We start from the raw sequence: 42,445 nt of genomic DNA, 5'->3' as shown, positions 1-42,445 counted from the left end.
CCCCCGGGACGAAAGACTCATAAAACCACCCCACTACCCCGTCCGCTGGCCGTACCAGCGGCGTCCTCACCTGCCTTTGCACAGTCAGCAGCCACTGCGAGCTCCCGGTAATGAAAAAATCACACCATTCGTCCCCTGATAAAGCCGTCTGTCCCATTCGTGTTGAAATTGGGTCAGGGATGCCTTAATCTTAAAAGATTAAGAAGAGCAGACAGGGGAGTGGAATTATGCTGGCGGCAATCTGTGATGACGATAATACAGACCGGATACTGGTAGGAAAGATATTGCAGGAAAAGATGAAAAACAGGCGTGAGCCGTTAACGATAGAGTATTTTGAATGCGGGGAAGATTTGGTGGAGAAGTATGAGAGCGGGAAACAGAAGTATGACCTGCTGATACTTGACATCTACATGAAATATATGGACGGGATGGACGCAGCAAAACGGATACGCAGGTATGACCGGAATGCGGCGATTATTTTTTTGACCACCACTCCTGATTACGCGGTAGAGAGCTATGAGGTCCGTGCCACCGACTATCTGCTGAAACCGGTAAGTGAGGGGCGGATGGGGGAGGCGCTGAATCATTTTCTGGAAGAGCACTATCCGAAGGTCAGGCAGAGCCTGCTGATGATAAGCGGAAGCTCCGGGCGCAGAATCGCCTATGATGATATTTTGTACATAGAAAGCAGAAGAATGAATCTGAGAGTGGTTTGCAGCAAGGGAGTGGAGCACACCATCCGGAAAAAATTAGATGATGTCCAAGAAGAACTGCCGGAAAACCGTTTCCTGCGGTGCAACCAGAGCTTTATCGTCAATATGGATTACATCAGGGATGCAGACAATAATTTTACGATGTGTAACGGAGATATAATCCCGATTAAGGTCCGTGAAAAAAAGAAAATCAGGAAGAGGTATTTCGATTATCTTCTGAACAGCGGATGGGAGACATAACCGTCTGAAAAACGGCGTCCGTACCGGGGTGGCAAACGATTGATTTTTGTATCCCAAAACGTGACTTTTTGCACAGTACGGCGGCAGTAAATGCTGTTTGTGATAAAATTGGGAAAAGCGGTAAAACGAGACAGAAAGAGGAGGAAAAGGGTATGAAGAGGAAAATCCGAAGCATGCTTAGTACCGCGCTGATCGTGTCGATGCTGGGAACAATGTTCAGCGGCACGGCGTTTGCAGCGGGGATAAAAAAAGCGGAGGGGTTATTTAAGGATAATGATGTGCCGTATGTGTTTTACACAGAGAATAGACTTGGCTCTGATTATTTTCAACGCGTAGAATATGAGCGCGGGAAGGCAATGCTTGCCAGCCCGGCAAACGCTGTGATGGCTTCTGATTCTGAAGCGCTTGCGGCATCGCCCAGCGAGCTTTTAAAACTGAGTTACAATAAGTTTGACTCATCCCTGAGTTTCCGTCTGGCAGACGATCAGGACGCCTTCTGGCCGGCTCTGGATGATGCGTATACTGAGCAGGGAGGCTTTCCTCTCACGGTGGGCCTGTGTGCCGGGGAGGAAGACAGGCAGTTTCAGGGCAAGATTGAGATCCGGAGCAACTGGTTCATGTATGTTGAGTCGGCAAACTATTCTTCCCCAAATTACGACAGGGTGAACCAGAAGTACTTGCTGCCGGTATCCAGGTTCGCAAGTCCAAGCGAGGCAGGAAAGGTTGATCTCAATAACGGATATACTTTGAAGATCAAAGAGGGCGGTAACCCGGGCACGGATGTGGCCAAAGATTTTGCGCCTTCGGTAAAAAGCGGGACCGGAGGAAACGGAGGCATAGAGCTTACGGTTCCCGAACGCTTGAAGGCGGAGAACGATAGAAATGTTGACAAGACCTTTAATGTCGAGCTGAGAAAGGGAAGTGAGCTGATAGGCTACACATGGTTCGAGCTTCCGATGTACAGTGGGATAGACGACGGCAAGGGAGGCGGAGAGAAGACTTACTTCAGCGTGAGTGAGTATCTGAGCGGACTAAGCGGCGAAGAAAAAGCCGGGATAACAGAGCTTAAAATAAACAAGGGCGATATAACCTCGGACGAGTGGAGGCAGCTCATGGAGCTCCCGAACCTAAAGAAACTGTATCTGTCGAAGGATCTTAGCAGAGTTAATATCGGTGGAACCGGAGGAAACCAGGCGCTGGAGGAGCTTTATATTAACTACGACGGCACCGCAGCGAAGAGCAGTCCGACCAGGAGCATGCAGGGGACGATTTGGGAAATCCCGACCGGAGCGTTTGCAAACTTTACGAAGCTTAAAAAAGTCAGCATGCCGGGAGTTACAAAGGTCAGGGAGAAGGCCTTTAAGGGAGCCGTGTCCTTAGACGGGCTGACGGCTCCGGATGTACAGGATATTGAGGACAGCGCGTTTTCGGGCTGCGGGGCCTTAACCTCTGCAGACCTTCCGTCCTTATACAATATGGGCAACAATGTGTTTAAAGACTGTGCGGCACTGAACGCTTTGAACCTGCCGAAGCTGTATAACGCCGGTGAAAGCGTGTTTGTAAACTGCAGGGCCTTAACCTCCATAGATCTTCCGTCCTTATACAGCATTAGCCACAATGCGTTTAAAGACTGTGCGGCACTGAGCGCGGTGAACCTGCCGAAGCTGTATAGCACCGGTGACAGCGCGTTCGCAAACTGCGCGAGCTTGACTTCGGTAGCACTGCCGCAGCTTGAATATACCGGAGAAAGATTATTTGAAAACTGCATCGAATTAACAGTGGCCGATCTGCCAAGCCTTGATTATTTGAGAGGGTTCACCTTTGCGGGATGCACCGCGTTATCTGAGGTTAAGATTCCCGGCGTGTACCAGCTTTCTCCCAGCGCGTTCCAGGGACTTAACAATATTGCGCTGGAGCTTCCGTCCTACAACTCTCCAACCCTTCTGGGTGATTTTGAAGCGGAGCAGAGGTTTACCGCCTCCTTCATAGACAGAAGGGGGAATGAGGTGAGCGGAGACACCCTTCTTGCGACGAAACGGCTCTACGCCTGGGATGCGGAGTGGCGCAGAGTACTGGGCCTTACACCGGACGGGGAGGAGACCGGCGAGCTGAAGATAGGGTATGGGATTTTAGGCCAAAGACCAGGCACCCTTACCGGAAAAACCATGGATGAGATTATTGACCGTATTGGCCGGCTGGGAGCCTTAAGCGATGTGATAAGTATTGAACTGAACGACAGCAAGCTTACAAAGGCGGACTGGGACGCAATGCAGAGACTGACGGGGCTTCAGGAACTCGAGATGGGAACTCCGGATTGGATTGAGACAAGCGCATATAAGAGGACGATCCCGGAAGGAGCCACCGTACCAAAATCCCTGAGAATAGCCAGGCTTTATACGGCAGTTAACATCCCTGCCGGAATGTTTAAGGATTGTACACAGCTGAATTGGGTCAGCATAGGTATTGCGAATCACATCGGAGACGAAGCCTTTGCAGGATGTACCTCTTTAAATCGTCTGATTATCTATCTGCACAATGGAGGGACACCGCCTGTTCTGGGAAGAGATGTGTTCAAAGGCTGTACGTCGTCAAAAAAGACGATTGATTTTTCACCTACAGGTAATGAAGCAGCTTTAGCAGAGCGTTACAAGGCTGCCGATCCTCAATGGGCTGTCTGGTTCGAGGGCGGAACGCCGCCGCCTAGCGGAAGTGCTTCTTCCGGTTCCAATGACAGAGGCTCCAAATACGGAAGCTGGGTACAGGATGCAGGCGGCTGGATGTACATTTTTAATGATTTCAGACCGGTTTCCCAGTGGGGATATCTGCCCTACGACGGTAAATTTGCATGGTACTATTTTGACCAGAACGGATACATGATGACCGGCTGGTACACGGACGCATCCGGACGCACCTATTATCTCAATCCGGTTTCGGATGGTACAAGAGGCCGTATGATGACAGGATGGAACCAGATCGACGGAAAATGGTATTATTTCAGCATGGAGGAAGGTTCTGCAAACGGAATGCTTCTTAAGAATACGACGACACCTGACGGATACAAGGTAGACGCAGACGGAGTCTGGATTCAGTAAAACTGGAAAAATGGTGCGGCGGGATAGGCAGCCGCACCATTTTTATATCATAGGAAAGTGTTCCTGTGATATAAAAGTCCCCCCGGGGATGCGCACTCCGCGCCAAGGAATATGGCCGCTAAAGCGACCGCGCTCCGGTGCGAAAGTCTGCCGGGGCAGACTCTTTATTCTATTGATAAACGGATTGGTTAAGCTGACAGTAAGGAGGAAACGGATTGATGAAAAATAAAATGAAGTGTGCTGCCCTGCTTTTATCGGCCGCTGCGCTGTCCGGCATGATGACGATGACCGCATTCGCGGCAAAAAGCGGCAGGATTACGTCAATACGTCTGGAGATAAAAGACAGTATGCAGCCGGGGGATGCGCTGGGGGAGGATGAAGCGCTGTCCATTGAGCCGGGCGCCGATAACTATTCGGTGAAGAGCTGGGAAATAGAGAATAGTGGTTATACGTGGCAGTATTATGACATTCCGAGAGTGACGGTTACGGTTGCGACCGAGGATGAAAACTATTTTTCAGTCCCCCAGAATGGGGTCAGGATTAAGGGCGATGAGGCGAATGTTTATGCTGTATACAGTGAGGAGCCGCAGGTGTTGACAATCACTTTGAATCTCAGGCCAATGTCCCGGCGGGTCGGCGGGATCGAAGACGCATGGCTCGACGGCACGGTAGCATCCTGGACACCGGCTATCGGAGCGGAAAGCTATGATATCTATCTCTACCGCGATGAGCGCCCGGTCGGCAGCAGAAAGACGACGTCCGATACCACCTTTGATTTCGGCACCGCCATGCGTAAGAACGGAGAGTATTATTACAAGGTGCGCGCCGCAGGCGGAGAGGGGGTAAAGGAAGGGAAATTTACGGAGTCGGACAGTGTCTACATCAGCCCTTCTGATACGGAAAAACAGCCTGAGGGGGAGGCGAAACCTCTGAACAATTCGGAGCGTGTGCCGGGGCAGTGGATACAGAATGAAAAGGGCTGGCGTTTCACGAATACGGACGGCTCCCGTCCGGTGAACGACTGGGCATGCAGCGGAGATAAATGGTACTATTTCGGTGCGGACGGCTATATGGTGACAGGCTGGATCCAATGGGAAGGAAAGTGGTATTATCTGGGGCCGGAAGGAGACATGCAAACAAATACACTGACGCCGGATGGGTATATAGTCGATGAGAACGGTGCCCGCGTGTGGTAAAAAACGTATCGCGGGACGTTACCCTGCGAACAGTAACACGCTTCGCGATGCACAGAAACGGCAAAAGACGCCGGTTCGCGCTGTGAAACTCGGGATTTTCGTGTGAGATGCACACGAAAACACCTCGCGGGACGTTACCATGCGAACAGTAACAAGAAACTTACACTTTTTTTAAGGAAATAAATGACGCTGTTATTTTTCGCATCAATATGTTATGATTAGCCGGAACGAAAGGATTTTTACAGGCAGAATAATCATAGCTGAGATACGAAAGGGATGATACGATGATTTGTCCAAAATGCGGACACCAGACGACCGGGAATTTTTGCAGCAATTGCGGAGCCCTTCTGAAACAGAACTATTCTCCGGCTGACCGGAATCCTACATACAGACAGAATCAGGATGGACGGGGAGTGAGGGCCTGGGCGCCGGAGCATGAAGAACCGGCGGAGAAGGATACAGTGCGGGACGATATAGGGCGGACAGACGCGGACGGCCTGGAACCGTTTATTCGGGGGGAATCCTATATAGAGACGGGACAGGAGGCCAGAGCGGAGCGGCGGACACCGGTCGGGACTGCTTATGCCCGGGAACCGGAAAGAATGGAAACCCGGGAAGAGAAACGGGAAAATCTTAGAAAAAAAGATAAGCCCCAAAAAGCTGCCCCGAAGGATTCGGGTAAAAAAGCGTCTTCAAAAGCTGCCGCAGGGAGCGGACCGAACAAAAAAGAAGTCCGTCTTGAGCAGAAAGAGAAGAAACTTCGCGACAGCCGGATGCGGGATCTCGAGAGTGAAGTGGAGCGTCTGACGGTGCAGGAACGACTCAGGGAACGGCGCAGAAGAGAGGATGATGAAAGCGGCAGTTCCGATTCAGGGCCGAATCTGGGAGAGATAGCGGTAAAAGGAGCGGCCGGAGCGGTGGTGATAGCAGTCCGTGTGATGCAGATAGTGTCATGTCTGCTTATGGGCTGTATGGTTGCCATCATGCTGCGCTCCTTCCTTGCACACGGGGAAGGTCTGGGAAATATAGAGACATTGGTGACGGATCGCAATTACGGTCTTGCGCTGTATGTGGGTTTTGCCGGAATCTCTCTGTTTATGGGCGTGATCTGGTGTTTGTGGATCCTGTCCAGAAAAGGAGCGGGAGGAGGGTTCCGTCTTAAGAAGTATGACACGGGAAGAGGCCTGATTCCTTTTCTGCTGTGTGCGGCTATGGTTTTTGCCGCCGGGCCTGCACTGACGGTAATTCCTCCCGTAGACGGCGTCGTCGTGGAATGGCAGGGGATAGCGGCCGGCGGAAGGGCCGCGCTGACAGCAGTCAATGCCCATCGCGGGACTCTGCTGTTTTGCAGCGGCGCGGGAGCTGTCCTGTCATTGATCAGGAGGATTTTACTTGTATAAGGGCTTAGAAAGCCGGAAGAACAACGATAACCTGCACGCTCCGCGTACAGGTCAGCGCCTTCAATAAGGTAACATAACAGCCCCTGCTTTAGCAGGGGCTGTTATGTTACCGGAAATTATGACGTGGTGATATTGCGGCAGATTATGACAGCTGCCGGAGGCAATTTCCGGATCTCAGTATCACGGAGCGGCTGCCAATCTGGTAAGTTTCTGTCTGCACGCCGTACGCGGTCAGGATACGCTCAGGAGTCAGGACTTCGGCAGGGGGTCCCATGGCGGTTACGGTTCCAGACGACAGCAGGACGGCGGTATCCGCATAGTCAAGGGCCAGATTCAGGTCATGGATTACAGCGGCCACGGTGATGCCGCGCCGGCAGACATGACGCAGCAGATCCATGACCTCGTACTGATATCTCAAATCCAGGCTGCTGGTCGGTTCGTCCAGCAGCAGTAGCTGCGGTTCCTGGGCAACAGCCCTGGCTATCAGGACGCGTTGACGCTCCCCGCCGCTGAGTTGTTTGAACGGACGGAAAGCATAATCCTGCAGGTGAAATTCTTCCATCACCCCGGCCGCTTTTTCAAGATCGGACTTTCCTGCCTTCACACCCATATGAGGAAGGCGGCCTGATAGGACAATCTCCATTACGTTAAGGGAGTAACCGGCCTGCGTGTTTTGGGGAACGTAACCATAGACGCGCGCACGCTCCTTTATGTTCAGTTTCCCTGTTTTGATGCCGTTCCATACGACACACTCTCCGTCTGTGCGCAGCAGTCCGTTGATACAGCGGACCAAAGTCGATTTACCGGCTCCATTACCGCCGAGGAAGGCACAGAAACTGCCCTGTTGAACCCGAAAACTGATATTTTTAAGAACCTCCCTGTGTCCGTAAGAAAAGGACAGATTGCAGATTTCAAGACCATTCACCGGCCTTCCCTCCTTTCCATGATAATTAGATATAAAAACAGAGGGACGCCCACATAGGACACCACGATTCCGACCGGAATCGTGGTAGGGGAAAAGGCACAGCGGCCAATAGTATCTGCCGCCAGGACAAGCGCAGCGCCTGTGATAGCCGAGAGGGGCAGAAGAAGCCGGTGATCACCGCCTATTACCATTCGTGCCATATGGGGAGCCACGAGCCCTACAAAGCCGATAATCCCGGTAAAACTGACTATGGAGGCAGTGAGTACGGTAATACAGCCTCCGGTCAGGATTCTGGTGCGCTTAACATGGATACCCAACGCCCCGGCGCTCTCGTCTCCGCCAGAGGAAATGATATTAAAAGCCCATGCCTGGCTTTGAAAGACCGGGATTGTAATGAAGAGGATTACAGTCATTACCGCGATATCACTCCATCCGACTGCCGTCAGGCTGCCGAAGGTCCAGTGGACGATGGCGGGAAGCTGCTGTTCATTTGCAATGAACTGCATTGTTGAGTTAAGTGCACTGAAGAAGTAGTTCAGTGCGATACCGGTTAAAACGAGCGTTTCAGCTCCCAAACCCTTCAGGCTTGATAAACCGTAAACGAATACGGCGCAAATGAGAGCCATCAGGAAAGCGGCCGTGACCATAGCGGTTTTTTGAAAATAAACAGGTATTCCGCTGAAGATAATCACTGCGGCGGCACCCAGGGCCGCTGCGCCGGAAAGCCCGGTTGTAAACGGGCTGGCCATCTGGTTTCCTGTGATTGCCTGCATCCCTGTGCCGGCCAATCCCAGGCCTGCGCCTGCGATGACTGCCGCGGCGATACGGGGAAGGCGCAGCAGAAGGAGAACATTCTCCTCCTTGGGAGTGAGCGGTAATACATCCAGATAACGTTCGGATAAGGGCAGCCAGGTTACTGCAAGGCGTGCAGGGGTCAAATCCGCCACGCCGATGCAGACGGCAGCGGCAGCCAGTATAATAAGAATGACCAGGGCCAGGAGTATCCACATGATTTTTCTGCGGATATGGCTTTGGTATTCATTGGTCAGTGCGGTGAAAGACATCGGACAGTCTCCTTTATTATGAAAATAGGTTATGTCAGCTTTTTACTGCTGATAATTAAAAATCAGCCCGCATTCTGCTTGGCGGAATGCGGACAGATTTTTAATAGCAGCCGTGTAAGCGTGCCTGTTGTCGTTAATTTTGTGCCGGGACGCGGTAGTAATGAGGGGCATTGGGCTCAAAGCCCTGATACTCCATCCACTGTGCAAACAGGGCGTCCGGATCAAGCCCGGTCATTAAATCCGGGTAAAGCCATTTCGCCATATAAGCCGCACCGATCATTTTGCCCAGGCCGCCGCTCATGAAAGCGGTGTTCAGATAAAAGTTACCGTCCTTAACGGCAGTCAAATCACTCCAGCCCTCGCGCTGAAGCATGGTATCGGCCTTGGCGGCAAATTCCTCCTGCGGCGGTGCCGTGAAGACGCCGCTGTTGCCAACGACCTCGCCCGCGTAGACTTTTACAATCAGGTCGGGATCTGCCATCAGTATTTTTTCAGGGTCGATGTCTTTGCCTGCGAGGGAGGCGTCTCCGAAGATATTTTCTCCGCCGGCCATCAGAAGCATATTATGCCAGCCGTCATTCGAGGTGCCCGGAATGCAGGTGGTATAGTCACCGCCGTATTCCCAGTAAACTGTCTTCGGCTCTTTCACCTGTTTTAACTGCTCTTTCATATAATCAACCGGCTTCTGATAAAATGCCACCAGCTCTTCTGCTTTTTCCTCTTGACCGAATAATTGGCCGCACAGCCTGATTTGCTTCGGTACATCGGAGTTATCCCATCCGGTGATTACGACTACTTTAATGCCGAACGGTTCCAGTTTTTTTATGGATTCTTCCACCACCCCATTCTTAGGAACAACCAAGACCTGCGGATCGAGGGCGACTATTTTCTCGTAATCGTATTCATCCTTTCCGAAAGTCTCATTTTCCCCAAATTGCGGCCAGTAAACCTCGTCCTGGGAGGTATAGATGTCGACCCCGACAACGCTGCCGCCTGCGCCGACAGCTCGGATCAGTTCATTATTATAGCGGTTTGCAACACAGGCGCGGGTGATGGGAAGCGTAAGCTCCACCTCACGGCCCAGGTCGTCCACAAAGATGTCAGTCCCGGACTCTGGCGTATCCGCTTCCGATTCGGGGGAGCCGGGGACGGACGCCTGACCGCCTGCCGCTTCTGACGATTGTGCTACGGCCTCCGTCGGTTCTGTTGCTTTTGCGGAGCAGCCGGCCAGCGAGAGCATCAGCGCCGCGGCCAGTCCTGCCAGTACTTTTTTGTTTTTTCTCATTTTGGTAAATCTCCTTTCAACCTGTTTTTTAGTATTGGTTTGATCTGCTCTGAATTGCAAACAGAGCATACTAACAAACCCAACACAGTATTGGGCTGAAAGGTGATTTTCCCTGTCCCGGAAAATTTCCTCTGCAATATAACTGGCAGGTCTCCTGGCTTATGATTCATCCTCCGGATCGCCTTCCCGTTTTACCAGTGGCCCGAGATCCATCGTCTTCAATTACAGTAGAGGCAGCTGCAGGGGATTCTCACCCCGTTTCCCTATTAAAAAGCTTTCGCTTTGCCAATTGTTGCAAATTCAGTTTAAGCGTACTTAGCATATCATAATATTTGGAATGCGGCAAGATTGTTATTATCTACTTAAAATTATCAATGTTTTATTCCTTACTGCTGTTCTTGAAAGATTACGCAAACGTCACTAACCGTCTAACTCAATTATATCGATAGTTTCTGTTTATTCATAAAGTTCACGCTTTACGTGCTAGTCCCATATAATATCGTGTAGAACAAAATGAAAGGAGTTAAGTAAATGAGTAGTGAATATTTTAAATGCAGATGCAAGTGTTATGCAGAGTGCGAACCCAAACGTGAATGTGAGTGCAAACCCAAATACCGCGAATGTGAATGCGAACGTGATCACAGTATGTGCTGCAAATGGTTCGAAAAACAATTAAAAGAAGCTTACTGGATGGGATTTAAAGACGGTTGCCATAAATGCAAAAGAAAAGAAAATGAGTGCAGCGAATGTGAAAAGTATGAAGTGTATGAAGATTACGAAAATTATAAATGACAGTTTCTGATAAAGAGCGGGCTTTAGTTTCCTGAGCCCGCTCTAAAAGATTTGTGCAGTCTGTAGGAAGTTAAATATTGCCTGCTTGCGGATTCGGCCTGTCGTCAGCAAACGATAACCCGGACGCTCTGCGCACAGGTCACCGCCTTCAAAAAGAATTTCCCCGGCCATTTCCCCGGAGAAATTCCAAATACCTTATTAAAATTATTAATCATTAAACCCTATTGTATAATAAAGAACGATTTGTTTGTGACCGCAAGGGCATACACAACCTAAAAAAACTGTATTTTCCTGGTTGAAACAAAAACCAAAAATCTGGCTGAAAAGGTTAATTAAAAACAAGAAAAAATTCAATTCGTTTTCCAACTCACTTGTGCTGCAGTACGTGAAAACTTGAGCATACCATGCTTTACAAGGTCTGTTATCAAGGAAAGAAGAAATATCTAAATTTAAATTAAACTTATTTTTTAAAATATCCATTATCTCATCACTTGATTTCCCTTTTATAGTTTCCAATACTTCTTCTTTCAATTCTTCATAAGTTTTACCCTGTATATTCATAATTAAATTGTGTCTCCTATAATATTTACTTATAGTAACATAATATTCAAAATAATACTTTTTGACACAAGCCTTATTTCTTTCTATATCACACTAACTTATCAGAAGCAATATTTGTTATGAATGCAAAAAATCGGGTGCCGCGTCAATGATAATTGCAGCGCAATAATGTATTAAACCAAAATGGATTTTTTCGATTCAGGATAACGGATAATTTTTAGAATTTCAGCGAGCATGAATTTATGGTAAAATAGAGTATGCCGGGATTTGGCCGGCTGAAGTAATAACGGCAGAAAGTAAATCAGGCAGGGAGGATAATGTATGAATATAGAAAGATACTGGAGCGATACGCTGCGTCAGAACGCGGAAGCCATGAGGGCGTATTTTGATTATAATGCCTATATAAAATGGCATAATACAAATGAGCTTTTCAATTCGGAGGAGTTCATAAGGGCAAATTGTGAATACCCCGGCTCATGGGACGGTGAGATAGAGAGAAGCGAGCAGTCGGGGAATCTGTTTATTACGGTGGTCCGTGTGTGGTCGGAGGACACGGGGCTGTCTTTCCATGTAACCTCTTTTATCGAGGTAAGGAATGGGAAAATCACGGCGGTAGACGAGTATTGGGGCGATGACGGAGCGGCTCCGGAGTGGAGACGCGAGAAGAAAATCGGAAGGCCGATTAACACTGAGGCAGAGGAGCAGAGCAAATGAAAATAGACCGCCTTATCGGCATTCTATCCATCCTTCTTCAGCAGGAAAAGGTGACGGCGCCGTATCTGGCCGATAAATTCGAAGTATCCCGCAGGACGATTAACCGGGATATCGAGGATATCTGCAAAGCCGGAATCCCTGTCGTAACTTCGCAGGGACAGAATGGAGGGATATCCATCATGGACGGCTATAGGATGGATAAAACCCTGCTCACCTCTTCCGACATGCAGGCAATTCTGGCCGGCCTTAAAAGTCTGGACAGTGTTTCGGGGACAAAACGGTACCAGCAGCTCATGGAGAAGCTGGCTTCTGGCAATAATTCCGTGCTGGCGTCCAACAACCACATTATGATTGATCTGGCTTCATGGTATAAATCTTCCCTGGCGCCCAAAATCAGTCTGTTTCAAACGGCGATTGAGAACCGGCGGAAGGTGGCGTTCACCTACTATGCTCCGGGCGGTGAGAGCAGACGAATTGTCGAACCGTATCTTCTTATATTTAAATGGACATCCTGGTATTTGTGGGGTTATTGCTGTGAGAAACAGGATTACCGGATGTTTAAGCTGAACAGGATGACGGAGACCGCCGGCCTGGAGGAGACATATGAACCAAGGCAGATGCCGGCTCCCCAGCTGGCTGCTGAACGGATCTTTCCTACGGAGATAGAGGTGGAGGCTCTGTTCGAACCGGAGATGAAATGGAGGCTGGTGGAAGAGTACGGTCCGGGCAGTTTTACGGAACAGGAGGACGGAAGGCTTAAGTTCTCTTTTGGTTTTACCGATCGGGACAACCTGTTCGGCTGGCTGCTCAGCTTCGGCGACAGGGTAGAGCTTACAAAGCCGCAGGAACTGCGCAGGGAATTATATGAGTTGATGGCAAGACTAAAGGATATATACGGGGAATAACGCTGAAGCTGAGAGAGCGGCTGAACTGTTACTAATGATGATCTGATGTTGGGGTCAAAAGGTCTTTTGCCCCCCTTTGAAACCGGATTGCTCCGCACTGCGTGCTCACACAATCCTCAAAAACATTCGCGATCCGCTCATTTTTTGCGAAAAATGGCTTCTTACTCATGTTTTTGGCGGGTCCCAAGATTAAAAATCTTCATGCAAGTAAGCTTGCATCAGATTTCCCCCCTTTTGACCCTGGTATCATGACATATAGTTGTCATGTTACGTGTGGTATGATGCAGTTACAATTCACAGCTACCCTTCCGCGAAGTGTTTTCACTCAGCTTTTGAGTAAAATCCCCAGTTTAACGGCGCGAAACGGTGTTTAGCCGTGAAAAACAACTGAAAACAGGAGAATATGAAATGAATTACGAAATCGTTCAATTAGAGGAAATGAAAGCAGTGGGAATTAAGGCCAGAACCAATAATACGTCGCCTGATATGGGTGCGGTAATCGGAGGACTGTGGGGGAATTTTTACTCGCAGGGATATTATGAGGCGATATCCGGAAAAGTGAATGAAAAGGTATTGGGCATTTATACCGAATATGCCGGGAATGAAAAATCGGATTATACGATTGTGACCGCCTGTGAGACGGATGGTAAGGAGACGATTCCAGAGGGTACGGTTCTTGTAACGATTCCGGCCGGGAAATACGCAAAATTTGTGGCGAAGGGTGATCTGCACGAGGCAGTGGCGGAGTGCTGGAAGGAAATATGGAACACGGATTTAGTAAGAAGCTTTGAATGCGATTTTGAGGAGTATCAGGACGGCAGCATGGATGAGGCTGAGATTCATATTTACGTGGGGTTGAAGGAATAAGAAGTGAACTGTTTACCAAATTTAACGGCGTTTTTTGGCCGAAAGCTGAATTGTAACGAATAAGCTGATTCACATAGGGAGGTGAAAATATGGCTTCTAGTCTTGAATTTGTCCGGTATGCGGCGGAGCAGATGTGTGCGGCCGGGGAGATCACTTATAAAAAGATGTTTGGCGAATACGGAATTTACTGTAATGGTAAAATTGTTGGTCTGATCTGCGAAAACCAGCTTTTTATTAAAATAACGGAAGCAGGCAGAAGGCTGTGTCCAGATTATGAGGAAGTGCCTCCCTATCAAGGCTCAAAACCATATCTGCTGGTCGAGGATATCGACGACAGAGAACTTCTTGCAGAGCTGACTGCGGAGACATTCAGAGAGCTTCCGGTGTCTAAGCCCGGTAAGAAAAAAGGGGAAAAGAGCAGGGAAAAGACAGATAAGGCGTCAAGGACAGAGGAAAAGCAATCAGCTCAAAAACAGGAGAAGAAGGGAAAAGCGGATATGGAAAAGGTGGACTTCAAAAAACGTGATAAGGCACTGTACCAGCCCGGCAGAAATCCTGAATTTGCAGATGTACCGGAAATGGTATTTTTGGCTGTAGATGGAAATGGAGATCCCAATACATCCGCCGATTATAAAAATGCGGTGGGAGCGCTTTATGCACTTTCCTATACGATAAAGATGAGCAAAAAAAGCGATTCGTGTCCGCCCGGATATTTTGATTATGTGGTGCCTCCGCTGGAAGGGCTCTGGCACACCGAAGAGGGAGGCTTTGACGGGAAAATGATAACGGATAAGAGTAAATTCTGCTGGACCTCCCTGATCAGGCAGCCTGACTTTGTCACGGAGGAAGTGCTGGAATGGGCGAAAGAGGTATGTCTTGCGAAAAAGCCGGAGACAGATACCTCCAACGTACGTCTGCTCCGGTACAAGGAGGGGATGTGCGCCCAGGTGATGCATATCGGCCCCTATGACGATGAGCCGGAAACAATAGAAAAGCTGGAGCGCTTTATTGAAGCAAATGGTTATGAGACGGAGATAAATGAAACGAGGCGGCATCATGAAATTTACCTCGGGGATCCGAGAAAAACGGCTCCGGATAAGCTGAAGACCGTACTGCGCCATCCGGTCAGAAAGAGCAGCAGGGCAGCACAGACCGGGCGGTTAAAAGGAGAAAAGAATGGAATTAATATCGGTTACAAAGGATAACCTGGAACAGGAGCATATCTGCTGCGCCATTTCAAACAATAAGGATTGTCAGGTGTTATCTAAAAAAAACTGGCTGAACGAACAGTTTGAGGATGGACTCGTATTTCTGAAGGGAAATGTCCGCGGCAAATGTTTTATCGAGTACATGCCGGCGGAGAAAGCCTGGGCGCCTGTCGAGGCGGACGGATATATGTATATCAACTGTCTGTGGGTATCCGGGCAGTTTAAAGGCCAGGGATATTCGAATTTGCTGCTCGAGGAATGCATCCGGGACAGCAGGGAAAAGGGCAGGCTGGGACTGGTGGTTCTGACCTCCAAAAAGAAGATGCCCTACCTGTCGGATCCGAAATTCCTGGGATATAAAGGTTTTATCCGGGCGGACAGCGCCGAACCGTATTTTGAACTTTTCTATCTGCCCTTTGAGGCGGATGCGCCAAAACCGCAGTTTAAGGAGCAGGTAAGGCAGCCACGTACTGAAGAGAATGGGTTTGTCCTCTATTATACGAGACAATGTCCGTTTACGGCAAAATACGTTCCTCTTATCGAATCGGCGGCAGAGGAGAATAATATCCCATTTAAGGCAGTCTTATTTAAGACATCCGGGGAGGCCAGGAATGCTCCGGCTCCGTTTACCACATACAGCCTGTTCTATAATGGTCGGTTTATAACGAATGAAATTTTGTCGGAGAAGAGGTTTGAGAAAATTCTTGAAGCCGAAGGGCTGGGATAACCTGCTCAGATACTCCGCAGAAGCGGTAACCTGCACGCTCTGCGCACAGGTCACCGCCATCAACAATAACCTGTACGCTCCACGCACAGGTCACCGCCATCAATCAGACCATCAGTTGTTCCTTTAAATACCTGCCCACCACATTTGAGAAGTCACTGATTTTGCGTATATAGGCGAACTCGTTTCCAAATATCTGTTTTTCGGCAGGGAGGGCTTCTTCCTCTCCGGCAAAGATGCCCATGACGGCAATTCCCTTGCTTCGGAGGCTGTACACTTCCCTGGCCGTGTCCTTGACCGCATAGTCATTGCAATACTGGACGCGCAGACGGCTCTTTGATTTGCTGACAATGATGTCGTTCGGCGTTCCGTCACTTAAAACAATCAGGATTTTATTCTCTTCCCTGCGGGCCGACAGGCTGTGGGCGGCGGCGCGGATCGCAAGTCCGTCCCGGTTATTGGCGGAACCGTAGAATTCCAGAATACGTTTATCGGCTTCAATCGGTTCATCATAATCCCGGTACCGCCGCATTACCGTATAATCACCGAACGTGCAGAATCCCATGACACGGTGCGGTATTTCCGCCAGGCTCAGGGCTTCACTGATGATATAGCCCTGCAAAGCGACCAGGCTCTGGCGGATCTGCTGTGAGCCGCTTGAATCGATCAGGATTTCCACTGCAAAATCAGTGAATTCCTGAATAAATTCCCTGTCAAACATTTTGCGGTTGTCGGTTCTGCCGATATTCCAGAGCCTGTCAACCCGGATTTTTCCGTATTCGTCGGGAAAAATTTCTTTTTCTTCCCTGGTGAGAAGCGCTCGTTTTAAAATATCGGCCAGTGACAGGATATTCTGCCTTGTCATAAGCTGGTTTGCCTTCAGAATTTCGAGATTTTCCGTCAGAACTCTTCTGGCATATTCCATCTGATAAGTGTCGGCGCTGTCCTGGAGAGGCGGCTGTTCTTCTGCCGGCGAAGTCCCTTCTGCAGAAGCGTCAGGGCGGCTCAGCAGCCCGTCTGAAAAATGCAGCTTACATTCTTTGTGCGCGCCCGTACAGATTTGATAATTTAGCTGTCGCTGTTCTTTCGGTGTCAGATAACTCTTTCCATAATTCAGCTCAATATAGTCTTTCGCCAGCGCCATGGATTCATCTTCCAGGACGACGGCATTAGGCTTTTGCGCCTTGTTTTTGCCGTCGTCCTCTTCCTGCAGATGGTCATCCAGCAGGTTGACGATACGGTCCTCCTCCTTCTCCGGTTTGTCCTCCTCGTCTTCTTCCGAACCGGACTGCCTGCCGCGCCCCGGATTCTCCTCGAACAGGCCAAAGCCCTTGAATTCATCGGCAAAGCCCTTGGGATAGGCTCCGTTATACACTTCGTCGAGGCAGCGGATAATATCAATGGTATCACCCGCATCCTGAAGGGAAACGATCTTGTCAACCCAAAGCTGCTTTGATTTTCCGGCAGGGGTTTTGTAGAGACAGTAGCGCAGATAACAGCCCTCCAGGGCGCCCCAGTCCGTGTGGGTCAGACGTCCGGACTCTTTCTTCAGGGTATCCTCAAATGCCATTCTCCGCAGCTCGGCTATGCCGCCGCGATCGGCCGCCAGTTTTTTCCAGACCGCACTTTCAATACAGAGGCGGGACAGCGGCAAAAGCACCGATGGCTCGGCGCCGTAGAGAAAGGCCTTTTCAAAATACTGCTCCAGGGTCCGGGGCCGGAAGTATCTGGCAAAGCCGCCTTTACAGACCGCGTCATAAAGAGCGATATACTTGGACTTTTTGAAAACAGCGGCATTCACTTCAGTTCCCAGGCTGTAATCTCCGCTTATGGTCCACAGCAGGTTTTTGAGGCGGTTCTGGATGCGGGCTGTCTCCAATTCCTCTTCCGATATATCGTTTGCAGGCATCTCTTTTATAGACATATCTTCAGCAGGCACAGTGTTTTCTGTACCATTATTCCTGTTCATCATGCTCGCCTCATTTCTAAAATACGTCCCTGCTGCTCCAGGATTCGGGAATCCGGGTCAGGACGATGTCGTCCACAATCTCCTGTTCAAATCCATCGAAACATTTATTGGTTATGCCCATGGTAACGGCTGCTTTGGGGGTGAGTCCTCCGCGTATCAGCTTCAGGGAACCAATCATGCCGCGCAAATCCACCGGTTTGGTGGAAATCTCTCCATTTTTCGCTTTTGTCTGAAGATCAAGAAAGAGGCCGGCAAACTGTTCCAGCGAGGCAGATGTGGCGCCGGGAACGGCGGTATCCAGTATTTTTATCAAATCATCCTGTGTAAGTGTCGGCATGTTGATAACCATAAAACGTGAGACAAGGGCCTCATTGAGTTCCTTTGTTCCGGCATAACCGTAATTCATTGTGCCGATAAAGCGGGCGGCGGGATGAAGCTCGATCCTGTCATAGCCCGGCACATCGATGATACGGCGGTAATCCAGCGTAGCGTGAAGAACAGAGACGGCGTCGTTTTTTGCCATGTTGATTTCATCCAGGATGCCAAATCCGCCGTAGGCCGCACACTGATAGACCGGGCCTTTGCGCAGCTTTACTTCGTTGTCGACGAAGGTATCACTTCCGATCAGGCTGCCGCTGTCCGTATTCACATGGAAGGACATGTTGTATACGGGCCTTCCGAACATCCATGCCAGGTTTTCCGCCAAAATATTCTTGCCGGTTGCCTTATCGCCGCAAAGCAGGATATTTTCACCCTCCAGCAGGGCGGAAACAGCCATCTCAAGAATCTCTTTTCCGAAGAAGGGCATATCCGGTTTGGAGACGCGCCTTTTCACCTCATCCGCTACCGGATAATCAGCCCGGAAGCGCTCGAGCCGCTTTTGTAAATGCTCACTGATTTGTTCTTCCTGTATATATAATTCCATGATAATATCCTCCTTCACATTTTAACTTTATATGCTCATTATAACCGGGCGTGGTCTAATAAACGTCGATTTTATTAGTTAAGTTTGTATCAATGGTCCTGGAACCATTTATAATCTGCCTTTCCGTTTTTATTATGATAAAATAAATGTCAGGATGATAAAACGTCCTTGATAGTGAAGGCCATTGGTTTGCGGCATATGTAGAAGGGAGTGGTCGTTTGTGACAGAAGAGGGCAGCAGGTTTCTGGATAAAGAAGCGCTGCAAAGGTATAAGGAATATTTGATAAAAGAAGAGCGGGCTAAGGCGACGGTAGACAAATATCTGCATGATGTCAGGGTGTTTGAAGCATTTGTCCGTAGGGAGCAGAGTTGTGAGGCGGATTGGAACAGCGCAGCGGATACAAGCCGGAAAGCGGTTACGAAAGAAAAGGTTATTGAGTTTAAACGTAATCTCCTCACCATTTATCATGTCAGGAGCGTCAATTCGATGCTGGCGGCTCTCAACAGCTTTTTCAGCTTTATGGACTGGGTGGATTTTCGTGTAAAGCCGGTCAAGATTCAAAGGCAGATGTTCTGCGAGGAACAGCGGGAGCTTAATAAAAAGGAATATTACCGCCTGGTGCGGGCTGCACAGAACATGGGGAAGAGGCAGCTTTCGCTGATTCTTCAGACTCTTTGCGGTCTGGGGCTTCGCATCAGCGAGCTGAAATCGGTCACGGTGGAGTCGGTTCGGAAGGGGAAACTCTGTATCTATAATAAAGGAAAGAACAGGATCGTTTTCATCGGCAGCAAACTGCAAAAGCAGCTTCTTCTATATATAAGAGAACGGAAACTGAAAACAGGAGAAGTGTTTGTTACCAAAACAGGAAAAGGAGTGGATCGGAGTAATGTCTGGCGTGAGATGAAAAAACTATGCGGGGAGGCAGATGTAGAATGGCAGAAGATATTTCCCCACAATCTGCGCCACCTTTTTGCCAGAACCTTTTATGAGTTGAAAAAGGACGTGGTAAAACTGGCCGATATCATGGGACACAGCAGTATTGAAACTACGAGAATTTATACGGCTACTTCAGGGAAAGAGTACAGAAGACAGATGGAACTGCTCGGTCTGGTGATTTGAAGGGAAAGGGGGGATGCGGTCCGAAACTGTGTTTGTGAATAATGGTTTGGGATTGGAATGGGAGATACAACATAATAGGTATTATGTTGTTAGAGCCGGGAATCAAAGTGGACATGGCAGAATATGGCTTGTACAAATGCTGCTGAAAGGTGTAATATAAAAAAATAAGGAAATCTATAGATTTTGTTATGGACACAATTTTGGCTTTCATATTTTTTAATTAAGATATTTGTAAAGATTTCCGGTTGAAAGCCCATAAAACATGTGGTAAGATTGTTACAGCCGTCAGGATAGTGTATCATTTGACAACATAATACCTATTATGTTGTAGGCAGAAAGGGGTGTATTCAGTGGGCTGGTATGTACTACACTGCAAGTCTGGTCAGGAAGAAACTATTATCAGGTCCTGTAAACATCACTTATCGAAGCCGGCGCTTGATGATGCGTTTCAATTCTCTTACGAAAGAATGAAGAAATATCTGGGAGAGTGGCATGTAGATACCTATAGGATGTTTCCTGATTACGTATTTCTGCAGAGCAGCCGACCGGAATTACTGTTGAAAGAGCTGAAACAGTATCGGGATATCACCGATGTCCTTGCTCAGGAAGATATGCTGCTCCCTGTGCAGCCTGAAGAAGAGGCGATGATCCGGACACTTTGCGGAGAACGCCATCATATGGGCCTGTCAAGGGGATTGGTCCGGAACGGATCATTCAGGGCGGTAAATGGCCCGCTTGCAGGGAAGGAAGCTTTAATACGGAAATTAGATCTTCATAAACGAATTGCCGTTTTAAACCTGAAACCGGTGAAAGAGAATAAGGATATCTGGGCGGGAATTGAGATTCTGCCCGGAGAATAGGATAAGACAAAATTACGCAGTGTTCATAAAGCTAGTGGGGCATATGAAGACGAGGTAAGGACATAAGGAACAGTGGGTTCAGAGCGCTTTTTGCTGTGGAAATGGCGAAGCATACGTAAAAATAGGCTTTGAACTCAAAATCGGCAGTTTGGAAGGCCGGTACTGGCTTCTTTATGTTCCAAACACGCTCTAGCCCAGCGAAGGCGGGTCAGGAGATACTGGAAATGTGGTATGTAATTCAAACTATAACAGGGAAAGAACAGGAACTGGTGGAATTGGTGTACAAGATGCTGCCGAAAACTGTTTATAAAGAATGCTTTTTTCTAAAGCGCCAGCTTCTTAAGAGGCTGGGGGGAGAATGGCTGGAAGTGACGGAGACGTTGTTTCCAGCTTATGTATTTTTAGATTTAACGAATGCCGATGAGGTATTCTATGAATTAAAACGAATACCGGAATTTTCAAAGCTTCTGGGAGATAATCTGGGAGAATTTATTCCTCTGGAAGAGGAAGAACGGAAATTTTTGGAGCTGCTCTGCGCAAATGAATCGCCCGTCGATAATGCTGACAAAGGCGCAGGTTATTATCTGGTTAGGAATACGAAAGTGTATCTGGATGCTCAGGGAGAAATCGAGCGGCTGGACGGGCCGCTGGAATATTTTAAGGAAAAAATCATACGGCTGAATTTGAGAAAGCGGTATGCACTCATAGAAACAGCGATTCGCGGAGAGCAGCAAACCGCAATGCTGGGAATTAAGTTGGAGAAGGACTGAGGAGGTCCTTTTTTTATTTGACAGGAAAGTCTTCCTGTTAAGTAAAAACCGCCCTGCGGAAGGCTCGCAACTCTAAAGAGGGCTTGTTCACTAAGCTCGTTACACTCGCTAAGTGAGCCAATGCCTGCGGCGGTAGGGAATTATGTCGCTACAGCGGCCCGCCGCAGGCGGAGAATCCTGCGAACGGGATTCTTGTTTGGCTGGAAAGTGCGTCCTGTAAATGAGCCAATGCCTGTGCGCCAAAATATGGCCGCTAAAAGGCCGGGCTCTGGCACAAAGGCCTGCCTCGGCAGACTCGTTTATTGATCACGGTGACCTTTGCGCGGAGCGTGCAGGTTATCGTTTTTGGAAAAACATAAAAGAAAAGGCTCAGCTGAATTGAAGCTGAAATAAAAAGGAGGAAGCTGCGTATGCTGAAAGTTCCATTTTCACCGCCGGATATCACGGAGGAAGAAATCAATGAAGTTGTGGAGGCTCTGAAATCGGGGTGGATCACTACAGGACCAAAGACAAAAGAATTTGAGAAGCAGATTGCAGCATTTGTCCATGCGCCGAGAGCTGTGTGTTTAAATTCAGCTACAGCCTGTGCCGAACTGGCGCTTCATTTTCTGGGTATCGGGCCCGGGGATGAGGTGATAACAAGCGCCTATACATATTCGGCAAGCGCCAGTGTGGTCTGCCACGTCGGGGCGAAGCTTGTTCTGGTAGATACGGCTCCCGATTCTTATGAGATGGATTATGAGAAATTGGAAAAGGCTATCACGGATAAGACAAAGGTGATCATTCCGGTGGATATTGCAGGAGTCATGTGCGACTACCGGCGGATATTTGAGATTGTGGAGAGGAAGAAAGGTCTGTTTCATCCGTCCAATGAAATACAGGAAAAATTCGGCCGCGTGATTGTCCTGGATGACGCCGCCCATGCATTCGGAGCTTCCAGAGATGGAAAAATGTGCGGCGAAGTAGCCGATTTCACCAGCTTTTCCTTCCACGCCGTGAAAAACCTGACCACAGCAGAGGGCGGCGCGCTTGTCTGGCGGGAGATTCCGGGCATCGATAACGATTGGATTTATAACCAGTTTATGCTTCTGTCTCTTCACGGACAGAACAAAGATGCCCTGGCCAAGACAAAGCTGGGGGCCTGGGAATACGACATTGTAATGCCTGCCTATAAATGCAACATGACTGACATTATGGCAGGGATTGGATTGGCTCAGATGCGGAGATATCCGGGGATACTTGCGCGCAGGAAAGAGATACTTGAGAAATACAGAGAAGGACTGAGCGAGCTGCCGGTTGATATGCTTATGCATGACAAGGCAGAGAACGGCGAAGAGGTTCATTCCAGTTATCATCTTTGCCTGGTCCGTCTGAACGGAAAAGGACTCGAGTTCCGTAATCAGCTGATTATAGATATGGCTGAGGCCGGAGTGGCGGCCAATGTCCACTATAAGCCGCTGCCAATGCACACGGCCTATAAAAAGCTGGGGTTTGACATTAAGGATTATCCAAATGCATATCGGCAGTTTGAGAATGAGATTACGCTGCCGCTGCATACCTGCCTGACGGATGAGCAGGCGGAGGCTGTGATAGATACGTTTAAGGGATGTTATCGGAAATTGGAAAAAATGGATATGGATAGAGAAATAGGCGGATTGAAATAGCAGAGGGGGATTTAAAACAGCTAAATCAAGACGGTGAAAATGAAAAGGTTGTGAAAAAGGTTGAGGAGAAAAACATGCTTTGCAGATGGGAACAACTGCCTGGATTTATGCGTACGGAAGAAGTCAGGCCTTATTATGAGGTATTAAAAAAACATTGGTTCGGCCTGCTGGTAAAGCGAACTTTTGATTTTGTGATGTCGTCCGTCATGCTGATTATTTTATCGCCGGTATTCTTGACGCTGGCCATCTGGATCAAGCGGGACTCAGTAGGGCCGGTATTCTACCGCCAGGAACGGGTGACACAGTATGGACGAAGATTTCGGATTTACAAGTTTCGCACTATGGTTCAGAATGCAGACCAAATCGGAAGCCTGGTGACTGTAGGCGACGATTCCAGAATTACCAATGCCGGAAAAAAACTCAGAGGCTGCCGCCTGGACGAACTGCCTCAGCTTATCAATATCTGGAAGGGTGAGATGACATTTGTCGGAACCCGGCCCGAGGTTCCTAAGTATGTGAAACAGTATACAAAAGAGATGTATGCGACGCTGCTGCTGCCGGCGGGGGTGACCTCGGAGGCCAGTATTGAGTTTAAGGATGAAGATAAGCTCATTGCGGAGGGAATGGAAGAGGGATTGAGTGCAGATGAGGTTTATGTGGAGCGGGTGTTGCCGGGGAAGATGCGGTGGAACCTGAATATGATAAAAAACTTCTCTTTGTGTAAAGAAATGGAAACTTTAGTAAAGACAGTAAAAGAGGTTACGGAGTAATATGGGGGAAATATGAACTACAATTTTAGTGTTTTGATGTCCGTTTACATAAAAGAAAAGGAAGAGTATTTTAAACAATGTATGGAAAGTGTCTTAAACCAAACATTGATGCCCGATGAAATTGTAATTGTTGAGGATGGCCCTGTTACAGATGACTTGCAAAAAGTAATTAATGATTATCGAGAAAAATATCCTGCATTGATAAAAATAGTTCTTTTGAAAAAAAATCTGGGATTGGGATTAGCATTATCACATGGAGTAATCGCATGCCAGAATGAGTTGATTGCCAGAATGGACACGGATGATATCTGTGTGCCGGAACGATTTGAAACACAAATAAATATGTTTAGAAATAATCCCAAGTTAGATATTTGTGGAAGCCATATAAAAGAATTTGATTCAACACCGGAGCATGTCTTGTCAATAAGGCGAGTTCCTCTTGATGATAAGTCTATTAAAAGATACCAGAAGCGTCGAGATAGTTTTAACCATATGACAGTTATGTTTAAGAAAGAAGCGGTATTAAGAGCTGGAAACTACCGGCATGCATTACTCATGGAGGACAGCCTGCTCTGGGTAAATATGATGAAAAATGACGCAGTCTGTGCGAATATAGATGATTACCTTGTTTATGTTAGAACAGGAGAAGATATGTTTGAACGCAGGGGAGGATGGGATTATTTTAAAAAATATTATTCAGGCAGAAAAAAGATTTATTTAACAGGATATATATCTAGAGTTGATTATATCTACACGCTGGCAGTTCAATTTGTGGTTGCAGTTGTACCTAATGGCCTGCGTAAAATCATCTATGCCAAAATGTTAAGGGATTAGGTATCTCACAGAGAAAATGTAGACAATAAAATGATACTAAAAGTAGGTAGTAGGATAATATATGGAAGAGATGACAACTGAAAAAATTAAGAAATTACAGAAAATCAATCTTGATATGGCAAAATATTTTGTGGATTTTTGTAATAAAAATAGTCTGCTTTGTTATTTCTGCGGGGGAGGATGTATCGGAGCAGTTCGCCATCATGGTTTTATTCCTTGGGATGATGATCTAGACTTTTTTATGCCAAGAAACGATTATGAAAAATTGTTTTCTTTATGGAAGGAACATGCTGATACAGAACGATATTCTATTTTAAAACCGACGAAAGATTTTATTGATCATAATTTATTTATTACGGTTCGCGATAATTACACAACTATGATAAAACCGTACCAGGCTAGCATTGATATGCCGCATGGTGTTGCTCTAGATGTGTTTCCATTAGATGGGTATCCGAACAACAAAATAAGCCGAAAGCTCCAGTGCTTTTGGGCATTGATATATTCACTTTATTGTGCCCAAATGATTCCAGAAAATCATGGAAATTTAGTAAAGTATGCAGGAAAACTGGCACTTGGAATGATACCCTTTAAAAATGTAAGATATCACATATGGAATTATGCTGAAAAACAAATGAAAAAATATACTTGGGAGAAGTGTAGTGGAATAACAGAACTTTGCGCAGGGATAGGATACATGAAAAATTGGTATCCAAAAGCAGCATTTGAAAAAGCAGTATTTGCAGAGTTTGAGGATACAAAAATGCCAATTCCTGTGGGATATGATGTATATTTGAAAATTGCATTTGGAGATTATATGAAATTGCCACCGAAAGAAATGAGAATTCCACATCACGATGCTATTATGATAGATTTAGATAATAGTTTTGAAAATTATAGATGATTTTTAATACCTATAGTGTTAGATGTGTTTTATAAGGTTAAATATAACCATATACAAAAATTAGGGAGGAAAGTGTGGAAACCCACATCATGATACATGAATATTTGCTTTATTAATTATGATTACTCCATAAAAGGGGGAGCTCAGAGAGTTGCATACAATTTAATTAGAGAATTTGAAAAAGAGCATAAAGTGTTTTTTATAAGTGTTTTTTATAAAAATCATATACAAGCATATCCTATTTCTCGAAAGTCTGATTTTTGCGTTTTGGTAGATAAAAAAAGCAATTTTAGTAAGCATGCAACGGAGATTTTACATAAGACTAGGAAAGTATTAGTAGAGAATAAAATTGACGTGGTTATTGTGATGGGCATGGCGGTATCTATGACAGCGATAGTATCTTCTTTAGGATTATCTACAAAAACAATAATCTGCGAACATAGTAGTATTTATAACAAAATATATAACAATAAAGTAATGAAGCTTAATAGATTATTTGCATGCTTATTAGCAGATAAAATAGTTGTTCTTACGGACTCATGTCGGGCGGGGTATGAAAATAAATATTATGTCTCATCTAAAAGATTAGAAGTTATACCAAATTGGATTGAGGCGGAGTTATATCGCTCACCTCAATATAATTTGGAGAATAAAAGAATTATAACAGTTGGCAGGGCGGATCCTGTTAAAGGCTATGAAAAATTAATACAAGTTGCTCGAATAGTTCGGCCATTTTTAGACGGATGGAAATGGCATATTTGGGGAGATTTTACAGGAAAATATGGGACGGAAATAATTGAAAAAGTTAGGGAGGAAGACTTAGATAATTTTATATGTTTTATGGGAACAACGGAAAATATGTATGAAAAGTATAGAAATTATAGTTTATATGTAATGACATCTCTATATGAGGGATTGCCTATGGTACTTTTAGAGGCTAAAGCGAATAAATTACCTATTATTTCTTTTGATTGTTTAACAGGTCCCAGTGAAATAGTAAGGGATAAGATTGATGGAGAACTCATACCTAATGGAAATGCAAAAAAAATGGCACAGCGTATTATTTCATTAATTAAAAACCATGAAAAAATGATCCAATATTCAAATGAAGCCGATGGTAATTTGGATAAATTTTCATTGGAAACGATATTGCACCAATGGAATCAATTGTTATATTCTTTAACGTAGTAAATAGGAGATAGTAATGAAAGATAATACAGAAATTGATTTTATACATAAGCTGACCTTGGAATTATTAGATGAGTTTTCTAAGCTATGTGAAACCGCCGAGGTTGAATATTTTTTAAGTGGAGGCACATTGTTGGGAGCCGTACGGCATCAGGGCTTTATACCATGGGATGATGATGCAGATATCATGATGCTCAGAGATGACTACATGAGATTATTGAAAGTTCAAAAAAATTATTTGGATACGAGACAATATCAAATTTTATCAGTTAACGATAATACTTATCCGAGAGATTTTGCCAGATTTGTAAGAAAAGACTATTTTAAAACAGATGAATGTGTTGAAGATAATATCTGTCCTTATGTTGGAATTGATATTTTTCCTGTGGATTTTGTACCATCTAATAAAATTATTTTTGAACTTTTATATCAATTCCTATCTTTTTTTAAGCGATTAATGGGAGTATATGGTTCAAAAAAAAATACGGGTGTTACTGAAATAACAAGATTTCTTAGAAACATGTTTAGACCAGTAGTATCTTTAATAGGTGGCTATAGACTGGCTCGAGTTGTTCAGACAATTGAGTTGACAAGCAATCGATTGTGTAATAAAAGTGTAGCTGCACTATCAGGCATTAATGGAAGAAAAGAAAAATGGGAATATGAAGATTATTTACCTAAAATGAAGTTGAAATTTGAAGGACTTTATTTTAACTGTCCTCTTAATTATGATATTTATCTTAAAAATTTATATGGAGATTATATGAAAATTCCACCAGAAAATAAAAGAGTTACACATGGAATTTCGATACTGAAACGATAAATCACTGATTGTAGGGATATAAATTTAAAATGTTAAAAGAGAAAAAAGTTATAAAAAATTCTGTCTCGCTTTATATCATGACGTTTGTAAGAATGGTTTTTCCGCTTTTAACACTCCCCTATTTAACGAGAGTGTTAAGCTATGAAAGCTATGGAATGATGAATTATGTCAATGCAGTAATGACATATATTCGTTTGATTATTGATTTTGGCTTTCTTTTATCTACTACGGCAGAAATTGCCAGATATAGAGGAGATAAGAAGAAAATAGGATATATTTTGGGAAATGTAATGGCTGCCAAAATACTTCTGTCTATGGTTGCTCTTGCATTATTGTTATTATTGTGTTTATTTATCCCCATATTAAGGGAGAATTTTCAATATGTGATTTTTTCATTTATGAGTAACACATTATCCATTTTTTTGTTGGATTTTTTCTTTCAAGGTATAGAAGAAATGCATATTCTGACAATAAGATTCGTAATAATGCAGTCAGTTGCAACGGTTTTAACTTTTTTCCTTGTCCACGGGGATCAAGACCTTTTATTAATTCCAGTATTGAATCTTATTGCAACAGGAATTGCTGCCGGTATTTCGCTTGGTGAAATATTATTTAAATATAAAATAAAACTAAGGATTTCATGCAAAAGAGATATTTGGCATTCGTTAAAAAATGCTTTTGTCTTTTGGATATCTGATATTTCATCTACAGCATTTACGGCATTGAACACATTATTAATTGGAGCATTTTTGCCCGCAACAGAAGTGGCTTTATGGAGTATTTCTCTACAAATTATTATTGTATTACAACGATTATATTCCCCGATCTCAAATAGTATATATCCATATATGATTAGAGAACCAAAAATTAAATTTATTAAAAAAATACTAACGCTTTGCCTCCCTTTAGTATTTACAGGTTGTGTGGCGTTATGGTTTTTGGCAGATATTATTATGAATATTCTTGGTGGTGAAAAATATTTAGCAGCAGTACCGATATTACGAGCACTTTTACCATTGGCATTTATCAGTTTTCCAGCACTTCTTTTTGGCTGGCCAGTATTAGGAGCTATTGGAAAAGAAAAAGAAACTAGTATGACAACTGTTATTGCAGCTTTTGTTCAAGTAGTGTTGATTCTACTTTTGATTGCTACAGGGAAATTTACAATTATCAATATAGCTTGTTCTCGTGCTATTTCAGAAGGAATTTTGTTGGTTACGAGGCTAGGTATTACCTATAGATTTCGGACTTTGTTTAAAGATTGCTCTTAAAACACCAATGAAAATTAGAGGAAGATCATGAAAAAAATATATAAACTATGGACTGCCATGCAGTATTTTTCAATTATTTGTTCAGCCATATTTTTATTTTTATTTTTAGTTACCACAAATCAGTATCATTTTTTTTTAATAAGTATAATTGCACTTTGGGTGTCCAATTTATCATATTCTTTTTTGAACATTCATAGAAGAATCCTGTTTTTTTTCTTTCATATTACTTTTTTTGTTTTTATTTTAGGAAGACCATTGATTAGTTTCATTAGAGGAGAGGATTGGTTTAATTATTCTATAGAACATTATTATACCGGAGCAGATACATTTACAGCACTAGTCATAATTTTTTTGGCCTTGTTATTTTTGGAAATTGGTGCAATGGTTGGAAATCAGGTCTTATTAAAGCAGCATAAATATATGAAATTTGTAGATTCCGAATACAAAAGGATCTATTTGTATTCAGTGAGGGTTGTTTCGCAAATACTTTTTTTTATATCTATGATTTCTACATTGATGTTAGGATGGGAAAAAATTATTTTTATGCGTGGTCATACATATATTGATTACTATGTTTCATTTAAAAGTCAGTATCCGTATATTATTTACGTTATTTCTACATTTACTAAATTTAGCTTGTATTTTTATTTGGCCACATTGCCCTCTAAAAAACATACATTTGTACCGTTAGTATTATATATTTTATCTGCTGTTCCATCCCTTATTGTTGGAGAACGTAACCCCATTGTATTAAATACGATATTTGCTTTAATCTATTATGTTGTGCGTGATTATTATGGGAGTAAAGAAAAATGGATTGGCTATTTTGAAAAAATGCTAATGATTTGTTGCATTCCAACTGGTCTCATATTTCTTGGTATGATTAATTACTTGCGTGAAGGAATTTCAGATACTTTTTCAAGTGCTTCAGAGATCATTATAGACTTGGTATTTAAACAAGGAGTAACATTTTCTTGGCTTTGCAGTGGATTAGGAGCTTTGGATAAACTTCCGGATATTCAGTGGGTAAATTATACCTTTGGAGGAATTATAGACTATTTCCGATATGGAAGTATTGGGCAACTGGTTTCTGGAACATCAGGTCTTGGAACGGGAAATAATATTTTAAAAGCGACGCACGGAAATAGCATGGCGCATCATCTATCATATGTATTATTGCAAGAAGAGTATTTAGAAGGACACGGATGCGGTTCTTCTTTTTTATTGGAGGTTTACGCAGATTATAAATATATTGGAATTATAATTTTTAGTTGCATTTTAGGATTTTTTTTAATTTATGTAATTGAATTTTCAAGAAAAGGAATTATACAGTCTGTATTTTTTTTATCATGCATACATGGAATTTTATTTATGCCTAGAGCAGAAGCGATTGGGGGCATTAGTTTTCTAATGCATATGCCATTTTGGTGTACATTGATTGCCTGTTGGGCGGGAGCATTATTATTGACGAGAAGGTATTGTAAAAGAAAAATTGTTTTTGAAATAGGGTAGAAAAGAGGAAAATGATTATGAATATAGCATTAATTATTGCTGGCGGCAGTGGCCATCGTATGAATCAGGATATACCAAAACAGTTTATTAATGTATACGATAAGCCAATTTTGATCTATACATTGGAAGGGTTCCAGCGTCATCCAGAAATTGATGCAATAGAGGTAGTTTGTTTGGATGGCTGGCATGATATTTTATGGGCTTATGCGAAGCAGTTTAATGTTACGAAATTAAAATGGGTTGTTTCCGGAGGAAACAGTGGGCAGGAATCTATACGAAATGGTGTTTATAATCTGGAAGGAAAATGTTCAAAAGATGATGTTGTAATTATTCATGATGGTATTAGGCCAATGATTGATGACACAGTTTTGTCAGATGTGATTGTAAAATGTAAACAGTACGGTAATGCGGTCACCTCTCTACCCTATAATGAACAAATTTTTAGGGTAAAAGACGATAAATCAACAAATGAATATATTCCACGCGAGACACTTCGCCGGGTGTCAACGCCGCAAGCCTATAATTTTGGAAAACTGGATTGGGCTTATCATGAGGCATTTGAAAAAGAAATCGGTATCTACGGTTCCTCGTATACAAATACAATGATGGTTGACTTGGGAGAAACTTTGTATTTTGCAGCGGGTTCCGACCGTAATATCAAGCTGACAACAAAGGATGACTTAGAGATGTTTAAGGCATACCTTAAATTAGAAAAGGATACGTGGCTAAAATGATAAAATTTATTGATGATGTCAAATATGTAAAAGATTTAGACTTACCATGGGAAAAATTGCAGGATAAAACGGTATTGATTTCCGGCGCCAGCGGCATGATTGGAAATTTTTTAATTCATGTGTTACTGGAAAAACAAATTGGTATTAGAGTATTGGCAATGGGGAGAAAGGAAGAAGCTGCCCGGAAAGCATTTTCAGATTACTGGAATTCAGATTTTTTTTCTTTTATATCTCATGATATTAATCAGAGATTAGGTGAAGAAATCCTGAAAGCGGATTATGTAATTCATGCAGCAAGTAATACGCATCCTGTTTCTTATGCTACAGATCCTATAGGAACAATTACAACAAATGTGATAGGAACCCGTAATCTGTTGGAATATGCACGAAAAAAGTCCGATTGTCGATTCCTCTTTGCATCTAGTGTGGAAGTTTATGGTGAAAACAGGGGAGATACTGATTATTTTGAAGAATCTTATTGCGGTTATATAGATTGCAATACACTTCGTGCAGGTTATCCGGAGAGTAAACGGACGGGGGAAGCGCTTTGTCAGGCTTATAGAAAGCAGTATGGTATGGATATTGTGATGGCGCGCCTTTCACGAACATACGGTCCGACGATGCTTCAAACAGATACAAAAGCAATTTCCCAATTTATTAAAAAGGGAATTGAAGGGGAAGATATCGTTTTAAAAAGCGAAGGAACACAGCTTTATTCCTATAACTATGTGGCTGATTCGGTATCAGGGCTTTTGACGGTTCTTTTATGTGGAGAGTGCGGAAATGCCTATAATATTGCAGACAAAGGCTCTGATATTACGCTGAGAAATTTGGCAACGATGATTGCAGAAGTTGCAGGGACAAAAGTGGTATTTGAACTTCCAGATCAGACAGAACAAGTTGGTTATTCGAAAGCAACAAAGGCACTTTTAGATTCTTCCAAATTACAGAAATTGGGATGGAAAGCACATTGGGATATATATGAGGGGATAAAGCGTACAATGATAAGTTTGAAAGGTAATTAAGAGGTTATATAAAGTGAATGTGGCTTTGGAAAACTAGCAGATAAAATAATGATACATGTCAAGAGACTCAGTCTGAAACAGCCTTATACATTTGGCTATCTGTTACTGGATGGTCAGGAATTTGACCTCCAGCTCTCTGATAACGAAACATCATGCACCATTCAAGCTGGGAATCTTTCTAAAGAAGCTCTGGAAGAAGCCTCACTGCAGCTTTTCAATTAAAAAATAAGGGCATCGTATAATCACCAAATAAATGATTGTACGATACCCTTTTTCAGTTTCACATATCTCATCCCAGCAGAACAAGATCTTACCATTCACCTAATCACATCTGATTTTCAATTCATCCATTATCCTCACTGCCCTGCAACCAAATCATCCAACGACCCAAAATGATACCCCATTTCCTCCCACTTCGTCAGCAGTTCATCCAGAATCTGCCCGTTTGTTTTGGAGGTGCTATGTAAGAGAACGACTGCGCCCGGATGGATGCGTCCGAGCAGCTTCTTAAAGGCCTCTTCTTTTGTCGGCTGCTTATCTTCATACCAGTCCACGTAGGCAAGGCTCCAGAAGAAGGTCTTATATCCCATATCACTGGCCATCTTCAGGTTGCTTTCACTGTACTTGCCCTGGGGCGGCCGGTAATATTTTTTCATGGGCTGGCCGGTGGTCTGCTCATAAAGGGTTTCCAGATCAGTCAGTTCTTTTTCAAATAAATCTTTTGTGGAAAGTTTGGACATGTCCGGATGGTGGAAGGTATGGTTTCCGACATTATGGCCTTCCGCAACCATCCGTTTTACGAGATCGGGGCTGGTCTGAAGATAATTCCCGACCAGGAAAAAGGTGGCCTGGGCATTGTGTTTTTTTAATGCATCCAGGATTGCGGCAGTATTGCCGTTTTCAAACCCTGCGTCAAAGGTCAGGTAAATCACCTTATCCTGCGTATTCTGGACATAGTAGGCATTGTATTGTTTGAGGTAATCGGCGGTTGCGTTTCCGATGGGGGCCTGCCCCTCGGTCTGGAAACTCAGGCCCCAGTTGCCGTCGGCGGAAGCGGTGATGACGTCTCCTACCTCTTTGGCCGGGGAGCTGCGGTGGGATTCCACAGCCAGATTGGCAGAACGGTGAGGCTCCACGGTCTGGGCAGCCGCCCGGCCGATGAAGAAGGAGAGGGCAAAAATGGCTGCGGTCGGCAGTACTTTTCCTGTTAAAACTTTTCTTGTCAAAACGTTTTTTGTTAAAAGATTTCGAGGTATCTTTCCAGCCGTAATTTTGGGAAAATGGCTTTTCAGCGGGTGATTGCCGACGTGAGGCAGCCGGGAGCGGATGTCTGGGGTCCGGAGCCTTTTGCCTTTGAATTTGAGAAGCTTTTTCATAGAGATACAAAAGTCCATTTCAGAAATGTTTATTAAAATATATCGGAAAGAGGGATGTATCATTCCTTATTTCTGCTTCTGTATTCTTTTGGTGAACATTTATAATAGCGTTTGAATATCCGGGAGAAATTGCCGGGGCTGTCAAAGCCGCACCCGCCTGCGATAGCGGTAATGTTTTTGCCCGGTTCCCGAAGCAGCAGGGAAGCGCTTTGGTTCACTCTGTATTTGAGCAGGTATTGAATTGGCGATACCTGTATCATCCGGCTGAAACAACGCAGGCATTCTCTTTCGCCGATATCGGCGGCTTCTGCAATTTGGGACAGCTTCAGCGGCTCGCTGTAATGGCAGTGGATATAATCCAGCATTCTGCGCAGACGCTCTGCGTCTGGAGAAGGAGCCGGGCAGTCATCACCGGTTTCAGGTCCGAACCGGAGGCAGAGGGCATAGCACAGTTTGGAGAGAGCTTCCCTCAATGTAAATTCATATCCCGGAAGATCTTCCGCGAGAGCGTGAAACGCCGCCGTAAACAGGTTTTCAAACATCTCCGGTTCGGGGAACAGACAATTAAGACTGCATCCGTCAAAGGAGGGACAGCGGACCAGCGGGCCGATATATTTTTCCGCAAAGACGGAGCCCTCCCAGCCGGTTATCAGCAGAGGGCTGAATACGATTGAATGAAGCTCGCATAACGGTTCTGCCACGGCATAATGCAGGACATTCGAATTGACGATAAATCCATCTCCCGGAGTCAGGTGGAAGGTTTTTTCGGGCAGCTTTAATTTCAGATTTCCGGACTTTATATAAAGTATTTCTAACTCCGGATGCCAGTGCCACGGTATGATATCATCCTCACTGTCCCTGTAGCAGGAAGAATAACCGGCACAGGGAAAATCGATAGTACCGTGCGGCTTCAGTTCTTTATTGTCACGGCTCAGATTAAGACCGCATTTTTTCAGTCCCATTCAGACCTCCTTTTTTGGAATTACAATCTTACTGTTCGCGGAACAGCGTTTTTCAGCAGGGCCGAGAATAGTAATGCTAAAATCAGTCGGTATTTTTATATTATATGTCCGGATTTATGTAGAATCAAGTGAAAAAAGTCGGTATTCTTATAACATAGCTTTATAGCGTTACTGTTCACACCCCGCCAAAAAGCGGCGCGCCGTGTAACTCGGGATTTTCGTGCAGAATACGCACGAAAACGCCTCGCGGAACACAACCGTGTGAACAGTAACTTTATAGCTGCTGTTCACATCATGCCGGGAAGGAGCGTGGTGTGAAAAAATATGCGAATACTCCGGGAGGACAATATGTTTCAATTATTACTCATTATCATTTACCTTGCGTTTATCAGCCTCGGACTGCCGGATTCACTGCTTGGTTCGGCATGGCCGTCCATGTACGGTGAGTTAAATGTGGCGGTATCCTATGCTGGGGTTATCAGCATGATTATCGCGGGAGGCACCATTGTGTCGAGTCTGTTCAGCGATAAACTGATCAGGAAATTCGGAACTGGTTTCGTGACGGTGGTGAGCGCCTCGATGACGGCAGCGGCCCTTTTTGGTTTTTCCGCGTCACATTCCTTTGCAGAGCTTTGTTTATGGGGGATACCCTATGGACTAGGAGCGGGGAGCGTGGACGCCGCTCTGAATAATTTCGTAGCCCTTCATTATAAATCACGTCATATGAGCTGGCTCCACTGTTTTTGGGGGATTGGCGCGACAACCGGGCCTTATATCATGGGCTTATGCCTGGCAGGAGGAAAGAGATGGAATTCAGGTTATCAGGCCGTCGGAGTGATTCAGGTTGTTCTTGTCATCATTCTGCTTCTGTCCCTTTCACTGTGGAGAACCGGAAATGGCAGCGATGGAAATACAGAGCAGGAATATGAAGAAATCAGTCTGAAATCGGCCCTGAAGCTGCCCGGAGCCAAAGCCATCCTTACGGCCTTTTTCTGTTACTGCGCCCTTGAAGCCACGACCGGGCTGTGGGCCGGCAGCTATATGGTTCTGCATAAAGGAATCGGCGCCGGCACGGCGGCAAAGTGGGCCTCCCTGTTCTATCTGGGAATTACAATCGGCCGTTTTGTCTGCGGTTTTATCACCGACCGGATTGGCGATAAAAATATGGTACGCCTGGGACAGTTTTTTGCAGCCTCCGGTGTGTTGTTATTCCTGCTTCCGATGGGGAATGCGGCGACGCTTGCCGGTTTAATCCTGACCGGAGCCGGCTGCGCACCGATCTATCCCAGCCTTCTTCACGCGACTCCGGAGAACTTCGGTGCGAAATATTCACAGTCGGTCATGGGGATGCAGATGGCCTGCGCCTATGTGGGGACCACACTCATGCCTCCCCTCTTCGGCTTTGTGTCGGAGCGGGCCGGTATCGGACTTTATCCGTTCTACCTGCTGCTGTTTGTCGCAGGGATGTTCACGATGACAGAGAGGATGAACCGGCTGGGCGCCCGCGGCCTAAGCAGAGGACAGGTAAAATCATCCGACGGAGTACAGCAGGGGTGATCCGTTGCTCTTAATCCGTAACAGTTCAGCCATGATGTATTCCGCGAGGCGTTTTCACAGGTTTTCGTGAAAATCTCGAGTATATCTTCGTGAAACGGCGTTTTTTCCTATATAATCTTAATCTATATAATTCAGACGCCGGAAGCTGCCTTCCGAAAATGTGTATTCAGGTGTGGAGAAGGGATAGGAAACTTCCTTTTGGTAATACCAGGGGTCATTGTCATGAAGCGGATTTTTAAGGACATAAAACTGCTGGGCCGGCATATAACTCTGGGCCAGCAGGAAGGCTTTTTCTCTCTCTGCATTCTCGCAGACGTCGGCCACCATCACAACGTGGCCGGGACTTCCGGCTTTCAGGAAAATATCCCCGATCCGGATATCGTTTATATCGGCGGGGGCGGATTCCCCCTCCATCGACAAGGTGCTGGAATAGGCGAAGGTAATGTAGAGATAATCTTCAAAGGCCTCATAGGCGTCATTGTATGAAGCCGAATTCTGCCATTTTACCGTGCTGCCGTCGAATTTTACGCGTCCCCCGTCCCGGTATGTGGGATAATCAAACAGAAACCCGCTGACAAAATGAAAACGGATCTTATCATATTGTCCGGTGTGCCAGTAATATTCGGCATACATGCGCATAACGGAGTCGGCACACTGCTGAAGATCGGCAGATGAAATGACCGGAAGGGAGAATGTGGCGATCCCCACATCCTGCCGTGATTTCAAACGGCCGTCATAAAGCAGAATCGGAGAACCGTCCGGTTCCATCGGATAATTCCTGACATACCAGTCAAAGCTGCCGTCTTCTGATACCGTCCTGGCATACCCCCCGGGTGTCTGTATCCGCTCCTGAAGAGAAACGCCGTCAGGAGTGATGAGAGAGAAGCCGTCTTTGTTTTCCACGCTCTGGCCGGAACCGGAATTTATACCGGGAGAGGGGGAAGTTACTGTTACAGGTCCTTCCGGGGCTTTATTCACAGCCGCAGCGGAACGGGAATAAGCTTCATCCTGCTGCACTGATTCTGCGCTGCAGCCTGATAAGGCGAATAAGGAAAATGCAAGGCTTGAATAAATTGCCGCTTTTCGAAATAAAGAGAGTCTCATATGTTACTATTCACGGCCCATATTCTGCGAGGTGTTTTCGTGTATATTATGTACGAAAATCCCGAGTTACACGGTGCGACGCAATGAAAAGTGAACTTTTCACCACAAGCAACTGCGTTTTTTGCAGTTTCTGTGCAGGGCTTTCCTTTCTGAATTTACTATTGCATATATGATAATATAAATGATATAATTTCAGTGTAACCGGAAAGAAAGAGGAAGTCAATTTACAAAATAAAATTAATAAATTAGTAAAAATACCGTTACAAATAGAATTCTCAAACGTTTAACAGATATGGGATGAATAATCACCCTGCCTATCCTACCTGGCTCCGGTCCCTCAACCGGAGCCCTTTGTATTGATGGCGGTGACCTGTGCGCGGAGCATGCAGTTATCGTTTCCTCATTAGCCGCAGGAGTGCTTGTCAGCATAGATATCGATAGCCTTTGAAGTAAAATCAGCAGTTCCCCTGCCTCCTTTTTTGTCAATACTCTCAGTGAATCCGCCGCCGCCCCCATACATCCTCCCAAGAGATTGAAGCAGTTCCGGCGTGCAGGAATAAAAATTTTCCGTGATAAATTGCATGAGTTGTTCGACCAGGCTCTGGGCTTCATCAGAATCCGGGAGAATGGACAAGGCATTAAGCCTGCCGAATTCACTGAATAATTCCATGAAAGACTGGTTTATGGACGTACAGTCTTCTTCGCTTCTATTCTTCATTTTTTCCTCATATTCACGATAAGCAGCGGATTTTCCCCAGGCAGTTTTGGCCTGTGCCGCATATTCATCTATTTTCTTCGCATCAAATGCAGAAAAATCAAGATTTTTAACTCCCGTCATACGGATACCCCTGGTCAGGTCAATCAGGTTTTCCAGATGCTCCTTTTGAAGCAGAAGCAGGTTCAGCTGCTGCTCCAGGGCCAGATTGCGGTCGAAGTCAGGACTATCGAGAATCTGTTTTATTTTTTTGAGGGGAAAGCGCAGTTCTTTAAACAGCAGGATATGCTGCAGGCGTTCCAGCGAAGCTTCATCATACAGGCGGTATCCGGATTCAGTGACCCGGGCCGGTTTTAACAGTCCGATTGAATCGTAATAGTGCAGTGTGCGTGGGCTGACACCGGTTATTCTGCTTACTTCCTTTATCGTGTTCATAGCATGCCTCCTTTTATCTTGATTACACTGGTTTCGAAGGGGCCCATCCAGTGCTCTTAATATAGGATAAACTATGACGCTGGGTGAGAGTCAAGCAGATTGACAACAAAACGGGAATAAATTTAGACTTGAACAATGGTATATTTTATAGTATTATAAAGTATAAAGAAGCTGAAATAAAAATAACGGTAAATGAATAAGAACAGGAGATGAGAAATGGCAGCCATAGATTTAATCGTACTGGGAATGATTAAGGCGCAGCCTCAGAGCGCCTATGAATTGCAGAAGAACGTGGAGTACCGGAATATTTCCAAATGGGTAAAGGTCAGCACTCCGTCCATTTACAAAAAAGTTGTGCAAATGGAGGAAAAAGGCTATATCAGAGGGAAGACCGTTAAAGAGGGAAAGATGCCGGAAAAGACGGTTTATCAGATCACAGAGACAGGAGAAGAGTTTTTTCTGAAGCTGATGGAGGAGACGGCCCGGCAGCCAATCCGGCTTTTTCTGGACTTTAATGCAGTCATCATGAGCCTCAATCTCGTTTCTGAGCAGGAACGCAGAGAGCTGACCGGGCGCATGGAACAGGAAATTGAGGTCATGCAAAAAACCGTTGCGGACAAGCAGGCGGAGAGAACGAATGTGCCGCTGACCGGAAGGTCAATACTGGAGCAGCAGTATCTGCTGTTCGATGCACTTGCCAAATGGATGAAGGGATTCCGGGAGGAATATCTGGAGGAGGAGAAATAATTACTGTAGATAAAGGTGATTTTTAAACACAAAGGAGGAACATGATGTTCGAATCGAGATGCGGAGTTTGTTGTGAGAGTTGTGAAAGAAGAGAGAAGGTACATTGTAAGGGCTGTATTAATATGGAAAAAACCTTCTGGGGCGGAGTCTGTGAAGTGAAAGTCTGCAGCGAGGGAAAGGAACTGAACCACTGCGGCGAATGTCCCGATTTTCCATGTACGATGCTGGCTGAGATGGGAAAAGATCAGGGGTATGACCCGGAACCCCGCCTGACACAGTGCAGAAAATGGGCAGAGGAAGGACATGTTTAAAATAGGCGAATTCTCCAAATTGACCCAGGTATCAATCAGGATGCTCCGGTATTATGACGAGACAGGACTGCTGAAACCGGCTCAAACCGATGCCTGGACCGGTTACAGAATGTATTCGTCGGCGCAGATTCCCATACTGAATAAAATTATTTATCTCCGGGACAGCGGTTTTAATGTTGCCGAAATTGCCGCGGCCTTAGACAATGCAGACGATACTGCCATTGCAGGTCTGCTTTCCCGAAAATATACGGAAATTGAGCAGTCTATACGGGCGGAGCAGGAAAAACTAAAGAAAATCGAGCTGGCAAAATGTGAAATCCTGAAGGGCAGGAAAAACGGAATGCATTATAATGTCTCGATAAAATCCATCCCTGCCTGTCACGTTCTTTCCCTGAGGAAAATCATACCGGACTATTATGCAGAAGGTGATATGTGGCAGGAAATGAGCAGATATGCCGCAAAACATCAGATACCCGTATCAGGTGTAACTTTTTCGATTTACCATGACACGGAGTATAAAGAAAAGGACGTTGATGTTGAACTGTGCGCCGCCGTCAGAACGGCGGGGGAAAATACGGAAGGTTTTACGTACCGTATAACAGAACCTGTGCCGTTTATGGCCTCCACAATGGTTTACGGGGCATTTTCTAATATTGCAGGAGCTTATCTGTCTTTTGCCGGGTGGCTTCAGGAGGACGGCAGATACAGGATGAGCGGTCCGAACAGACAGATTGTCCACCGGGGGCCCTGGAATGAGGCAGAGCCGGAGAATTATCTGGTGGAAATACAGATTCCGATAGAGAAGATTTAAGGCGACTGTTTACGGGCTTCGTTTTCAGCAGGGCCGTGAACAGGAATGCTTTAAGGCATGCCTTGACTCTCACACGGTGTCAGGGCCTACACTGGATTTACAACAAATAAATGGAGGGAATAATATGACAACCTGCAATGTAAATCCTATCGGAACAATCTGTAACAATGACAATGGAGCCTGGATTGAAATCCTGCCGGAATACCGTCCGGCTCTGCAGGCTCTGGACGGATTCAGCCACATCAATGTGATCTGGTGGTTCAGTGAATGCGATAACGAAGCGGCAAGGGCAATTTTGGAAGCAGAGCAGCCTTATAAGAACGCCCCCGGGATAATGGGGATATTTGCAACCAGATCCCCTGTCCGCCCCAATCCGCTTGCACTGACTGCGGCAGAGGTACTGCAGTTGGATTTGAAAAACGGTATTATAAGAATTGACTATACCGATGCCAACGATGGAACGCCCGTGCTGGATATCAAGCCATATACGCCCAGCATGGACAGGGTGGAGTCTCCGAAGGTGCCGGAATGGTGCGGGCACTGGCCAAAGAGCAGGGAAGAATCTGCGGACTTTGCGTGGGAGAATGAATTTAATTTTTAGCCGGAACATACCGTTCTTGACAGGCGACAGAAAAACAGATAGTATGAAAACAGCAAAGATAAAAACACAGCCCCGGTAGGTAGTCCGGGCGCAGCAGACAATATTCGTGAAACTGCTGTCAGTAACCCTCCTCCTTGGTCGTCCGTTCTTTGTTCATTACATTTTAAGGAGGAATTGTTATGGACAAAGTATCGGTAACCATGCGAGTGCTTTTCGAGGATCCGTTCTGGATTGGTGTTCTGGAACGAGTCACGGAGAATGGATTGTCCGTGTGCAAGTTTCCGTTCGGTGCAGAGCCGAAGGATTATGAAGTGTACGGATTTCTGATGGAAAATTACTACAGGTTACGGTTCAGTCCGGCTGTGGAATTTTCTCTGAGAGAGATGCGGCGCAGCCCGAAGAGAAGGCAGAAAGAGGCCGGAAGGCAGACGGCTGCCGTCGGTATCGGGACAAAATCACAGCAGGCGCTGCAGATGCAGAGGGAAGCGGTGAAAACAGAACGCAGGATTATCAGCCGGGAACAGAAGGAGGCTGAAGAGCAGCGTCAGTTTGAACTCAAACAGCAGAAAAAGAAAGAGAAGCACAGGGGCAGATAGCCCTTGTACTTCTCTTTCTTTTTCTGAAAGCCGGGGGGATAAAATGCTTTCAGAAATCTATCTGAATTTGAATTATTGTTAGTCGAAGCCAACGACATTGTGCGCGCTGTTTTTAATCATTGGCTCCATTTGATTGATACGATAATCATACCGGATATTTGTGTCCAATGTTTGACCAATGTATAAAAAGTATCTAAAGCATTCTTACGAAAAATAGAATATTTATACACACTTTTTATACGTGGTCCGCTATTACTGCCCGCGATACTCGCAGAGCTGTGTTCAGCAATATTCCGCTGCGTCCACCGCATTTATCACGGCAGCTCTCAGTCCGCCGCGTTCCAGTGCGGCTACGCCTCTGATTGTGGTGCCGCCGGGAGAGCAGACGGCATCTTTCATAGCCCCCGGATGCGCGCCCGTTTTGAGCTGGAGCTTTCCGGTTCCTGCTATCATCTGGGCGGCCAGGCTGTATGCGGTGTCTCTCGTGAGCCCGTGCATGACGGCGGCATCGGCGAGAGCTTCCAGAAACATGCTGGCGAAGGCGGGGCCGCAGCCGCTGACGGTACCGGCAATGGAAAGCTGATTTGTATCGACAAACTGCATCAGCGCAATTTTGGAAAATATGTTTTCTACCAGAGCAAGTTCACTGTCAGACAGGGAATGGCGGTTCTCGCAGATAAAAATACCTTCTCCGACCGATACGGGAGTATTGGGGATGGTACTGATATGATGTGTGCCCGGCAGCAGGATCTCTTCAAATTTTTCAAATGGATAGCCGGCGGCCACGGATATAACGATTTTATCTTTCAGGATGCTTTTAACAGTTGACGTCACATCCGCCATCATATAAGGCTTGACGGCCAGGATAACGATATCCGAATTTACCGCTGTTTCTGCTGCGTCCCTGCATGGAATAATCCCGCGTTTTTTTGTATTACGGCAGAGCTTCTCCCAGTTTGCGGCGCAGGCGAAGATATTTTCAGCGGCAGCCGCATTTTTAGATAAAAGCCCGTCCGCTATGGCCTGGGCCATATTGCCGAAACCGATAAAACCAATCTTTGTATTGTCAGACATATAGAATACCTCTTTCCTTTTCTATCTTTGTATTTTCAGTTGCTAGAGCCTGTTTGAAAATTCATTTCCGCCATCTGCACGCCCCACTTCGCGGCATATTT

42 protein-coding genes and 1 riboswitch are annotated in these 42,445 nt (G+C 45.5%); of the genes, 30 read left to right on the top strand and 12 right to left on the bottom strand.

Features of this window, described 5'->3' with window-relative positions; genetic code table 11:
* The first annotated feature begins 227 nt into the window (after positions 1-227).
* The 4 genes from CLOSYM_RS20510 to CLOSYM_RS20495 all read left to right on the top strand — a co-directional run bounded on the left by CLOSYM_RS20510 (position 228) and on the right by CLOSYM_RS20495 (position 6,641).
* The gene (locus CLOSYM_RS20510; RefSeq protein ID WP_021643647.1) at positions 228-953 is read left to right on the top strand and encodes a LytR/AlgR family response regulator transcription factor; all 726 of its coding nucleotides are present in this window, start codon (positions 228-230) and stop codon (positions 951-953) included.
* Between the two features lie 152 nt (positions 954-1,105).
* Entirely contained in the window at positions 1,106-4,045 is a 2,940-nt protein-coding gene (locus CLOSYM_RS22080; protein WP_049943751.1) for a leucine-rich repeat protein, read from the top strand.
* A 218-nt stretch (positions 4,046-4,263) separates the two neighbouring features.
* On the top strand, positions 4,264-5,241 hold the full coding sequence (locus CLOSYM_RS20500; protein WP_021643645.1) for a cell wall-binding repeat protein: 978 nt from the start codon (positions 4,264-4,266) through the stop codon (positions 5,239-5,241).
* A gap of 284 nt (positions 5,242-5,525) precedes the next feature.
* Complete coding sequence (locus CLOSYM_RS20495) at positions 5,526-6,641, top strand: TFIIB-type zinc ribbon-containing protein (protein WP_021643644.1); 1,116 nt, start codon at positions 5,526-5,528, stop codon at positions 6,639-6,641.
* Positions 6,642-6,783: 142 nt separating this feature from the next.
* Here CLOSYM_RS20495 and CLOSYM_RS20490 read toward each other — a convergent pair whose 3' ends face one another.
* The 3 genes from CLOSYM_RS20490 to CLOSYM_RS20480 all read right to left on the bottom strand — a co-directional run bounded on the left by CLOSYM_RS20490 (position 6,784) and on the right by CLOSYM_RS20480 (position 9,915).
* Positions 6,784-7,566 carry an ABC transporter ATP-binding protein gene (locus tag CLOSYM_RS20490; RefSeq protein WP_021643643.1) on the bottom strand — a complete coding sequence of 261 codons (783 nt, stop codon included), beginning with the start codon at positions 7,564-7,566 and terminating at the stop codon, positions 6,784-6,786.
* Positions 7,563-8,630 (bottom strand): FecCD family ABC transporter permease, encoded by a 1,068-nt coding sequence (locus CLOSYM_RS20485; RefSeq protein ID WP_021643642.1) that lies wholly within the window; start codon positions 8,628-8,630, stop codon positions 7,563-7,565. Before CLOSYM_RS20485 ends, CLOSYM_RS20490 begins: the two co-directional genes overlap by 4 nt.
* Positions 8,631-8,763: 133 nt before the next feature.
* Positions 8,764-9,915, bottom strand: coding sequence for an ABC transporter substrate-binding protein (locus CLOSYM_RS20480; protein ID WP_081697092.1), 1,152 nt, complete (start codon positions 9,913-9,915; stop codon positions 8,764-8,766).
* 127 nt (positions 9,916-10,042) lie between these two features.
* Positions 10,043-10,220, bottom strand: a riboswitch (cobalamin riboswitch).
* A gap of 226 nt (positions 10,221-10,446) precedes the next feature.
* On the opposite strand from CLOSYM_RS20480, the gene CLOSYM_RS20475 reads away from it, so the two are divergent.
* Complete coding sequence (locus CLOSYM_RS20475; protein WP_044903036.1) at positions 10,447-10,707, top strand: hypothetical protein; 261 nt, start codon at positions 10,447-10,449, stop codon at positions 10,705-10,707.
* 207 nt (positions 10,708-10,914) lie between these two features.
* Here the strand turns inward: CLOSYM_RS20475 and CLOSYM_RS20470 are convergent, their stop codons facing one another.
* Positions 10,915-11,268 carry a hypothetical protein gene (locus tag CLOSYM_RS20470; protein ID WP_021643639.1) on the bottom strand — a complete coding sequence of 118 codons (354 nt, stop codon included), beginning with the start codon at positions 11,266-11,268 and terminating at the stop codon, positions 10,915-10,917.
* Positions 11,269-11,589: 321 nt separating this feature from the next.
* Between CLOSYM_RS20470 and CLOSYM_RS20465 the strand changes: the two genes are divergently transcribed.
* From CLOSYM_RS20465 to CLOSYM_RS20445, 5 genes are all read left to right on the top strand, one after another.
* Positions 11,590-11,982 (top strand): nuclear transport factor 2 family protein, encoded by a 393-nt coding sequence (locus CLOSYM_RS20465; protein WP_021643638.1) that lies wholly within the window; start codon positions 11,590-11,592, stop codon positions 11,980-11,982.
* Entirely contained in the window at positions 11,979-12,887 is a 909-nt protein-coding gene (locus tag CLOSYM_RS20460) for a helix-turn-helix transcriptional regulator (protein ID WP_003508502.1), read from the top strand. The genes CLOSYM_RS20465 and CLOSYM_RS20460 overlap by 4 nt, the downstream gene beginning before the upstream one ends.
* Before the next feature lie 408 nt (positions 12,888-13,295).
* On the top strand, positions 13,296-13,754 hold the full coding sequence (locus CLOSYM_RS20455; protein ID WP_044903034.1) for a GyrI-like domain-containing protein: 459 nt from the start codon (positions 13,296-13,298) through the stop codon (positions 13,752-13,754).
* A gap of 89 nt (positions 13,755-13,843) precedes the next feature.
* Complete coding sequence (locus CLOSYM_RS23900; protein ID WP_021643636.1) at positions 13,844-14,959, top strand: GyrI-like domain-containing protein; 1,116 nt, start codon at positions 13,844-13,846, stop codon at positions 14,957-14,959.
* Positions 14,931-15,689 carry a GNAT family N-acetyltransferase gene (locus CLOSYM_RS20445; RefSeq protein ID WP_021643635.1) on the top strand — a complete coding sequence of 253 codons (759 nt, stop codon included), beginning with the start codon at positions 14,931-14,933 and terminating at the stop codon, positions 15,687-15,689. The genes CLOSYM_RS23900 and CLOSYM_RS20445 overlap by 29 nt, the downstream gene beginning before the upstream one ends.
* 103 nt (positions 15,690-15,792) lie before the next feature.
* Here CLOSYM_RS20445 and CLOSYM_RS20440 read toward each other — a convergent pair whose 3' ends face one another.
* Both CLOSYM_RS20440 and CLOSYM_RS20435 read right to left on the bottom strand, forming a co-directional pair.
* On the bottom strand, positions 15,793-17,658 hold the full coding sequence (locus tag CLOSYM_RS20440; protein WP_021643634.1) for a vWA domain-containing protein: 1,866 nt from the start codon (positions 17,656-17,658) through the stop codon (positions 15,793-15,795).
* Positions 17,659-17,671: 13 nt separating this feature from the next.
* Positions 17,672-18,580 carry an AAA family ATPase gene (locus CLOSYM_RS20435; protein ID WP_034555218.1) on the bottom strand — a complete coding sequence of 303 codons (909 nt, stop codon included), beginning with the start codon at positions 18,578-18,580 and terminating at the stop codon, positions 17,672-17,674.
* 220 nt (positions 18,581-18,800) lie between these two features.
* Between CLOSYM_RS20435 and CLOSYM_RS20430 the strand changes: the two genes are divergently transcribed.
* From CLOSYM_RS20430 to CLOSYM_RS22840, 14 genes are all read left to right on the top strand, one after another.
* The gene (locus CLOSYM_RS20430) at positions 18,801-19,700 is read left to right on the top strand and encodes a tyrosine-type recombinase/integrase (RefSeq protein WP_021643632.1); all 900 of its coding nucleotides are present in this window, start codon (positions 18,801-18,803) and stop codon (positions 19,698-19,700) included.
* Positions 19,701-20,041: 341 nt separating this feature from the next.
* Positions 20,042-20,560, top strand: coding sequence for a transcription termination/antitermination NusG family protein (locus tag CLOSYM_RS20425; RefSeq protein WP_003502437.1), 519 nt, complete (start codon positions 20,042-20,044; stop codon positions 20,558-20,560).
* Between the two features lie 224 nt (positions 20,561-20,784).
* Positions 20,785-21,330 carry a transcription termination/antitermination NusG family protein gene (locus CLOSYM_RS20420; protein WP_003508518.1) on the top strand — a complete coding sequence of 182 codons (546 nt, stop codon included), beginning with the start codon at positions 20,785-20,787 and terminating at the stop codon, positions 21,328-21,330.
* Positions 21,331-21,740: 410 nt separating this feature from the next.
* Positions 21,741-22,994 carry a DegT/DnrJ/EryC1/StrS family aminotransferase gene (locus tag CLOSYM_RS20415; RefSeq protein ID WP_021643627.1) on the top strand — a complete coding sequence of 418 codons (1,254 nt, stop codon included), beginning with the start codon at positions 21,741-21,743 and terminating at the stop codon, positions 22,992-22,994.
* A gap of 74 nt (positions 22,995-23,068) precedes the next feature.
* Positions 23,069-23,764 carry a sugar transferase gene (locus CLOSYM_RS20410; RefSeq protein WP_044903031.1) on the top strand — a complete coding sequence of 232 codons (696 nt, stop codon included), beginning with the start codon at positions 23,069-23,071 and terminating at the stop codon, positions 23,762-23,764.
* Between the two features lie 12 nt (positions 23,765-23,776).
* Positions 23,777-24,598 (top strand): glycosyltransferase, encoded by an 822-nt coding sequence (locus tag CLOSYM_RS20405; protein WP_021643625.1) that lies wholly within the window; start codon positions 23,777-23,779, stop codon positions 24,596-24,598.
* A gap of 61 nt (positions 24,599-24,659) precedes the next feature.
* Positions 24,660-25,502: a LicD family protein gene (locus CLOSYM_RS20400; RefSeq protein ID WP_021643624.1), complete on the top strand. Its 843-nt coding sequence runs from the start codon at positions 24,660-24,662 to the stop codon at positions 25,500-25,502.
* A 96-nt stretch (positions 25,503-25,598) separates the two neighbouring features.
* Positions 25,599-26,690: a glycosyltransferase family 4 protein gene (locus CLOSYM_RS20395; RefSeq protein ID WP_021643623.1), complete on the top strand. Its 1,092-nt coding sequence runs from the start codon at positions 25,599-25,601 to the stop codon at positions 26,688-26,690.
* A 16-nt stretch (positions 26,691-26,706) separates the two neighbouring features.
* On the top strand, positions 26,707-27,513 hold the full coding sequence (locus tag CLOSYM_RS20390; protein ID WP_021643622.1) for a LicD family protein: 807 nt from the start codon (positions 26,707-26,709) through the stop codon (positions 27,511-27,513).
* A gap of 29 nt (positions 27,514-27,542) precedes the next feature.
* The gene (locus tag CLOSYM_RS20385; protein ID WP_021643621.1) at positions 27,543-28,784 is read left to right on the top strand and encodes an oligosaccharide flippase family protein; all 1,242 of its coding nucleotides are present in this window, start codon (positions 27,543-27,545) and stop codon (positions 28,782-28,784) included.
* Between the two features lie 27 nt (positions 28,785-28,811).
* Entirely contained in the window at positions 28,812-30,296 is a 1,485-nt protein-coding gene (locus CLOSYM_RS20380) for an O-antigen polysaccharide polymerase Wzy family protein (protein WP_021643620.1), read from the top strand.
* Between the two features lie 17 nt (positions 30,297-30,313).
* Positions 30,314-31,030 carry an IspD/TarI family cytidylyltransferase gene (locus CLOSYM_RS20375; RefSeq protein ID WP_044903029.1) on the top strand — a complete coding sequence of 239 codons (717 nt, stop codon included), beginning with the start codon at positions 30,314-30,316 and terminating at the stop codon, positions 31,028-31,030.
* Positions 31,027-32,055: an NAD-dependent epimerase/dehydratase family protein gene (locus CLOSYM_RS20370; protein ID WP_021643618.1), complete on the top strand. Its 1,029-nt coding sequence runs from the start codon at positions 31,027-31,029 to the stop codon at positions 32,053-32,055. The genes CLOSYM_RS20375 and CLOSYM_RS20370 overlap by 4 nt, the downstream gene beginning before the upstream one ends.
* 48 nt (positions 32,056-32,103) lie before the next feature.
* Positions 32,104-32,277: a hypothetical protein gene (locus CLOSYM_RS22840; RefSeq protein WP_021643617.1), complete on the top strand. Its 174-nt coding sequence runs from the start codon at positions 32,104-32,106 to the stop codon at positions 32,275-32,277.
* Positions 32,278-32,411: 134 nt separating this feature from the next.
* Here CLOSYM_RS22840 and CLOSYM_RS20365 read toward each other — a convergent pair whose 3' ends face one another.
* On the bottom strand, positions 32,412-33,167 hold the full coding sequence (locus CLOSYM_RS20365; protein ID WP_416390482.1) for a polysaccharide deacetylase family protein: 756 nt from the start codon (positions 33,165-33,167) through the stop codon (positions 32,412-32,414).
* Between the two features lie 323 nt (positions 33,168-33,490).
* Positions 33,491-34,393, bottom strand: coding sequence for an AraC family transcriptional regulator (locus tag CLOSYM_RS20360; RefSeq protein WP_021643615.1), 903 nt, complete (start codon positions 34,391-34,393; stop codon positions 33,491-33,493).
* 348 nt (positions 34,394-34,741) lie between these two features.
* On the opposite strand from CLOSYM_RS20360, the gene CLOSYM_RS20355 reads away from it, so the two are divergent.
* The gene (locus CLOSYM_RS20355) at positions 34,742-35,950 is read left to right on the top strand and encodes an MFS transporter (RefSeq protein ID WP_044903027.1); all 1,209 of its coding nucleotides are present in this window, start codon (positions 34,742-34,744) and stop codon (positions 35,948-35,950) included.
* Between the two features lie 117 nt (positions 35,951-36,067).
* Here the strand turns inward: CLOSYM_RS20355 and CLOSYM_RS20350 are convergent, their stop codons facing one another.
* Together CLOSYM_RS20350 and CLOSYM_RS20345 are read right to left on the bottom strand one after the other, a co-directional pair.
* Positions 36,068-36,967, bottom strand: a complete 900-nt coding sequence (locus CLOSYM_RS20350) for a DUF4846 domain-containing protein (RefSeq protein ID WP_242828715.1) — start codon at positions 36,965-36,967, stop codon at positions 36,068-36,070.
* Positions 36,968-37,457: 490 nt separating this feature from the next.
* Complete coding sequence (locus CLOSYM_RS20345; RefSeq protein WP_021643611.1) at positions 37,458-38,204, bottom strand: MerR family transcriptional regulator; 747 nt, start codon at positions 38,202-38,204, stop codon at positions 37,458-37,460.
* A 216-nt stretch (positions 38,205-38,420) separates the two neighbouring features.
* Here CLOSYM_RS20345 and CLOSYM_RS20340 point away from each other — a divergent pair, with 216 nt between their 5' ends.
* The 5 genes from CLOSYM_RS20340 (at position 38,421) to CLOSYM_RS20320 (ending at position 41,270) form a co-directional block, all read left to right on the top strand.
* Positions 38,421-38,951 (top strand): PadR family transcriptional regulator, encoded by a 531-nt coding sequence (locus tag CLOSYM_RS20340; RefSeq protein ID WP_003508549.1) that lies wholly within the window; start codon positions 38,421-38,423, stop codon positions 38,949-38,951.
* A gap of 44 nt (positions 38,952-38,995) precedes the next feature.
* Positions 38,996-39,262 (top strand): DUF3795 domain-containing protein, encoded by a 267-nt coding sequence (locus tag CLOSYM_RS20335; protein WP_044903026.1) that lies wholly within the window; start codon positions 38,996-38,998, stop codon positions 39,260-39,262.
* Entirely contained in the window at positions 39,255-40,073 is an 819-nt protein-coding gene (locus CLOSYM_RS20330; protein WP_021643609.1) for a MerR family transcriptional regulator, read from the top strand. The genes CLOSYM_RS20335 and CLOSYM_RS20330 overlap by 8 nt, the downstream gene beginning before the upstream one ends.
* Before the next feature lie 124 nt (positions 40,074-40,197).
* Complete coding sequence (locus tag CLOSYM_RS20325) at positions 40,198-40,674, top strand: SAM-dependent methyltransferase (RefSeq protein WP_021643608.1); 477 nt, start codon at positions 40,198-40,200, stop codon at positions 40,672-40,674.
* A gap of 179 nt (positions 40,675-40,853) precedes the next feature.
* Positions 40,854-41,270, top strand: a complete 417-nt coding sequence (locus CLOSYM_RS20320) for a YjdF family protein (protein ID WP_021643607.1) — start codon at positions 40,854-40,856, stop codon at positions 41,268-41,270.
* Between the two features lie 282 nt (positions 41,271-41,552).
* Here CLOSYM_RS20320 and proC read toward each other — a convergent pair whose 3' ends face one another.
* Both proC and CLOSYM_RS24305 read right to left on the bottom strand, forming a co-directional pair.
* Positions 41,553-42,344 carry a pyrroline-5-carboxylate reductase gene (proC, locus tag CLOSYM_RS20315; protein ID WP_021643606.1) on the bottom strand — a complete coding sequence of 264 codons (792 nt, stop codon included), beginning with the start codon at positions 42,342-42,344 and terminating at the stop codon, positions 41,553-41,555.
* A gap of 35 nt (positions 42,345-42,379) precedes the next feature.
* A partial coding sequence (locus CLOSYM_RS24305) for a DUF6783 domain-containing protein (protein ID WP_416985405.1) occupies positions 42,380-42,445 on the bottom strand: 66 nt, incomplete at its 5' end.

The sequence above is a fragment of the [Clostridium] symbiosum ATCC 14940 genome, assembly GCF_000466485.1.
Lineage (GTDB): Bacteria > Bacillota > Clostridia > Lachnospirales > Lachnospiraceae > Otoolea > Otoolea symbiosa.
The sequence above is the reverse complement of the archived record's forward strand: the minus strand, read 5'-3'. Positions and strand labels throughout refer to the sequence as shown.

Bases quoted from the DNA above. Each gene is read 5' to 3' on its own strand.
- CLOSYM_RS20510 (WP_021643647.1), top strand. From the start codon at position 228: ATGCTGGCGGCAATCTGTGATGACGATAATACAGACCGGATACTGGTA.
- CLOSYM_RS22080 (WP_049943751.1), top strand. From the start codon at position 1,106: ATGAAGAGGAAAATCCGAAGCATGCTTAGTACCGCGCTGATCGTGTCG.
- CLOSYM_RS20500 (WP_021643645.1), top strand. From the start codon at position 4,264: ATGAAAAATAAAATGAAGTGTGCTGCCCTGCTTTTATCGGCCGCTGCG.
- CLOSYM_RS20495 (WP_021643644.1), top strand. From the start codon at position 5,526: ATGATTTGTCCAAAATGCGGACACCAGACGACCGGGAATTTTTGCAGC.
- CLOSYM_RS20485 (WP_021643642.1), bottom strand. From the start codon at position 8,630: ATGTCTTTCACCGCACTGACCAATGAATACCAAAGCCATATCCGCAGA.
- CLOSYM_RS20480 (WP_081697092.1), bottom strand. From the start codon at position 9,915: ATGAGAAAAAACAAAAAAGTACTGGCAGGACTGGCCGCGGCGCTGATG.
- CLOSYM_RS20475 (WP_044903036.1), top strand. From the start codon at position 10,447: ATGAGTAGTGAATATTTTAAATGCAGATGCAAGTGTTATGCAGAGTGC.
- CLOSYM_RS20470 (WP_021643639.1), bottom strand. From the start codon at position 11,268: ATGAATATACAGGGTAAAACTTATGAAGAATTGAAAGAAGAAGTATTG.
- CLOSYM_RS20465 (WP_021643638.1), top strand. From the start codon at position 11,590: ATGAATATAGAAAGATACTGGAGCGATACGCTGCGTCAGAACGCGGAA.
- CLOSYM_RS20460 (WP_003508502.1), top strand. From the start codon at position 11,979: ATGAAAATAGACCGCCTTATCGGCATTCTATCCATCCTTCTTCAGCAG.
- CLOSYM_RS20455 (WP_044903034.1), top strand. From the start codon at position 13,296: ATGAATTACGAAATCGTTCAATTAGAGGAAATGAAAGCAGTGGGAATT.
- CLOSYM_RS23900 (WP_021643636.1), top strand. From the start codon at position 13,844: ATGGCTTCTAGTCTTGAATTTGTCCGGTATGCGGCGGAGCAGATGTGT.
- CLOSYM_RS20445 (WP_021643635.1), top strand. From the start codon at position 14,931: ATGGAATTAATATCGGTTACAAAGGATAACCTGGAACAGGAGCATATC.
- CLOSYM_RS20440 (WP_021643634.1), bottom strand. From the start codon at position 17,658: ATGATGAACAGGAATAATGGTACAGAAAACACTGTGCCTGCTGAAGAT.
- CLOSYM_RS20435 (WP_034555218.1), bottom strand. From the start codon at position 18,580: ATGGAATTATATATACAGGAAGAACAAATCAGTGAGCATTTACAAAAG.
- CLOSYM_RS20420 (WP_003508518.1), top strand. From the start codon at position 20,785: ATGTGGTATGTAATTCAAACTATAACAGGGAAAGAACAGGAACTGGTG.
- CLOSYM_RS20415 (WP_021643627.1), top strand. From the start codon at position 21,741: ATGCTGAAAGTTCCATTTTCACCGCCGGATATCACGGAGGAAGAAATC.
- CLOSYM_RS20410 (WP_044903031.1), top strand. From the start codon at position 23,069: ATGCTTTGCAGATGGGAACAACTGCCTGGATTTATGCGTACGGAAGAA.
- CLOSYM_RS20405 (WP_021643625.1), top strand. From the start codon at position 23,777: ATGAACTACAATTTTAGTGTTTTGATGTCCGTTTACATAAAAGAAAAG.
- CLOSYM_RS20400 (WP_021643624.1), top strand. From the start codon at position 24,660: ATGGAAGAGATGACAACTGAAAAAATTAAGAAATTACAGAAAATCAAT.
- CLOSYM_RS20395 (WP_021643623.1), top strand. From the start codon at position 25,599: ATGAATATTTGCTTTATTAATTATGATTACTCCATAAAAGGGGGAGCT.
- CLOSYM_RS20390 (WP_021643622.1), top strand. From the start codon at position 26,707: ATGAAAGATAATACAGAAATTGATTTTATACATAAGCTGACCTTGGAA.
- CLOSYM_RS20385 (WP_021643621.1), top strand. From the start codon at position 27,543: ATGTTAAAAGAGAAAAAAGTTATAAAAAATTCTGTCTCGCTTTATATC.
- CLOSYM_RS20380 (WP_021643620.1), top strand. From the start codon at position 28,812: ATGAAAAAAATATATAAACTATGGACTGCCATGCAGTATTTTTCAATT.
- CLOSYM_RS20375 (WP_044903029.1), top strand. From the start codon at position 30,314: ATGAATATAGCATTAATTATTGCTGGCGGCAGTGGCCATCGTATGAAT.
- CLOSYM_RS20370 (WP_021643618.1), top strand. From the start codon at position 31,027: ATGATAAAATTTATTGATGATGTCAAATATGTAAAAGATTTAGACTTA.
- CLOSYM_RS22840 (WP_021643617.1), top strand. From the start codon at position 32,104: ATGATACATGTCAAGAGACTCAGTCTGAAACAGCCTTATACATTTGGC.
- CLOSYM_RS20360 (WP_021643615.1), bottom strand. From the start codon at position 34,393: ATGGGACTGAAAAAATGCGGTCTTAATCTGAGCCGTGACAATAAAGAA.
- CLOSYM_RS20355 (WP_044903027.1), top strand. From the start codon at position 34,742: ATGTTTCAATTATTACTCATTATCATTTACCTTGCGTTTATCAGCCTC.
- CLOSYM_RS20345 (WP_021643611.1), bottom strand. From the start codon at position 38,204: ATGAACACGATAAAGGAAGTAAGCAGAATAACCGGTGTCAGCCCACGC.
- CLOSYM_RS20340 (WP_003508549.1), top strand. From the start codon at position 38,421: ATGGCAGCCATAGATTTAATCGTACTGGGAATGATTAAGGCGCAGCCT.
- CLOSYM_RS20335 (WP_044903026.1), top strand. From the start codon at position 38,996: ATGTTCGAATCGAGATGCGGAGTTTGTTGTGAGAGTTGTGAAAGAAGA.
- CLOSYM_RS20330 (WP_021643609.1), top strand. From the start codon at position 39,255: ATGTTTAAAATAGGCGAATTCTCCAAATTGACCCAGGTATCAATCAGG.
- CLOSYM_RS20325 (WP_021643608.1), top strand. From the start codon at position 40,198: ATGACAACCTGCAATGTAAATCCTATCGGAACAATCTGTAACAATGAC.
- CLOSYM_RS20320 (WP_021643607.1), top strand. From the start codon at position 40,854: ATGGACAAAGTATCGGTAACCATGCGAGTGCTTTTCGAGGATCCGTTC.
- proC (WP_021643606.1), bottom strand. From the start codon at position 42,344: ATGTCTGACAATACAAAGATTGGTTTTATCGGTTTCGGCAATATGGCC.